Origin of the sequence: Nostoc sp. JL23 (assembly GCF_017115065.1) — a bacterium.
GTDB lineage: Bacteria > Cyanobacteriota > Cyanobacteriia > Cyanobacteriales > Nostocaceae > Nostoc > Nostoc punctiforme_A.
In genome coordinates, this window is sequence record NZ_JABXKN010000068.1 from 1 (window position 1) to 57,671 (window position 57,671).

At 43.4% G+C, this 57,671-nt stretch carries 53 protein-coding genes and 6 pseudogenes (1 of these 59 running past the window's edge); 41 read left to right on the forward strand and 18 right to left on the reverse strand.

Going from position 1 to position 57,671, the window contains the following annotated elements; translation table 11 throughout:
• The first annotated feature begins 332 nt into the window (after positions 1 to 332).
• The 21 genes and pseudogenes from HWQ42_RS14290 to HWQ42_RS14385 all read left to right on the forward strand — a co-directional run bounded on the left by HWQ42_RS14290 (position 333) and on the right by HWQ42_RS14385 (position 16,972).
• Positions 333 to 689: a hypothetical protein gene (locus HWQ42_RS14290; protein WP_292813045.1), complete on the forward strand. Its 357-nt coding sequence runs from the start codon at positions 333 to 335 to the stop codon at positions 687 to 689.
• Positions 689 to 1,165 (forward strand): hypothetical protein, encoded by a 477-nt coding sequence (locus HWQ42_RS14295; RefSeq protein ID WP_292813047.1) that lies wholly within the window; start codon positions 689 to 691, stop codon positions 1,163 to 1,165. The genes HWQ42_RS14290 and HWQ42_RS14295 overlap by 1 nt, the downstream gene beginning before the upstream one ends.
• Before the next feature lie 4 nt (positions 1,166 to 1,169).
• The gene (locus HWQ42_RS14300) at positions 1,170 to 1,454 is read left to right on the forward strand and encodes a hypothetical protein (RefSeq protein WP_292813049.1); all 285 of its coding nucleotides are present in this window, start codon (positions 1,170 to 1,172) and stop codon (positions 1,452 to 1,454) included.
• 46 nt (positions 1,455 to 1,500) lie between these two features.
• Complete coding sequence (locus HWQ42_RS14305) at positions 1,501 to 1,974, forward strand: aquaporin (protein ID WP_292813051.1); 474 nt, start codon at positions 1,501 to 1,503, stop codon at positions 1,972 to 1,974.
• 22 nt (positions 1,975 to 1,996) lie between these two features.
• Entirely contained in the window at positions 1,997 to 2,431 is a 435-nt protein-coding gene (locus tag HWQ42_RS14310; RefSeq protein ID WP_292813053.1) for a DUF1622 domain-containing protein, read from the forward strand.
• Between the two features lie 49 nt (positions 2,432 to 2,480).
• Positions 2,481 to 2,624 (forward strand): hypothetical protein, encoded by a 144-nt coding sequence (locus tag HWQ42_RS14315; RefSeq protein WP_292813055.1) that lies wholly within the window; start codon positions 2,481 to 2,483, stop codon positions 2,622 to 2,624.
• 315 nt (positions 2,625 to 2,939) lie between these two features.
• Positions 2,940 to 7,449, forward strand: a pseudogene (locus HWQ42_RS14320) (AAA family ATPase).
• Positions 7,450 to 7,518: 69 nt separating this feature from the next.
• Positions 7,519 to 7,668, forward strand: a pseudogene (locus HWQ42_RS14325) (response regulator transcription factor); the annotation flags it as partial.
• Between the two features lie 279 nt (positions 7,669 to 7,947).
• Positions 7,948 to 8,526, forward strand: a complete 579-nt coding sequence (locus HWQ42_RS14330; RefSeq protein WP_292813059.1) for a DsbA family protein — start codon at positions 7,948 to 7,950, stop codon at positions 8,524 to 8,526.
• Between the two features lie 73 nt (positions 8,527 to 8,599).
• Positions 8,600 to 9,037 (forward strand): cupin domain-containing protein, encoded by a 438-nt coding sequence (locus HWQ42_RS14335; protein ID WP_292813062.1) that lies wholly within the window; start codon positions 8,600 to 8,602, stop codon positions 9,035 to 9,037.
• 104 nt (positions 9,038 to 9,141) lie between these two features.
• Positions 9,142 to 9,666 (forward strand): hypothetical protein, encoded by a 525-nt coding sequence (locus HWQ42_RS14340; RefSeq protein ID WP_292813064.1) that lies wholly within the window; start codon positions 9,142 to 9,144, stop codon positions 9,664 to 9,666.
• Positions 9,667 to 9,879: 213 nt separating this feature from the next.
• Entirely contained in the window at positions 9,880 to 10,632 is a 753-nt protein-coding gene (locus HWQ42_RS14345; protein ID WP_292813067.1) for an SDR family oxidoreductase, read from the forward strand.
• A gap of 74 nt (positions 10,633 to 10,706) precedes the next feature.
• Positions 10,707 to 11,594, forward strand: a complete 888-nt coding sequence (locus HWQ42_RS14350; RefSeq protein WP_292813071.1) for an alpha/beta hydrolase — start codon at positions 10,707 to 10,709, stop codon at positions 11,592 to 11,594.
• A gap of 33 nt (positions 11,595 to 11,627) precedes the next feature.
• On the forward strand, positions 11,628 to 12,149 hold the full coding sequence (locus HWQ42_RS14355; RefSeq protein ID WP_292813074.1) for a hypothetical protein: 522 nt from the start codon (positions 11,628 to 11,630) through the stop codon (positions 12,147 to 12,149).
• Positions 12,044 to 12,266 (forward strand): annotated as a pseudogene (locus tag HWQ42_RS35555) (DUF6130 family protein). The gene HWQ42_RS14355 and the pseudogene HWQ42_RS35555 overlap by 106 nt, the downstream one beginning before the upstream one ends.
• A gap of 399 nt (positions 12,267 to 12,665) precedes the next feature.
• A complete protein-coding gene (locus tag HWQ42_RS14360) occupies positions 12,666 to 13,415 on the forward strand; it encodes an SDR family oxidoreductase (RefSeq protein WP_292813076.1) in 750 nt (249 codons plus the stop codon).
• A gap of 59 nt (positions 13,416 to 13,474) precedes the next feature.
• Entirely contained in the window at positions 13,475 to 13,864 is a 390-nt protein-coding gene (locus tag HWQ42_RS14365; protein WP_292813079.1) for a DUF302 domain-containing protein, read from the forward strand.
• A gap of 33 nt (positions 13,865 to 13,897) precedes the next feature.
• Positions 13,898 to 14,548: an MOSC domain-containing protein gene (locus HWQ42_RS14370; RefSeq protein WP_292813082.1), complete on the forward strand. Its 651-nt coding sequence runs from the start codon at positions 13,898 to 13,900 to the stop codon at positions 14,546 to 14,548.
• A 414-nt stretch (positions 14,549 to 14,962) separates the two neighbouring features.
• Positions 14,963 to 15,121 (forward strand): annotated as a pseudogene (locus tag HWQ42_RS14375) (dienelactone hydrolase family protein); the annotation flags it as partial.
• Positions 15,122 to 15,508: 387 nt separating this feature from the next.
• Entirely contained in the window at positions 15,509 to 16,282 is a 774-nt protein-coding gene (gene rpaB / locus HWQ42_RS14380) for a response regulator transcription factor RpaB (protein WP_292813085.1), read from the forward strand.
• A gap of 9 nt (positions 16,283 to 16,291) precedes the next feature.
• Positions 16,292 to 16,972: an SDR family oxidoreductase gene (locus HWQ42_RS14385; RefSeq protein ID WP_292813087.1), complete on the forward strand. Its 681-nt coding sequence runs from the start codon at positions 16,292 to 16,294 to the stop codon at positions 16,970 to 16,972.
• A 10-nt stretch (positions 16,973 to 16,982) separates the two neighbouring features.
• Here the strand turns inward: HWQ42_RS14385 and HWQ42_RS14390 are convergent, their stop codons facing one another.
• Positions 16,983 to 17,192, reverse strand: a complete 210-nt coding sequence (locus tag HWQ42_RS14390) for a hypothetical protein (RefSeq protein ID WP_292813090.1) — start codon at positions 17,190 to 17,192, stop codon at positions 16,983 to 16,985.
• Positions 17,193 to 17,476: 284 nt separating this feature from the next.
• Between HWQ42_RS14390 and HWQ42_RS14395 the strand changes: the two are divergent.
• Positions 17,477 to 17,686, forward strand: a pseudogene (locus HWQ42_RS14395) (acyltransferase); the annotation flags it as partial.
• Between the two features lie 376 nt (positions 17,687 to 18,062).
• Entirely contained in the window at positions 18,063 to 20,654 is a 2,592-nt protein-coding gene (locus HWQ42_RS14400) for a chloride channel protein (protein WP_292813166.1), read from the forward strand.
• Positions 20,655 to 20,795: 141 nt separating this feature from the next.
• Here HWQ42_RS14400 and HWQ42_RS14405 read toward each other — a convergent pair whose 3' ends face one another.
• Both HWQ42_RS14405 and HWQ42_RS14410 read right to left on the reverse strand, forming a co-directional pair.
• Entirely contained in the window at positions 20,796 to 21,443 is a 648-nt protein-coding gene (locus HWQ42_RS14405) for a response regulator transcription factor (RefSeq protein WP_292813092.1), read from the reverse strand.
• 1 nt (position 21,444) lies between these two features.
• Positions 21,445 to 22,665 (reverse strand): sensor histidine kinase, encoded by a 1,221-nt coding sequence (locus HWQ42_RS14410; RefSeq protein ID WP_242060639.1) that lies wholly within the window; start codon positions 22,663 to 22,665, stop codon positions 21,445 to 21,447.
• A 199-nt stretch (positions 22,666 to 22,864) separates the two neighbouring features.
• On the opposite strand from HWQ42_RS14410, the gene HWQ42_RS14415 reads away from it, so the two are divergent.
• The 7 genes from HWQ42_RS14415 to HWQ42_RS14445 all read left to right on the forward strand — a co-directional run bounded on the left by HWQ42_RS14415 (position 22,865) and on the right by HWQ42_RS14445 (position 34,986).
• Positions 22,865 to 23,350: a hypothetical protein gene (locus HWQ42_RS14415; protein ID WP_292813099.1), complete on the forward strand. Its 486-nt coding sequence runs from the start codon at positions 22,865 to 22,867 to the stop codon at positions 23,348 to 23,350.
• A gap of 114 nt (positions 23,351 to 23,464) precedes the next feature.
• Positions 23,465 to 24,745 (forward strand): S41 family peptidase, encoded by a 1,281-nt coding sequence (locus HWQ42_RS14420; RefSeq protein WP_292813101.1) that lies wholly within the window; start codon positions 23,465 to 23,467, stop codon positions 24,743 to 24,745.
• A gap of 45 nt (positions 24,746 to 24,790) precedes the next feature.
• Positions 24,791 to 25,699, forward strand: coding sequence for a hypothetical protein (locus tag HWQ42_RS14425; protein ID WP_292733903.1), 909 nt, complete (start codon positions 24,791 to 24,793; stop codon positions 25,697 to 25,699).
• A gap of 20 nt (positions 25,700 to 25,719) precedes the next feature.
• A complete protein-coding gene (locus tag HWQ42_RS14430) occupies positions 25,720 to 26,691 on the forward strand; it encodes an RNA polymerase sigma factor, RpoD/SigA family (RefSeq protein WP_292813103.1) in 972 nt (323 codons plus the stop codon).
• Positions 26,692 to 26,973: 282 nt separating this feature from the next.
• Positions 26,974 to 28,509, forward strand: a complete 1,536-nt coding sequence (locus HWQ42_RS14435; protein WP_292813106.1) for an efflux RND transporter periplasmic adaptor subunit — start codon at positions 26,974 to 26,976, stop codon at positions 28,507 to 28,509.
• Complete coding sequence (locus HWQ42_RS14440) at positions 28,506 to 31,628, forward strand: efflux RND transporter permease subunit (protein WP_292813108.1); 3,123 nt, start codon at positions 28,506 to 28,508, stop codon at positions 31,626 to 31,628. The genes HWQ42_RS14435 and HWQ42_RS14440 overlap by 4 nt, the downstream gene beginning before the upstream one ends.
• 247 nt (positions 31,629 to 31,875) lie before the next feature.
• Positions 31,876 to 34,986, forward strand: coding sequence for an efflux RND transporter permease subunit (locus HWQ42_RS14445; RefSeq protein WP_292813111.1), 3,111 nt, complete (start codon positions 31,876 to 31,878; stop codon positions 34,984 to 34,986).
• Positions 34,987 to 35,112: 126 nt separating this feature from the next.
• Here HWQ42_RS14445 and HWQ42_RS14450 read toward each other — a convergent pair whose 3' ends face one another.
• Complete coding sequence (locus HWQ42_RS14450; protein WP_292813112.1) at positions 35,113 to 35,280, reverse strand: hypothetical protein; 168 nt, start codon at positions 35,278 to 35,280, stop codon at positions 35,113 to 35,115.
• 76 nt (positions 35,281 to 35,356) lie between these two features.
• The gene (locus HWQ42_RS14455) at positions 35,357 to 36,346 is read right to left on the reverse strand and encodes an adenosine kinase (RefSeq protein ID WP_292813115.1); all 990 of its coding nucleotides are present in this window, start codon (positions 36,344 to 36,346) and stop codon (positions 35,357 to 35,359) included.
• Between the two features lie 328 nt (positions 36,347 to 36,674).
• On the opposite strand from HWQ42_RS14455, the gene HWQ42_RS14460 reads away from it, so the two are divergent.
• Entirely contained in the window at positions 36,675 to 36,965 is a 291-nt protein-coding gene (locus HWQ42_RS14460; protein ID WP_292813117.1) for a hypothetical protein, read from the forward strand.
• Here the strand turns inward: HWQ42_RS14460 and HWQ42_RS14465 are convergent.
• The 3 genes from HWQ42_RS14465 to HWQ42_RS14475 form a co-directional block, all read right to left on the reverse strand.
• Positions 36,926 to 37,453 (reverse strand): transposase, encoded by a 528-nt coding sequence (locus HWQ42_RS14465; protein WP_292813120.1) that lies wholly within the window; start codon positions 37,451 to 37,453, stop codon positions 36,926 to 36,928. The genes HWQ42_RS14460 and HWQ42_RS14465 overlap by 40 nt on opposite strands.
• A complete protein-coding gene (locus HWQ42_RS14470; RefSeq protein ID WP_292813123.1) occupies positions 37,425 to 38,042 on the reverse strand; it encodes a transposase in 618 nt (205 codons plus the stop codon). Before HWQ42_RS14470 ends, HWQ42_RS14465 begins: the two co-directional genes overlap by 29 nt.
• A 544-nt stretch (positions 38,043 to 38,586) precedes the next feature.
• Positions 38,587 to 39,444 (reverse strand): nucleotidyltransferase domain-containing protein, encoded by an 858-nt coding sequence (locus HWQ42_RS14475; RefSeq protein WP_292813125.1) that lies wholly within the window; start codon positions 39,442 to 39,444, stop codon positions 38,587 to 38,589.
• A 192-nt stretch (positions 39,445 to 39,636) separates the two neighbouring features.
• Between HWQ42_RS14475 and HWQ42_RS14480 the strand changes: the two genes are divergently transcribed.
• On the forward strand, positions 39,637 to 39,810 hold the full coding sequence (locus tag HWQ42_RS14480; protein ID WP_292813128.1) for a hypothetical protein: 174 nt from the start codon (positions 39,637 to 39,639) through the stop codon (positions 39,808 to 39,810).
• 61 nt (positions 39,811 to 39,871) lie between these two features.
• On the opposite strand, the gene HWQ42_RS14485 is transcribed toward HWQ42_RS14480, so the two are convergent.
• Complete coding sequence (locus HWQ42_RS14485; protein WP_292813130.1) at positions 39,872 to 41,635, reverse strand: Rieske (2Fe-2S) protein; 1,764 nt, start codon at positions 41,633 to 41,635, stop codon at positions 39,872 to 39,874.
• A 259-nt stretch (positions 41,636 to 41,894) separates the two neighbouring features.
• Positions 41,895 to 42,437 (reverse strand): DUF1648 domain-containing protein, encoded by a 543-nt coding sequence (locus tag HWQ42_RS14490; RefSeq protein WP_292813132.1) that lies wholly within the window; start codon positions 42,435 to 42,437, stop codon positions 41,895 to 41,897.
• 911 nt (positions 42,438 to 43,348) lie between these two features.
• Here HWQ42_RS14490 and HWQ42_RS14495 point away from each other — a divergent pair.
• Positions 43,349 to 45,886 carry a calcium-binding protein gene (locus HWQ42_RS14495; RefSeq protein ID WP_292813134.1) on the forward strand — a complete coding sequence of 846 codons (2,538 nt, stop codon included), beginning with the start codon at positions 43,349 to 43,351 and terminating at the stop codon, positions 45,884 to 45,886.
• Positions 45,887 to 46,276: 390 nt separating this feature from the next.
• Here HWQ42_RS14495 and HWQ42_RS14500 read toward each other — a convergent pair whose 3' ends face one another.
• The 6 genes from HWQ42_RS14500 to HWQ42_RS14525 form a co-directional block, all read right to left on the reverse strand.
• Positions 46,277 to 47,713: a tetratricopeptide repeat protein gene (locus HWQ42_RS14500; RefSeq protein WP_292813137.1), complete on the reverse strand. Its 1,437-nt coding sequence runs from the start codon at positions 47,711 to 47,713 to the stop codon at positions 46,277 to 46,279.
• Positions 47,707 to 48,744, reverse strand: coding sequence for a hypothetical protein (locus HWQ42_RS14505; RefSeq protein ID WP_292813139.1), 1,038 nt, complete (start codon positions 48,742 to 48,744; stop codon positions 47,707 to 47,709). The genes HWQ42_RS14500 and HWQ42_RS14505 overlap by 7 nt, the downstream gene beginning before the upstream one ends.
• Positions 48,745 to 49,019: 275 nt before the next feature.
• Positions 49,020 to 49,142, reverse strand: a complete 123-nt coding sequence (locus tag HWQ42_RS14510; RefSeq protein WP_292739340.1) for a hypothetical protein — start codon at positions 49,140 to 49,142, stop codon at positions 49,020 to 49,022.
• A 113-nt stretch (positions 49,143 to 49,255) separates the two neighbouring features.
• Entirely contained in the window at positions 49,256 to 49,378 is a 123-nt protein-coding gene (locus HWQ42_RS14515) for a hypothetical protein (RefSeq protein WP_292739340.1), read from the reverse strand.
• A gap of 113 nt (positions 49,379 to 49,491) precedes the next feature.
• Positions 49,492 to 49,614, reverse strand: coding sequence for a hypothetical protein (locus HWQ42_RS14520; protein ID WP_292739340.1), 123 nt, complete (start codon positions 49,612 to 49,614; stop codon positions 49,492 to 49,494).
• A 113-nt stretch (positions 49,615 to 49,727) separates the two neighbouring features.
• Positions 49,728 to 49,850 (reverse strand): hypothetical protein, encoded by a 123-nt coding sequence (locus tag HWQ42_RS14525; RefSeq protein ID WP_292739340.1) that lies wholly within the window; start codon positions 49,848 to 49,850, stop codon positions 49,728 to 49,730.
• Between the two features lie 264 nt (positions 49,851 to 50,114).
• Here HWQ42_RS14525 and HWQ42_RS14530 point away from each other — a divergent pair.
• Positions 50,115 to 50,516 (forward strand): annotated as a pseudogene (locus tag HWQ42_RS14530) (IS4 family transposase); the annotation flags it as partial.
• A 35-nt stretch (positions 50,517 to 50,551) separates the two neighbouring features.
• Here the strand turns inward: HWQ42_RS14530 and HWQ42_RS14535 are convergent.
• Both HWQ42_RS14535 and HWQ42_RS14540 read right to left on the reverse strand, forming a co-directional pair.
• The gene (locus HWQ42_RS14535; RefSeq protein WP_292813142.1) at positions 50,552 to 51,286 is read right to left on the reverse strand and encodes an anti-sigma factor; all 735 of its coding nucleotides are present in this window, start codon (positions 51,284 to 51,286) and stop codon (positions 50,552 to 50,554) included.
• A 4-nt stretch (positions 51,287 to 51,290) separates the two neighbouring features.
• Complete coding sequence (locus tag HWQ42_RS14540; protein WP_292813145.1) at positions 51,291 to 51,965, reverse strand: sigma-70 family RNA polymerase sigma factor; 675 nt, start codon at positions 51,963 to 51,965, stop codon at positions 51,291 to 51,293.
• Positions 51,966 to 52,477: 512 nt separating this feature from the next.
• On the opposite strand from HWQ42_RS14540, the gene HWQ42_RS14545 reads away from it, so the two are divergent.
• The 7 genes from HWQ42_RS14545 to HWQ42_RS14575 form a co-directional block, all read left to right on the forward strand.
• Positions 52,478 to 52,834, forward strand: coding sequence for a hypothetical protein (locus tag HWQ42_RS14545; protein WP_292813147.1), 357 nt, complete (start codon positions 52,478 to 52,480; stop codon positions 52,832 to 52,834).
• An 8-nt stretch (positions 52,835 to 52,842) separates the two neighbouring features.
• A complete protein-coding gene (locus HWQ42_RS14550; RefSeq protein WP_334812277.1) occupies positions 52,843 to 53,127 on the forward strand; it encodes a peptidase in 285 nt (94 codons plus the stop codon).
• Positions 53,127 to 53,546, forward strand: coding sequence for a cupredoxin family copper-binding protein (locus tag HWQ42_RS14555; RefSeq protein WP_292813149.1), 420 nt, complete (start codon positions 53,127 to 53,129; stop codon positions 53,544 to 53,546). The genes HWQ42_RS14550 and HWQ42_RS14555 overlap by 1 nt, the downstream gene beginning before the upstream one ends.
• A gap of 14 nt (positions 53,547 to 53,560) precedes the next feature.
• Positions 53,561 to 54,472 (forward strand): metallophosphoesterase, encoded by a 912-nt coding sequence (locus HWQ42_RS14560; RefSeq protein WP_292813151.1) that lies wholly within the window; start codon positions 53,561 to 53,563, stop codon positions 54,470 to 54,472.
• Between the two features lie 278 nt (positions 54,473 to 54,750).
• Positions 54,751 to 55,533, forward strand: coding sequence for a glucose 1-dehydrogenase (locus tag HWQ42_RS14565; RefSeq protein ID WP_292813154.1), 783 nt, complete (start codon positions 54,751 to 54,753; stop codon positions 55,531 to 55,533).
• A gap of 8 nt (positions 55,534 to 55,541) precedes the next feature.
• A complete protein-coding gene (locus tag HWQ42_RS14570; protein ID WP_292813156.1) occupies positions 55,542 to 55,928 on the forward strand; it encodes a hypothetical protein in 387 nt (128 codons plus the stop codon).
• Positions 55,929 to 55,945: 17 nt separating this feature from the next.
• A protein-coding gene (locus HWQ42_RS14575; protein ID WP_292813159.1) for a glucosidase crosses the window boundary here: on the forward strand, positions 55,946 to 57,671 show its 5' portion. Its footprint extends 947 nt past the window's final position; the window shows 1,726 of its 2,673 coding nt (coding positions 1-1,726); its start codon is at positions 55,946 to 55,948; its stop codon lies off the right edge, out of view.

Here is a 57,671-nt window from a genome sequence, read left to right on the forward strand (position 1 = left end):
GTTAGAGGATGTAGAAACCTCTAACTCAGGCGAAGCCAGTTAGAGGTAGTTCATTATTCACCATCTGTTAATACGGCAGCTTTTCCCTTTCTGTTATTCTTTGTCATAGATATAAAAAAATAAACTTCTCGTATTCCGCTTTTACCTAGTTCAGAGGTGAAAGTGGAATTACCTAAATATTCACTATCAGCAAATATTGGCTCAATCCTAATGCTGGCAAAGGATACACGGCATCCGTAAATGTTCCACTTCTACATAAAAGTGGAACATTTACATAAATTTCAATCAGCCATACAACGGATTTATCACTTCATCAAATCAGATTTATTTGTATGGCAGAACCTACAATTGTTCAAATTTTTGGAACCGGAGCAACACGGCTGTCCAGTGGAGCGACAACATCAAGCGCGGGACTATTTATTCCTGACTCAGCTTTGACAGCAGCAGGATTGGCAACTCCAACTACTGCGACAGCAGAAGGTCATTTGGTTGCGATCGCAATCCAAGCCAAAAGTTATCTTACTCAAGCTAATTTCGATGCAAATATTGACCAGTCTTTAATCGTTGCGGACGGCTTTTCGAGTTTCACCACAAGAGGAACTGACAACACTGCATACAGGCAAGACCAGCTAACTTTTAGCCTTGCAAAAATTGATACGGCTGCAACAATTGATCCGGACAATTACTAATGCCAAACGCAACAGACCCTAGAGGTTGTCCGGGCATTTGGCAACTTTACGATAATTGGTCAGGACACCCAACATTTTCGGGGCTTGATACATACACCGGGTACGAGCTTGATAATCCTACCTGGACTCTGAACTCAGGCTCGACTACTGTGTGGAGTTTGCTTTGTGTCGGCACAGATAACAGGTCGCTTGCATCTGCAAGCATTAACGATCCAAGTAGCACCCTTTATTCCAGTAGTAAAACCTTTGTTAAGGACGATCCAAGTTGTACGACGGTAGCGCCAAGCGTGGCGCATGACTGCATCAATGGGGCTTGTACGCCAAAAACAACTTACGGAACACCAGGTTTGTACCCTTCATTGAGTGAATGTGAAGTCGCCTGTGGGACTGGATGCAGTGGCAAGTGTATTAGCAACAGTGAGTGGGCCCAAGTTGAAGGACTTGCTAATCAATTAAAAAATCGGAATTGCGGCTAAATATATGAGTACTGAGAGCGTGATTGGGAGTATGCAATCAGCGCTAAATTGTGCTGGTAAATGCGATTGCTGTGATAAATTGCAATCGCAAATTAACGCTATCAACGTGAAAATTGCAAACTTAAAAAACCTTGATGAGAATTCGCTAAAGACATCCATCAAAGCTTCGTTAATGCCAGACATAAATACTGCTGTGGCAGGTGGTGTTGCTCTTTTAGGTAACAGACTGCAACCACAAATTAACAATGCAGTAGAGTCAACCCGGCAATCACTAGAGAGACTTTTCTAGCTAATTGCTTGGCGTTAACGCAAGCCCCTTGACAAAAATCATAACTATGAATTCTAGTATTCCGAATCAGTGGCATTGGCGCGAATACTTTGCAGAATTCCTGGGAGCCGCTTTCAATATTTTCATCGGCTTGAGTGCAATCGTCTTTAACTTTGGGTACGGTTTGCCAATAGAACAGCTTGTGCCTGATTCAAGCATTCGGCGACTGATTACGGGACTAATTTTTGCTGGCAGTGGAGCGATTGTAGCCGTTTCTCCAATCGGGAAACTGAGTGGCTCTCACATCAATCCTTCTGTCTCACTCGCATTTTGGATACACGGCAAAATGCACCTCCGAGATTTTGTTGGCTTTGTGATTGGACAGTTTATTGGAGCGATCGCTGTGGGGGCGTTTCGGCTGTTCACGTTAGGCGAACGGGATGTTCTGACTGGAAAACTCTATCACGCTTTTAATTACCCCAGTATTTTCAAAAATGTCAAACTGCCTCATTTCCAGCATCACCCTCACTCGAACAGATAAGCCTAGATAGGTACGTCAGTTTATGCTTTGGATAGCCATTGTCTTAGACTCTGCCTCTGGTGTAGAACACACCTCTAAGTTCACACTTTTGGCGGAAGGACTATTGCAAGAATTCGCGATGTTTTTGAAAGTTTTTCTGGAAGGCATTGCAGTTTTAACAGTTGCAATGGCACTCATTCTCACACTCCGAAAAATCTTTCATCTCTGGAGACGCGATCGGGTTGTCCAAGAAACGATCCGTTTAGAACTAGGTGTGGTGTTAGCCTTAGCACTGGAATTTCTATTAGCTGCCGATATCGTTGGCACAGCTATTTCCCCCTCATGGGATGCAGTGGCAAAACTTGCAGCGATTACTGGTATCCGTACCTTTCTCAACTTCTTTTTACAACGAGAAGTACGAGAATTACGAGAAACAGCCCACTCTCTTGACGGCAAAGTCAGTAAAGAACTGAAATGAATTAGCGGTCTAAGTAAGTCAGCCAGATATCGGAATTTGTAAATCAGTAATGTGTTCTGATTTTGGAGGAATGCACCATGAAAGTTTTGATTTGATTGATTGTCGTTTTTTTGTATTCATTGTTGATGTCGTGTACGGAAATCATTCCTACGCTCGGTTTTATATGTTGGAAACGATCGCTCGCGTTCCTTAGATGAAAGATGTCGATAGCTGGCATTTCTCTAGGAGTGATTGCTCGCCTACGATCACATCAGTTGAGTATATTCGGGCACACTAGAGGAATCAATGCAGAACTTTTTAGAGCCGATGGGTAAGCTAAATCGACCTTATTTAAACGCTTTGGGAGAAAAAGTGTTGAATGTTTTGAAGTCGGAAATTAAAGTTTAGTTATCAATCTCTTATTTCACCAAACTTATTCTTGATGGGAGCAAACAGCAAGTAATTATTCTCAGAATAAGAATTGCTGTATAGTTTGAGTTATGCCAGATCATACCTCAAGAGTTGCTCTATGATTGCTCTACCTGGTATTGCCATTCAAAACAAGATATATGAAAGTTCTAACTCTCTAGTTTATCGGGGCATCAGAGACGATGGAGTAGGGATCGTCGTAAAAATGCTAAAGCTTGATTATCCCTCTCCCCAAGAACTAACCCGCTACAGACAGGAATATAAAATTACCCGTTCCCTCAACTTGGAGGGAGTGGTGAAGGCATACAGCCAGCATGACTATCAACGCACTCTGGTGATTCTCTTAGAAGATTTTGGGGGAGAGTCCCTAGAGAAATGGATGCACAAGCGCCCAGATATCTTCTGCCCCATGCCTTTATCCACTTTTCTATGTGTTGCGATCGCTATAAGCGATATTCTAGGCAGAATCCATGCAGCCAATATCATTCATAAAGATATCAACCCTGGAAACATAGTCCTGAATCTGGATACTGGCGTTGTCAAAATTATTGACTTTGGAATTGCCACCCAATTTAACCACACAAATCCGACTTTCAAGAATCCTCATGTTTTAGAAGGGACACTCGCATACCTATCTCCAGAGCAAACCGGGCGGATGAACCGTTTACTCGATTACCGCAGCGATTTTTACTCCCTTGGTGTGACATTCTACGAACTGCTCACTGGACAACTACCATTTCCCACCACAGACGTGCTGGAGCTAGTCCATTGTCATATTGCCAAACATCCTATTCCGCCTAATGAAATAAATACAACGATTCCCAAGCCAGTTTCAGATATCATTCTCAAACTGATGGCGAAAAATGCTGAAAATCGCTATCAGAGTGCTTGGGGAATCAAAGCGGATTTAGAAATCTGTGCTGACCAATTAAAAGAAATCGGTCAAATCTCTAGCATTCAACTTGGGCTTCAAGACGTTTGCGATCGGTTTCAAATTCCCCAAAAACTTTATGGGCGGGACAAGGAAGTTGCAATGTTACTGGCGGCGTTTGTTCGCGTAGCGTGTCCGGAGGACAATCGCATAGCGTGTCTGTTGGCGCAGCCTCCCGCAGGGAAGGACAATCGCGTAGCGTGTTCAGAGTCAAATCGCATCGCTGCTTTATCAAACAATTCGGAAACTACTTCACACAAGAAACAAGGGGGCAATCCAAAATTCCAAGTCGAAATGATGTTAGTATCTGGCTATGCTGGCATTGGAAAATCTGCGTTAGTTCAGGAAATCTATAAACCAATTACCCAAAAGCGCGGCTATTTTATCTCTGGGAAATTTGATCAATTTCAGCGCAATATTCCCTACATTGCGATCGCAGATGCTCTGCAAAAATTGGTGCAGCAATTGCTCGTTGAAGCAGACGAACAAGTACAACAGTGGCGATCGCGTCTGCTTGCAGCTTTAGGAACCAACGGACAAATCATTATTGATGTCATCCCAGAAGTTGAGTTAATTATTGGCAAGCAGCCACCTGCGCCGGAAGTTGGCGCAACTGAAGCTCAAAATCGCTTCAATCGGATCTTTCAATCGTTTGTACGGGTGTTTTGTGACAAGTCACATCCCCTAGTTATTTTTCTAGATGATTTGCAGTGGATAGACTCAGCAACGCTGAAGTTAATCGAGTTGATGCTGCTAGATGAGCAAATCCAATCCCTATTTTTAATTGGAGCATATCGAGATAATGAGGTAAATTCAACGCATCCACTGGCGTTAATGCTAGAAAGACTGCGAAAACAAGAAGTAGTTTTTCAAGAAATTATCCTGACACCCTTAACGCTGGAACCGTTGAATCAGTTGATTGCCGAGACACTACATCACAATAATGACACCATTCGTTCCTTAGCTCAGTTGGTGTTGCGTAAAACCGAGGGTAATCCTTTCTTTGTCAATGAATTTTTGAGGACGCTGTATAGCGAAAATCTGTTGACCTTTGACCCCCTTACTAAAGGAGGTCAGAGAGGAGGCTGGCAGTGGAACATTGCTCAGATTCAAGCCCGAAATATTACTGATAATGTTGTGGAGTTGATGCTTCACAAGTTGAAAAAACTGCCAGATAATACACAGAAAATCCTTCGGTTAGCTGCTTGCATTGGTGCTGAATTTAATTTAGATACGTTGTCGATTGTTTGTGATCAACCACCTGAAACGGTTTTCCAAGATTTACAAGCAGTAATGCAAGTTGGATTAATTCAACCGCTATCTGAATTAGATGAAAACTTGTTAATTCAAGAGTATAAGTTCTTGCATGATCGCGTGCAGCAAGCAGCATATATCTTAATAGATGAGTCGCAAAAACAAGTTGTTCATTTACAAATTGGTCACAATCTACTATGCAAAACTTCACCGGAGTGCCTATCAGATAGGTTATTTGAAATCGTTGATCATTTGAATCATGGGATTGAGCTTGTCAGTCAGCAACCAGAACGCAATGAAATTGCTAGATTAAATTTAATCACAGGACAGAAAGCAAAGGCAGCGATTGCCTATAGTAGAGCATATTAGAGAAACATCGAAACCATTTCTGGAAGCTTATCAAAGTGGTCTGGAAACTGGAGATTTAGAGTTTGCTGCCTATTGCGCTTTCACTTACTGCCTCCAACTCTTTATCGTTGGAAAAGAACTTGTAGAGGTTGAACACGAGATGGCAACATACTGTGAAGCAATCTATCAAATTAAACAGACAACATCACTCACTTGGACTCAAATATTTCAGCAGTCTGTTTTAAATTTGATGGGATGCTCGGTCAATCCATCCCGTCTCGTTGGCGAATCCTACAACGAGGAAAATAGACTGCCACATCATGAAATACAAGATGCAGTTATACTCTTTTTGGTACATCTCAACAAACTTATTCTATGTTATCTATTTTCTGAGTATGTTCAGGCGTCTGAGAACGCAGCCATAGCGGAAAGTCATGTAATCCGCGTCAGTGCAACACCCCTCGTTCCTTTACACTACTTCTATAGCTCTCTAGCAAGACTCGCAATATTTCCTGGAAGCAGCGCTCAAGCGCAAGAGGAAATTCTCAAAAACGTTGCTGTTATCCAGGAGCAAATGAAGCAATGGGCAGTTTATGCGCCAATGAATTATTTGCATAAATATTATTTAGTGGAAGCAGAGATTGCACGAGTTTTGGGTCAGTTACTTGAGGCAGAAGAGTTCTACGAACAAGCAATTCAAGGAGCTAGAGACAATGAGTATTTGCAAGAAGAAGCATTAGCCTATGAATTAGCTGCCAAATTTTACCTATCTCGTGGCAGGAAAAAGATTGCTCAAACTTATATGAAAGAAGCGCACTACTGCTACGCTCGCTGGGGAGCAGTGGCGAAAGTCAAAGATTTAGAAATTCGCCAAAATAACACCACCATTCCCATTGAAGTGTGGGGAACTCCAGTTTTTGACGAACAGGGCAATGTGGCTTATGCGATCGTAGCCTTTGAAGATATTACGGAACGTAAAAAAGCAGAAAATCTTTTAGCGAATTACAACCGCACCTTAGAACAACAGGTAGCCCAACGAACAGCGGCGTTACAGCAAAGCGAAGCAGAACTGCGCAGTCGAGAACAAGAATTACGGCTGATCACCGACGCTCTACCGGCTCTGATCAGCTATGTGGATGCCAATCGATGCTATCAATTTATCAACCGTACCCATGAGGTTTGGTTTAGCCGTAACCGTGATGAGATTCTGGGCAAATCTGTTCATGAACTTTTAGGTGAGACGGTTTATCAACGGGTTGAGCCGTCTATTAATCAAGTGTTTGAAGGGCAAACTGTAACCCTGGAAGCAGAAATCCCTTCTTCGCTTGGTAGACACTGCATCAGTGCGACCTTGATCCCCGATTTTGATCGCAATGCTCAAGTGAGAGGCTTCTACAGTCTCATCACGGATATTAGCGAACAGCGAAACGCTGCACTGCGTGAACGCAAAAGAGCCGAACACGCCTCAATTCTGGAAGAACGCAACCGGATGGCGCGAGAAATTCACGATACCCTGGCACAGTCCTTCACAGGCATTCTGCTCCAAGTCGGAGCGGCAATGCAAGTGCTGGCGGATGATCGAGAAGCAACTCAGGAACATCTGGAAATGATTGATGAACTGGCACGCATTGGGCTTTCTGAGGCGCGGCGATCGGTGGCAGCGCTCCGCCCTCAGATGTTGTCAGAAGGCAATTTGCAGAGTGCCCTGCACCGCCTCGTGACTCAAATGAGAGCTTCTACCGATACCATTGTGATCTGCGAAATCAAAGGCACAGCCTATTCTTTGCCAACCGAGGTTGAAAATCATTTATTACGGATTGGGCAGGAAGCATTAACCAATGCCATAAAATACGCTGATGCTGCCGAAATTCGTATTGAGTTGGTATATGACAATGCCCAATGTATTCTGCGCGTTAAAGACAATGGACGGGGTTTTGGGGTTGCTACGATCCCATCTGTTGGCGGATTTGGATTACTGGGAATGAGCGAGCGAGCAGAACATCTTGGAGCGCAACTGAGTATTCAGAGCCAACCTGGGCAAGGAACAGAAATTGTTGTCATTGTAAATCGAGAGTGAGAATATTATTAAAAATGCACTGGTTACAAACGCAACCTGTAGTAGCTCAATTTCTAATTCTTAATAATTATGAGCCAATCAACGAATATTCGGGTTCTGATTGTTGACGATCATTCCATTGTTAGGCAAGGATTGACAACCATTATTAACCGTGACCCAGAGATGACGGTGATTGCTCAAGCAGAAGATGGACAACAGGCCATCGCTCTCTTTTGTGAATTCAATTTGTAAGAAAGTTGTACTAAAGTTCAAATTTAGATTCCAACTTTAGTTGGAGCCAACCTTAGATTTTGAGATGGACTGATTTATCAATCACTCTATTGAGCAAAAGTTTCAACTTCTAGGGGACGACATGTTAGAGTTAATTGCATATATTTAATTCAGTCAAACATTGATAGCAATTTAGTTGCAAGATATAAGTTTACTTTACACAAAGAAAGTAGAAAGAGGGTTGTATGTTCAGCGCTGGCGACGAGCATACAACCGCCGGAGGTATCAGTGAGTTTTGACCGTGACCGCAGTTTGTTATTCGTCCCACCTTCAACACAAGATCATATAAAAGGGGTGCTGAATGCGACCGCAGTGCTGGTGATGTATGGGGACTATCAATGTCAAGAGAGTGCAGACGCTTACAGGCTGATTAAAGTCATTGGGCAACAGCTTAGTGTTTCTTTGGGGGAGAATTATTTGTGTTTCATCTTCCGTCATTTTCCACAGATAGAGATTCATTCTCATGCTCAACGTGCGGCTGAAGCTGCTGAAGCTGCTGCTGTCCAAGGTCAATTTTGGCCAATGCATGAAATGCTGTTCAGCCATCAACAAGAGTTGGGAAATGGCTATCTGGTGGAGTATGCCAATAATCTCGGACTTAATATTTCCCAATTTCTACAAGATATATCTAAAAAAATGTACATTGATCGCATCAATGAAGATATTCAAAGTGGATTATACAGTGGAGTAATGGCTACCCCAGCACTGTTTATTAATGGAATTCGGTATAGCGTAGGCGTAGCCCGCCGCAGGCATCGCTGGAAAATTGAGCAGTTGATGGCAGCTATTATCACTGCAAGTCATTAAGTTTTCTGGTTCTTAACCACACAACCAAAATTACTGCTTATTACACAAGCAATTAATCAACAGGAGAAATCTGATGGCACAATCTCTCTGGCTTTTTGGCACTCGCCTCAACATCGTTGCCGATCACACCACTACCGGAGGTCAGTACGATCTGATCGAAGGCTACTTCCCTCCCGGCACACAAACACCCCCCCATCGCCACACGCGCTATTCCGAACAACTCTACGTCCTAGAAGGGGAGTTCACGGTCTGGGCGGGTGAAAACAAGGTTGTGTTGAATGGTGGTGAAAGCTTCCTGATTCCTGCTGGCACGCCCCACGTAGTCGCTGCACTCAGCGATCAGCCAGCTCGCGGGTTGGTCGTTGCTGCGCCGAGTAGCTTTGCTCGGCTAATCGCAGCAGTTGGTACAGAGGATGAGACGGAAGCACCGGACATGGCGCTGTTTGATCGCATTTCCACCGAGATCGGCGACGAAATTCTGGGACCGCCCGGAACCTTACCCTCGGCATGAGGTGATGTTGGCTCGCACTCTGATAAGTACTCACTTTGGGGACGAATCGTAGAGTTGCATATTTGATCGCTTGCATCTCTTTATTGCTGCCAGGAAGCTAGACCATGAGAAAATCACGTCTAAAGCCTACTGTATTGAAAGACTATCGCATCACAATTCCTGCTTCCTTTTTCAGCATGATTCTGGGTTTAGTGGGATTGGGTAGTTGTTGGCGAGTAGCTGCTAAACTCTGGCACCTCCCCGCCTGGATTGGCGAAGCAATTATGCTGCTTACAGTTGTAATCTGGCTCGTGTTATTGCTGCTCTATGTCAGCAAATGGCTGTGGGCGAGAGCAGATGCCCTAACTGAGTTTGAGCATCCTGTTTTGTGTTGCTTTATCGGGTTGGTGCCTGTGTCTAGGGTGATTGTAGGGCTAGCGATCGCGCCCTACTCCCGTGCGATCGCCGTTGCATTATTTGTTGTGGGTGCAATTGGTCAGTTGAGCTTTGGCATATATCGTTCCGGTCGGCTATGGATGGGAGGACGTAAGCCAGAAACGATCACACCCATTCTTTACCTGCCTACAGTCGCGGGTGGTTTTGTCAGTGCAATCGTTGCCAGTGCCCCTGGCAGTGCTGCTATTCATTAGCGTAAATATCGTGATTGGCAGTATTGCTCTGGGAACAGTACGGCTGTTGCTGCGAGGGAAACTACTACCATTGCCTGCGACAGGCGATCGCAGTAAATAAGCGGTATCGTTCAGCGACTTTTATAGTTTCTCCTAGAACAAGACAGATTGCGTAATTGTCTGGTGCATTGAAGGCAAACATCAATACAAAATTCACACAAACGGAGAAATTTTATGGCGGGTAAACTTACAGGTAAGATCGCACTGGTGACAGGTGGTAACAGTGGAATCGGACTCGCTACAGCCCAACGTTTTGTACAAGAGGGCGCTTACGTCTTTATCACTGGTCGTCGTCAAAACGAACTTGATGCTGCAGTGAAAAAAATTGGAGAAAATGTCACTGCTGTTGGGAGTGATGTGTCCAATCTCGCAGATATCGATCGCCTTTACACTACGATTAAGCAGGAGAAAGGACACCTCGATATCCTCTTCGCTAACGCTGGAGGCGGCGAACTTGCTCCACTTGGCTCGATTACTGAGGAGCATTTCGATAAGACTTTTAATACCAATGTCAAGGGTTTACTCTTCACCGTACAGAAAGCACTGCCGTTGATGCCAGAGGGTTCATCGATCATCCTCAATGCTTCGATCACTTCGATTAAGGGTACTCCAGCCTTCAGTGTTTACAGCGCGACCAAAGCCGCTGTGCGCTCGTTTGCCCGTAACTGGATACTTGACCTCAAAGAGCGCAAGATTCGCGTCAATGCCATCAGCCCCGGTGTGGTTCCTACTCCTGGCTACAATCTCATGGGATTGAGTGATGAACAGGTACAGGGATTTGTGGCCAGCCAGGTTGACACTATCCCCCTGGGGCGGGTAGGCACACCGGACGAAATTGCTAAGGCAGTTGTTTTCCTTGCCTCGGATGACAGCAGCTTTGTGAACGGCATCGAACTGTTTGTCGATGGTGGTATGGCACAAGTTTGAATGTCAACGAGATGCGCGACGTGAAAGTTTTGCGTAGAAGCAGTAGTCTATATAACCTTACAAGGAGTAAAATCATGACCACATATCGTACAGTTTCGATCGATGGTTTGGATATCTTTTATCGAGAAGCTGGTTCCCGCAGTAATCCAACAATTCTACTGTTGCACGGCTTCCCGACCTCATCTCACATGTTCCGCAATCTGATATCTGCGCTTGGCGATCGCTTCCATCTGGTTGCACCCGATTATCCAGGTTACGGCAACAGTTCAATGCCAACCGTAAATGAGTTTGACTACACGTTTGATAATTTGGCTGAGATTGTGGAAAAATTTATTGCTGCGATCGATCTCAAGAAATATAGCCTTTACGTAATGGATTATGGCGCTCCCATTGGCTATCGAATTGCAGCTAAATATCCAGAGCGAGTAGAAGCGCTGATTGTCCAAAACGGGAATGCTTACGAAGAAGGTCTGCGTGAATTTTGGAACCCAATTAAGGCTTACTGGCAAGAGCGATCGCCTGAGAATGCTGACAAGCTTAAACACCTTGTCAATTTGGAAACCACGAAATGGCAATATACCAACGGCGTTCGCAATTTAGAAGCAATTAGCCCTGATACCTGGAATATGGATCAATTGTTCCTCGATCGCCCAGGAAACGATGAGATTCAGCTGGCGCTGCTGTATAGCTATGGCACTAATCCACCATTATATCCGCAATGGCAGGAGTATTTTCGCAAATATCAGCCACCAACCCTGATTGTTTGGGGTAAGAATGACTACATCTTCCCCCCAGAAGGCGCTCATCCCTACAAGCGCGACCTAAAAGACGTGGAGTTGCATTTACTTGATACCGGACATTTTGCCTTAGAAGAAGAAGGTGATGCGATCGCAGACCATATCCGTCGCTTTCTGACCACTCACGTTGTAGAGAACACTAAGCTAACCACCAGTAACAAATAGTTTTGGCTCTTAAACAATGTCGGTAAAAAGTAATTGTCATTCTACAATTACTGCTTATCAAGCAGTACTGTTAAATCAATTAATTTAACAGTGCCATCTCAACAGATTGTTTACAATTTCTTAAAGGAGAATGTCATGGTTGCTCAAGCAAACTCCCAAGCAGTAAAAATTTTGGAAGTTGCGGATGATCCACGTCTTTCCAAAGGAGTAAAGGAATTTTTGAAAGTGCTGAATTCAGGGGCTGTGGCGCTGGAGAAACTCACAGCGCTCGTTGCACGTCAAGTCCTTGTAGATGCACAGGCTTCTGTATCAGTAGACCTTTCAGGCATTGAAGAATCCCAAAAGACGATTACTGCTGATGGTTATTCAATTACCCTTAATATTGTACGACCTGAAGGGATCAAAGCGTCTTTATCCAGTATCGAACGGAGAACCTGCGCGTGTTGCCGGTGTTCGGCAAGGGTGCCCTCGAAGTATCGCCGCGCATCGGTCATATCCACATCACCGTTGACGACGCGCCGTGGCACTTTGTCGATGCCAGTGGGGAAACGGTGATCCTGGTCGGACTGGAACCTGGCCAAGGTACTAATCAAACTAGCTGACCCCACGCACAAAGTAATCACTAGCGAAACTGTCGAGTTCACGCTGCCCGATCCGAAGAAATCATCATGAAAAAACTAGAGGGAAAAATTGCCGTTGTGACGGGGGCATCTAAAGGAATTGGTGCTTCAATTGCCAAACATCTGGCAACCGAAGTGCAGCCGTAGTTGTCAATTACGCCTCTAGTAAACAAGCATCTGATCGCGTGGTTAATGAAATTACCAGCGCAGGTGGAAAGGCGATCGCAGTACAGGCAAATGTTACCAAAAAAGCAGAGGTCGAACGTCTTTCTGTCAAGACGGAGATGTGTAGCGACAACTTGTAAAATTGGTATTATCAATTTTTAGCGATCACACTTTGCAGACCATGCTTGGCGATCGCTGACTTTATCCAATTTTTGTCGGAGTGGTCGATTCGTTCCACTCTAGAAAAGGCAAATTAATTGTTCTCTAGCTTATAAGAGATTTTGTCATGAAAATTGTTGTAATTGGTGGTAATGGACTGATTGGCAAGAAACTCGTAAACAATCTGCGTGAGCGCGGTCACGAGGCGGTGGCAGCATCTCCTTCATCTGGTGTCAATGCTGTCACAGGTGAGGGATTAGCTGAGGTGCTAGTGGGTGCCAAGGTTGTCGTTGATGTGACGAACTCACCGTCCTTCGAGGACGCGGCGGTGTTGGAGTTCTTCGAGAAGTCATCCCGGAACCTGCTTGCAGCAGAGGCGATCGCTGGTGTAGGTCATCACGTTGCGCTGTCAGTTGTCGGTGCCGATCGCATCCCCGACAGCGGTTATATGCGTGCGAAAGCTGCTCAAGAGAACCTGATCAAGTCTGGAGGAGTACCTTATACAATCCTTCGTGCCACGCAGTTCTTCGAGTTCATGGGTGCGATCGCCCTATCTGCCACCGATGAGCAAACGGTTCGCTTGCCGTCTGCCTTTATACAGCCCGTCATGTCAGATGACGTAGCTGCCGCGCTAGTCGATATCACCCTGGGAGAACCCGTGAACGGCATCATTGAGCTAGCAGGTCCAGACCGACTCCATTTTGACGAACTCATCCGCCGATTCCTGAGCGCAAACCACGATCCCCGTCAGGTCGTCACAGACACCCAAGCCCGCTACTTCGGCACAGAACTGGACGATCGCACTCTCATTCCAGGAGACAAATCGCTTATCGGTTCGACCCGTTTCGAGGACTGGCTTAACCGCTCTATCGCTTAAGCCGCTGTGATAAGTGCAACAATATTACTCAGTTTTTATCCTGCAAGGAATCCACTGCTATGAATGCAAACAACGGCATCGTCAACCAGATTAGCCCGTATGCAGTGACTGAAACTATTGATCGCTTTGCAGCCATCCTTCAAGCAAAAGACATCACCGTTTTTGCCCGCATCGATCAACAGGCTGAAGCCGAAAAAGTCGGACTAAGCCTACCTCCGACGCAATTGTTGCTGTTTGGCAACCCGAAAGCCGGAACTCCCCTCATGGTTGCAGAACCAACGATCGCCCTGGATTTACCCCTGAAAGTACTGGCATGGGAAGCGACTGACGGCAAAGTGTGGGTGAGTTACAACGATCCCAATTACTTAAAACAGCGATTTTCTCTCTCCGATGAGTTGGTGAAGAACATCGCTATCATTACACCTTTAATCCATCAAGCACTCCTTTAATTAACTTATTTGTTGATTCAATTTAAAATTCTCATGAAACTCATCTCTGTAAACGTCGGGCTGCCGCGTGAAGTAACCTGGAAAGGGAAAACAGTTAGCACTGGAATTTTTAAAGAACCAGTCAGCGAACGAGTGATGCTGCGATCGCTCAATTTAGACGGTGATGGGCAAGCCGATCTAACTGTTCATGGAGGAGCAGACAAAGCAGTTTATGTCTATCCGTTCGAGCATTACGATTACTGGCGAGGCGAATTGCCTGATATAGAACTGCCATTAGGCATCTTTGGTGAAAATTTCACGACCACTGGACTGAGAGAAGAGGAAGTGAATATTGGCGATCGCTTTCATATCGGCACTGTAAAACTGATGGTTACACAACCTCGCCTACCCTGTTACAAACTTGGGATTCGGTTTGGACGACCTGATATGGTTAAACGATTTCTTGCAAGTCGTCGAACCGGATTTTACTTTCGTGTTTTGCAAGAGGGCGAAGTCGGAGCCGGAGACACTTTAGAGTTGGTGAGTCGGGATGACAACAATATTACTGTTGCTAATATCACTCAGCTTTATACTCGTGAGCAGAACAATCCAGAGTTACTTCACCAAGCTGCTCACCTTGAAGCCTTACCCGAAAGCTGGCGCGACTACTTCCAGGAACAAATTCGTCGTCAGGATATGAAATAGATGCTGTTGTTTTATGAAGGCGAAATTGGTGCAGAAAGCAATGCGACAAGCATCTTCGTTGCAGTTTTTGTCTAAGTACAGCTTTGCATAAGTTCGTAACTTTTTTAAACGCAGAGTCACATAGAGGTAAAGGCATAGGCGCAATTCTTGGAGACGCTACGCGAACGCCTTCCCGCAGGGTAGGTACACAGAATTCTGCCAAAGTTAATTCGCTATGAATTAATGAAATGTTGTACTAAGGAGAGCAAAATCATGCCGTACTTGCTTTATCTTCCTGGTGTCTATTTCAAACAGGCTGATGGCGCTAGCGATCTGTTCATACTTGCATTCAGCAACGCTGTTTAATTTGGTCAAAGTCTAAATAGCAACTAGACCTAAAGGCAAGTCTGTCTTTTCTGCGGCAGTAATCCCAGCAGCACAGGCAAGGTCGGCAGTGTGGGCTTTTGTTTGGGCGGCAAACTGGCATATTTCATGGCAACACGTACAGATGCGGATGCCAACGTTAGTTACTACGGTGTTGACATTGAAAAGAATTTAGCAGAGGCGACAAAAATTCAGAAACCGCTGAGATAAACTCACGATAAGTAGATAAACAAAATTAATTACACAATATGTTCGTGAAATGTTAAAAATGCTTCCTGAAATGCCTGAGTCTATTTTATTAACCCAGATTTTTGCCAAGCTTACTTCTCTAGGACGTATTCATACGGTTTCTACAGGCGTTGAACCCTCGTAAATTGGCAGAGGTATTGAATTTATAGTTATAGTTAGCCGTAACTTATAAGATTGAAAATACGAGTCCCTAATTGTAAGAATTTATCAATTGAGTACAAATTTCTTTTTCGTGCAGATGTCCTAGCACAATAGGAGGACAGATGCAAGTATTAAGCGATCGCTTCTTGATCATAACTGTAAGTCAATACTGTTTTGTGATTTTGACTCCTAATGAGCAGATAATAGATGGTTGAGAGTTCTCGCTGTGGAGGAACAGCGTTGAGAAACTTATCAGGTGATAAAGGCACAATCTTAGTAGTAGATGACGAAGCCAGCATCCGCCGAATTTTACAGACGCGGCTAGAAATGATTGGCTACAGCGTAGTTACAGCTAGTGATGGTGAAGAAGCTTTGTCAGCTTTTCGCCTGTTGACCCCTGATTTGATAGTTCTGGATGTGATGATGCCAAAACTAGATGGCTACGGTGTGTGTCAAGAATTACGGAAAGAGTCAGACGTGCCAATCATCATGCTAACAGCCTTGGCAGATGTCGCAGACCGAATAACTGGGCTAGAACTTGGTGCTGATGACTACATGACGAAACCTTTCTCACCCAAAGAACTGGAAGCTCGAATTGCCTGCGTACTAAAGCGGCGCTCCTACAAAAACAGTGTAAACATTATTCCTAACTCTGGGATAATCCATGTGGGCAATCTCAAAATCGATATCAATAAACGGCAAGTCTACAAAAATGAGCAACGCATTCGGTTGACAGGTGTGGAGTTTAGCTTATTAGAGTTGTTAGTGAATCATTCAGGAAAGATTTTTTCGCGATTAGAAATATTACAACAATTGTGGGGCTTTATACCAGAGATGAATACAGATACCCGTGTAGTAGATGTGCATATCTCACGATTGCGGACAAAGGTAGAATCCGACCCCAACGACCCAGAATTCATTATCACAGCAAGAGGTAATGGTTATTTTTTCCCACGAATTATTGATTCAGAACAGGAATAACAGAAAAATATGAGTAAGCTCATCTTAATTACAGGCATAAGTAAAGGTCTAGGTTATGCGATGACCGAGGGTTTTATTCAACAGGGACATACTGTTATTGGTTGTGCCCGTTCATCAGATGCGCTCGAGAAAATATGCCATAAATTTAGTGCGCCCAACGATTTCACATCTGTAGACGTGGCAAATGAACAGCTTGTAAAAAAATGGGCCCAAGACGTACTTCAAAAATATGAACCGCCAGATATAGTGATTAATAATGCGGCAATTACTAATTACCCAGCGCCTTTGTGGGAAATACCATCTGAAGAATTTTCTGAGCTGATAGATATCAATATCAAAGGAGTAGCGAATATAATTCGCCATTTCGTACCAGCAATGGTGAAAAACAAACGGGGTATTATTGTTAACTTTAGTTCTGGCTGGGGACGTTCGACTTCAGCCCAAGTTGCACCATATTGTGCTTCCAAGTGGGCAATAGAAGGATTAACTCGTTCTTTGGCACAAGAATTGCCGAATGGTATGGCAGCTATACCCCTCAATCCAGGTATTATTCATACAGATATGCTTTCTATTAGCTTTGGAGAAGAAGCTGCTAATTATACACCCGTATCCGATTGGGTATTGAAAGCTGTGCCATTTATTCTCAATTTAAAACCCAAAGATAACGGGATTCCCTTGACTATACATTAAAGAGTGAATCTCAACTGCGTAGGCGTAGCCCGTCGTAGACATCGTTGCGATTAGGAGCCGACAGTTGAATTATCTCAGAAAAACGTGAATACTTAACCGCATCGGTAGGGGGATAATCCGCCGATACTGCAATTAACCCAATTTTTATATCCTCGAAATAAATCACACCCCCAATACGTCCTTCAAGAAAGGAAAACTCCATGAAATAAATCAATCTCATTAACTTATGCTTCTTGCTAAAACTTTAGGCGATCGCTTTGAGTTCTGCAAACTAGACCAAGCGATAAATACTGATTATGAGCGTTGATTCTGAATCTTGGTCGTGGTCAAGAGTAATTTATAGCGGTTCTCACGTGGATGCAATACACTCTGACCTCTCTCCAAACCTCTCTCCTAAAAGGAGAGAGGCTTTGAATCTTGCTCCCCTTCCCTCGTAGGGAAGGGGCTGGGGGTTAGGTCTGTATTGGACTCAACCGAGAAGCGCTATAGATGCGTTTGCCATGCAGCCTATATCTGATGTATGGGCTAGTTTTAGTCTTCGTGCGTTACTTTCTGTTTTATCTACCCATCTCACCAGATATGTTTGCAGCCGCATCCTATTTACTAGGCACGGCAATGTCATTAATCATTGCTTACTGTTTTTACTTATTCTTTGAGCGGCCATTTATGTCTGGTTTCTTAAAAAAGCGAAAAGTAAAAAATGCTGTGATTTGACATAATTCTTAGATTAGATATGTTAACCGCACACAGATATTCATTTTGCTGTATATAAAGGTAGATAGAATACTTACAAATCTTCAGAGGATTGACAGCAAATTAGCAAATTCTACACAACACCAAACTTTATTTGGTTTGGCTTTATGAAGATATGAAAGAAACAAACGCAAATGACTATAGTTGGCTGTATTAAAGCTGTATTTTTAAATACAATTTATTATATGCACTGTACTAGTACTGCATATATCTATCTTTAGGCATAGAAAAATTTCATTCTGATTTCATTTTTTTACGAAAAGCTATGAATAGGGTGAACGGTAAGACATTTCAGACATTTATATACCTTCATTAATGACAAGTGATTGCTAAAAATATGTTAGCCAGGGGTAAAATTCTCTGGTTGAGGCTTTCTCGTCAGTTGGTTCAACCCAGGCGCTTGGCTTTCGTGGAAGCTTGCCTGATTGGTCTAGTTTCTGGGTTAGCGGCAGTTCTGTTAGGACAGGCAGTTGATTGGGCAGGCGCATTGCGAGTGCGTGTTTCTTACCTTTTACCTGCCTACTTAGTGCTACCGGGTATTGGATTAGTAGGGGGAATTTTAGCTGGTTGGCTAGTAGAGCGTTTTGCACCGGAAGCATCAGGTAGTGGGATGTCTGAAGTCAAAGCCGTATTGGCTCGCGTACCAATGCCGTTAAATCTGCGGATTGCTTTGGTAAAGTTGATCAGCGCGACATTAGTGTTGGGTTCGGGAATGCCTTTGGGACGGGAAGGACCAACTGTCCAAATTGGGGCAGCGTTGGCAAATCAACTGAGTAACTGGGTACCAACTTCACCAGAGCATCGTCGTCAACTGATCGCCGCTGGAGCCGGGGCTGGATTAGCTGCGGCTTTTAATGCACCGATCGCAGGTGTGCTTTTTGTAGTGGAAGAATTACTCCAAGATGTATCAGGTATCACTCTTGGTACTGCGATTTTGGCTTCTTTCATCGCTTCAGTCATTTCCCGGCTCTATGGTAGTCACAGCTTGGATCTGAATCATTTAAATTTAGGTCTTCCCGATACAACTTTCTTCGCTCAGGAAATCCCTTTCTACTTGATTTTGGGAGTGCTGGCGGGACTTCTAGGCATTCTGTTTAATAAAGGTATTCTTGAGAGTCTAGCAATTAACCGCCGCCTGGTAAGGTTGAGTTTACCCTGGCGAATTGGAATCGCTGGGTTAGTCAGTGGTGTGGCGATCGCCTTTTTACCTGCTGCTTTTCGCGATCATGCTGGCTTAAGAGAAATTTTGCTTGCGGGTAATACTAACTGGTCATTTGCAGCGATCGCTCTTTTAGTTCAGTTTACCCTAATTATTTTTACCTACGGCTCTGGAGCGCCAGGGGGTTTACTAGTTCCCACCTTAGCCTTGGGTGCTGCCCTTGGTTACTTAGTGGGTGCTGTCGAACACAGTTTACTGGGAATGAGTGCTGCAACAGTCTATGCTCATGTGGGTATGGCTGCCTTTTTTAGCGCCGTCTCTAAGGTGCCAATTACAGCAGTTGTCATTGTGTTTGAGATGACAACAGATTTCAATCTGGTGCTACCGCTAATGATTGCGTCTGTGGTTGCCTATTTAGTAGCAGAAAAAATTGACCATCGATCGCTCTACGACCTTTTACTAGAGTGGAAAGGAATTCACATCACCAAGGAGCCAAGCACAGAGGGGCTTTTAGCACAACTGAGTGCTGTAGATGTGATGCAACGGCGTGTGGAAACTCTCTCTAGCCAAATGAGTACCGATGAAGCAGTACAGGCATTTTCTCACTCTCACCATCGCAACTTCCCAGTTTTAGAGAATGGTAAAGTTGTTGGCATTCTCACTCAAAAAGATTTAGTTAATATTGCTTCGCAACAGTTAGGCAAAGATACAACTATTAGCGAGATTATGACACCAGAGCCAGTGACAGTAACTCCCACAGCGACACTGGCTCATGTACTGCATATACTCAATCGTTATCACCTCAGCTGCTTGCCTGTTACAGAAGGTCGTAAGCTCATAGGAATTATTACTCGTAGTGATATTATCCGTGTAGAAGCAGAGCAACTCAGTGGTAATAGCGAACAAATAGAACGTAAATCAGCACCTTCTTATGTGGTTTACCAAACTCGCGCTCCGGCTACAGGCAAAGGAAGGTTGTTAGTACCACTTTCACATCCTCAGACAGCCGAGACTTTACTAGAGATGGCAGTTGCGATCGCCAAAGATCACAATTACGAAATAGAATGCCTACAAGTTATTCTCGTTTCGTCTAGCCGCATCCCATCGGAAACACCAGTACAAATCAGCAAAAGTCTTCAACTTTTGCAACGGGCAATACTTTTAGGAGAGAATTCGCGGATTCCCGTTCACACTCAGATCCGAGTTGCCCATAATGTTGCTGGAGCAATTTTAGAGACTGTCAAAGAACGACACATTGACTTGGTGCTGATGGGATGGAAAGGCAGTACATCAACTCCTGGTAGAGTTTTTAGCCGAGTCGTGGATACCATAATTCGACAGGCAGGTTGTGATGTTATCTTGGCTAAATTGGATGATAAAAGATCCTTTGACCGTTGGTTGTTGCCAATGGCAGGCGGCCCTAACTCCAGCCAAGCAATTAAGTTATTACCTGCTCTGGCTTCTTTAAGTACATCACCACAAATCAAGCTATGTCAGGTTTTCCAGCCGACTAACTCCATTCCTGACACAACATTATTAGATAAATCTGTTCACTTTCTCCAACGCCGAGTTAGTGGTAAAGTGGTGGCTACTCCAGTTCGTGCCAATTCTGTTTCTGATGCTGTCCTGAAGTGCGCAGAACTTGATAACAGTGATGTGATTGTTCTGGGAGCTAGCCGTGAAAGTTTACTACAACAAGCAATTCAAGGAAATATTGCCGAGAATATTTCTCGCAAGAGTAATTGTACGGTTATCATGGTCAAAACTTAATTACATAGGCGCAACCCTACCCGTAGAGTATTACGAATGACGAATGACAAATGACAAATGACAAAGGTTCTGCTGCCTTCTAGTAGTAGGGCGTGTTTTCAATATATTAAATTACCGAGAAATTGAGAGTTAAAAATCTCTTTATTTAAGTCCACTAAACAACGAATGGGCAAACAAAGCGGCTTGAGTGCGATCGCGCAAACTTAACCGACTCAGAATATTGGTAACATAATTTTTAACAGTGTTTTCTGAAAGAAACAGGGATTCAGCAATTTCACGGTTATTAGCTCCAGAAGCAATTAGCCGCAACACATCTAATTCTCTAGGTGTCAGTTGCGCCAATTCTGGAGGGGGTTCCACGGATGGCATAGGTACGGCAATCGGCATGAGTGCTTTCTCAAACAATCCTGGACCTAGCAGAGTTTGTCCCTTATAGACGGCTCGAATTGCCAACATTAGTTCATCAGGTTCGGTATCCTTGAGCAAATAGCCCTTTGCACCCACCTGCATCGCCTGGAAAACATACTCGTCATCATCAAAGGTGGTGAGGACGAGAACCTTAATGTCAGGATATTGTTGAGCGATCGCCTTTGTTGTGGCAACTCCATCCATTACAGGCATCCGAACATCCATTAGCACGATATCAGGTTGTAGTGCGGGAATTTGTTCGAGTGCCCGTTGCCCATTCTCCGCCTCACCAATTACCTGAATCTCTGCATTCGACTCAAGCATACTCTTAAGTCCCTGACGAATAAGATGCTGATCGTCAACTAATAAAATCTGAATCATACTAAAACACCAACAGCTTTGATAGTGGCAAACAAACAGAAATACAGCAACCTGTTCCTAGTTGACTCTGGAGATTCAACTGAGCGCCCAGTGCAACCGCCCGTTCTCGCATCCCTTGTAGCCCAAATCCGGTTGTATTTTGAGTGGGGTTAAATCCTTTTCCATTATCTTCGATTGACAGATGAATCATCCCAGCGTGAGCTAGTAGTCCAACGGTGACACTTGTCGCCTGAGCGTGTTTGCAAATATTTGTCAGCGATTCTTGCACAATACGGTATAGTGCAGTGTTTACTTCTGTTGGTAAAGTGTGCGGCACGTTAATTTTACAGGATGGTTCAATACCTGTGGTTTGGTGAAAATCTGTCAGCAGCTTTTCAATAGCTGATTTGAGAGATTGCCCTTGCAAAGGATTTGAACGTAAAAGAGAAAGCGATCGCCGAATTTCTAGCAGCGCCTCAGCCCCCAATTCCTTTGCCTGTTTGAGAAATGTTAATGCTTTGTCATTATTTGATTCCCAGAATAACAGGGTGTTGTTAATCTGAATAGTTTGGGCAACTAGAGTGTGTCCTAACCCATCATGAATTTCGCGGGCAATTCGATTGCGTTCCTGCAAGGTTGCCTGATCTTCAATCCGTAGCGCATACTGACACAGTTGTTGATTGGTGATCTCTAATTGTAGATGGGCAATTTCTAACTGCTCTCGACTTTGGCGCTCTGCAAGCAGAGCATTGATTAACAATAAAGCGAATACTAACGTTAAGCTAAACAATAATATATTACTTAATCGCCAATCCAAAGACATGGCGATCAGCTTTTCTCTCATAAACTTATCAGGTACAATCGGTCTTGATAAAACCAGTGTTCCATAAGTAAGCAGAGATAAACCTAAGACAAGCAACTGTCCCGATCGCTTGAATATTAGACAACTCCGCATCACCAGTACTAGACACAGCAGGAAAACGGAGCGACTAGATAAGCTATGTTGAGTTGTTGGTAGCAAAATTAAACCGAATTCGAGGGCTGTATAAAATAATTTTGTTTCCAGCTTCACCATCGGTAGTCTCAAACCCATCAAGCTGAAAGTTGCGATCGCAACAACTCGTAACAGCAACGACCAGGACAACTCAAACGGCAGCACAACTTCCATGAACACTGCCGTGGCTAACAACAGCCACTCTAGGTAAAGCAACAGACGAAACGATGGGTAGGTCAAGAGAACCATAGAACTGTTCCAACTCAATGGCCTTTTTAACAAAACCATAGGTATTTTCACAATTTTAGAATGAAACTCTTCTTCCTATATAACGAATCTCTGTCTAGTATGAATAGAGCCGTTCCGACTGATTAAGCATTCCTAAATTAGGAAAAAAGTCACAATAACTTGAGTACTTTTTTACTGGTCAGGTTAGGAATTCTAGCTCATGCACAAATCTATCCCAACTTTTAAGATTAGCTGGTGTAAGCCAAATAGCGACTTTTTAAACATTCTCTCAGATAAGCACCCGTATTACACACAACAAAAACCAGAGAAGTCAATGATTAAAAAACAGATAATTTTACCAACTCTTTTATTTGCAACTATCCTCATTGGAGGAATCACAGGTTGCACCAGTTCTAAGTCTCCCGATGTGTCTCAAGGTGACAACTCTGGGACAAAGGTGTCTGATACCAACACTTCTGCATCAAGCTCTCCTAGAGCGAATACGCCGGAACGCGCCCAGAAGCGCGAAGCAATTCGCCAGCAAGTTGAGGCAGTTCTAACTCCAGATCAAGTGAAGGAATTGTCAGCGAAATTGCAACAAGGTGAAAAAATGCGGAAAGCAGTGTTTAGTCTGAATCTCACGGCTGAACAAAAGACTAAAATTCAGGATATTTTTAAGACTGCCTATCCCCGCCGTAAAGGGTAATCTCAAGATAATTCCTAGTAGTTTTATCAAACAGAATTCGGGAGTCAGAATACCCTTTCCGAAAAACAAGCTACAGAATGAATTCTATCTGTATTATTCTTTAATAGTTAAAGTATGTTCAAGCAAAAATTGATCGTCAGGATAGAACTCGCCGTTATTGCCACAATCCTGACAGGAACTAGTCTCTACACTTCTAAAGTTTTAGGTAAAACTCAAGCTACCCCTCAAAAGCTAGTAGATGAGGTGTGGCAAATCCTAGATAAAAATTATGTTGATGCCAACTTTAACCATCAAGATTGGAAAGCAATTCGACAGCAGTATCTTAGCCGCTCCTATAGTACTAAGAAAGAGGCTTATGGTGCAATTCAAGAAATGGTGGCTAAATTAGGCGATCGCTACACAGAATTTTACGACCCCCAGGAATTTAAAGCCCTAAATAGCGATATTTCTGGCAACCTCAGTGGTGTAGGGCTGGAACTGGCAGAGAATGAAAAGACTAAAGCTTTAACTGTTGTTGCCCCAATTGAAGGAACGCCTGCTTTTAAAGCGGGTATTTTGCCGGGTGATTTAATTGTCCAAATTAACGGTCAAATAACTCAGGGAATGAAAATAGAGGATGCCGTTAAGCGGATTGTGGGCCCGGTGGGAACCAAAGTAGTACTCACGATTAAACGGGGTAGCCAATCCCAAGCTTTCCAACTTACCCGTGCCAATATTGCCATCCACCCTGTAACTTACAACACCCAAACAACGGCAGTGGGTAAGATTGGTTACATTCGTTTACCAGAGTTTACGCAAACTGCACCCGCCCAGATGCATCGGGCAATTGAAGCACTAGAAAAACAACAGGTGCAGGGCTACGTTTTGGATCTGCGTTCCGATCCAGGTGGACTGCTGGATGCGAGTTTGCAAATTGCCAGTATGTGGTTAAAGCAAGGAGCGATCGTGTCTTTGGTAAATCGAGATCAAGTTAAAGATAGCTATAATGCGTCGGGACATCCTCTCACCAACAAACCCTTAGTGATACTAGTCGATAAGGGATCTGCCAGCGCCAGCGAGATTCTGTCAGGAGCGCTGCAAGATGATAATCGCGCCACGTTAGTCGGGACTCGCACCTTCGGGAAAGGTTTAGTTCAAGCCGTAGAGCCACTGGATGATGGTTCGGGGCTGAAACTAACGATCGCCAAATACTACACACCGAAAGGTCGAGATATCAATCATGTCGGCATTGCACCAGATATTAACGTGGAGTTAAGCGAGGCACAACAGAAAGCATTAGTAGAAAACCAAACCTTGGGGACATTAGCCGATCCTCAGTATGCTAAGGCCGTTGCCGACTTGAGCAAATTGATTCAGTCCGGGGCCAATAGTGTGAGTTTGCAGGGTGAGAAATAAGTATACGGATACTTTTGACAATATCTACCATCGTCACTTTCAATCATGTCAACCCGCAAACCCCAACGACTTCAAATGTGTGAACCAGTTCCAGGTTTGCAAACCTTGGTTAAACTGAGTAATACTGCTTTAGTGCGGACAGTAATAACTACTGTTACCCACCATCAGCTAGCGATCGTCGGAGTTGTATTTGTTGCTACCCTGCTTTTTGCGATGCGGGAAAACGCCCCTTGGTTGACAGTGCCTAAACAGGTGGCAATTGAATTCTTTTCTGCTGTATCCCAATCGTTAGCTGCTTTATTGGGGGTATTAATTGTTTTCCTCACCTTTACTAGTCAGTTAATCGCTCAAAGACGGCATGAAGATTACTATACACTTCAGATCCAGATTGACCAACTCATTCGTCTAACTCAGTCTCTTCCCACCGAACTCAGTAATTTGGATCAAACTCTAATAGCACTGATTAACTATTTAGTTCCCTTGCATTTAAAGGATTTTCCAATCTGGGCAAATAGTCCCCAGATGCTACCTGTAGAAAAGCTTTTAGATAATTTCAAGAATGAAGATGAATGGGCGCAAGTGCAGCCAGAATGCTCATTAGCTACCCATTTACACCGACAACAAATTTTACTTGTCATCAATAATATGGAAGAAATATTGGAGGGATTTTCCAGACTTTACAATCGCATCCTGGAGATCAGCCGTTTTATTCTCGCGATCGTTAAGTTGTCATTTCTTCTAGGAGTCTCTCTCCTGTTTTTGCTGTTATTTGGCATTATCGATTTGCAAAGGAAGTTTCCGGATCTCAGTTTACCTGTAATTGTTTCTCTAGCAATTTGGGTGTTGATTGCTCTTTTAGAGCTAGTGCTTGATACCTGGTTTTTTTATAAAAATCTTTATGGTTCTTCGAGTCACTATCTGCGATTTTTTCCTAATCCAAAAGACCCTAATTAATAGGCAGAGACTAACTCACTATGAGTAACTTAACATTCTCAGATACTAAAGCTAGTAACACAAACAAAGCTACAACTGATACAATCCGTGCTTATCTGAAAGAAATTGGCAGGATACCTCTGTTAACCCAGGAGCAAGAAATTATTTTTGCCCAAGAAATTCAGCAGATGATGATAATACTTGCTGAATCAGAAAAACTGGCTGTTGAATTAAAGCGTACACCCACGCTGTCAGAATGGGCTAACCAGATGCAGTTAAACGAACAGGAACTACTTCAGCAGCTAAATCAAGGGAAAAAAGCCAAGCAGAAAATGATGACGGCTAATCTGCGGCTGGTGGTATCAATTGCCAAGCAATATCAGAGACGTAACTTAGAACTGATGGACTTAATTCAAGAAGGTACATTAGGTTTGGAAAGAGGGGTTGAGAAATTCAATCCGGCTTTAGGATACAGGTTTTCAACCTACGTTTACTGGTGGATTCGTCAAGGAATTACCAGAGCGATCGCCCAGCAAGGACGCGCGATTCGATTACCCATTCACATCAATGAAAAATTAAACAAAATTAAGCGTGTTCAGCGAGAGCTATCTCAAACACTAGGTCGTATTCCCACCAGTACAGAAATTGCTAATGCACTTTCTTTAAAACCTAGTCAGATTCGAGAATTTCTGCTTTTGGCTCGTCAAACGATCTCTCTCGATATTCGAGTTAGCTCAGAAAAAGATTTAAGATTACAAGACTTAATAGAAGATTATAGGTATTCTTCTAATAGCTATGCCACAGAGGAATCTCTCAATCAGGAGGTTGAAAGTTTATTATCAAATTTGTCTCGCCAACAACAAGAAATATTAATTTTGCACTTTGGGTTGACAGACGGAGAAGAACTTTCTCTAGAACAGATTGGTCAACGTCTGGGTATTAGTCGAGAACGAGTCCGGCAGATAGAAAAACAAGCTCTCAAACTTTTACAGCAGCAGTTAAGTAATTATTGAAAATGAATTCAGAAGGCAGAATCAATTAGTACGGAATAACGTAGACGTTTCTCTACGAGACGCTACGCGTAGCTTGCTTCCCGTTCGCAAAGCGTCCCGTAGGGAAGGGTACGGCTTGCCGCAGGCTACCGCAGAGGCGCAAAGGACACAGAGAAATGAGAGTTTGGTAGATATTTTACGTAAGTCTGATCATACTGAATTTTGACTTCTGTTAGCAGTAGCTGGACATTTAGCCCGTCCTGAATTCTGTTTTTAATCAACTAAAATCCAGTGGAGGTTCTGATGAACCATGAAATTACTAGTGAGAGTTTGACTGAAAACGAGAACAGTATAGAGCCGAAGTTACCGCGATCGCCAAAAAAGAAAAAGATTCGTTTGGTCATTTTGGGCGTGCTGTTGCTGGCTGGGCTGGGTATTTTTGGTATCCATGCAGGTGCAGCCAAGTCAGACAAAACTGAAAAATCTGGGCGTAATAAGCAGCAAGTCACACCTGTAACCGTGGCAATGGTGACACAAAAAACGGTTCCGGTGCAATTGCAGGCGATCGGGAATGTGCAATCGGGTTCTACGGTATCGATTACGCCCGAAGCTAGCGGACGGATTATTGGGGTTTATTTTAAGAAAGGTCAAGATGTGAAAAAGGGACAACTTTTGTTTACCCTGGATGACCGATCGCAAACTGCTGCAATCCAGCAAGCTCAAGGAACTGTTGCCAAAGACCAAGCTTCGGTACAGCAAGCCAGAGATGCATTAGCCAGAGACTTGGGTCAGGTAGACCAAGCGAGAGCCACTTTAATTAAAGACCAAGCCTTGGTGCGACAAGCCCAAGCTAATTTGGCTAAGGATCAAGCCCAAGCAGAATTTGCTCAGGGACAGAGCGATCGCTATAGTGCATTGTACAAAAAGGGCGCGATTAGTTTAGATCAAGCACAGCAATACGTTTCTAACAGCAAATCGGCTACAGCAACTCTGCAAGCAGATCGAGAAGCGATCGCTAATGCTGAGGCAGTTTTGAAAAGCGATCGCGTGGCGCTGACTAATGCTGGCGCAGTTGTTAAGGGGGATCAAGCTGCGATCGCTAATGCTCAAGCCGTTGTCCGTTCTGACCAGGGAGCATTAGACAATACCAAAGTGCAATTATCTTACGCCAAAATTTATGCACCGATTGATGGCCGCGCTGGCAATATTCTGGTGACTTTGGGCAACGTGGTACAAGCTAACAGCACGACTCCACTTGTTACCTTGACCCAAATTCGCCCGATTCAAGTTGCTTTTTCCATTCCCGAAACAAATCTGCCCCAGGTACAAAAGTATATACAGAATGGCAAGCTGAAGGTAGATGTGACGTTCCCCAACGATCAAGCTCATCCCGCACCAGGTGTTTTGACTTTTGTCAATAATACGGTCGATAACACCACAGGGACAATTCAACTGATTGGCGACTTTGATAACACTCAGGGACACTTGTTTCCCGGTCAATTTGTGAACACAACGCTAACCCTGACCGAACAACCCAATGCAACAGTTGTACCTTCTCAAGCCGTGCAGAATGGCCCCGATGGCCAGTTTGTCTTTGTAGTTAAGCCAGACAATACAGTGGAAAATGTTCCAGTTACAGTTAGCAGCACCATTGAGGGGCTAGATGTGGTTGAGAAAGGGCCGCAACCGGGCGATAAAATTGTCACCGATGGTCAAGCGAATCTTGTTTCGGGTAGCAAAATCCGCATTAAAACAGGCGGCAATGACTCAAATGGAAATTCCTCGAAGTCTAGAAGAGGAAGTGGGGCAGGGGGCAGAGGGCAGGGGGGAGAATCATGAACCTTTCAGAACCATTTATCCGCCGCCCGATCATGACGACTCTGGTGATGACGGCGATTTTGATTTTCGGTTTCATGAGTTATCGCTTGCTGCCAATCAGCGATTTACCCAGTGTGGATTATCCCACAATTCAGGTAAGCGCCTCCCGACCGGGAGCTAGCCCTGAAACGATGGCAGCATCAGTTGCTCGTCCTTTAGAGAAGCAATTTTCCAGCATTGCTGGACTAGATTCGCTCAATTCAACTAGCACTCTCGGACAGACTCAAATTACACTGCAATTCAACTTGAGTCGCAACATTGATGATGCAGCGCAGGATGTAGAAGCAGCGATATCAGGAGCCTCGGGGCAAATTGCGACGGATTTACCCAATCCTCCCACTTACAGCAAAGTTAACCCCGCAGATCAACCAATTCTTTACCTTTATTTAGACTCTCCCACTCTGCCCCTTTCCCAGGTAGACAATTATGCCGAGACTTATTTGGCGCAAAAGCTATCTACCATCAATGGAGTAGCACAGGTAGCTGTCTATGGTTCCCAAAAGTATGCGGCTCGAATTCAACTCGATCCTCAGCAATTGGCAGCGCGGCAAATTGGGTTAGATCAGGTGGCGACGGCGATTCAACAGGGTAACGTCAATTTACCTACTGGCAGTCTTTCGGGAAATCATAAGAATTTTACAGTCCAGACTAACGGGCAACTTGAGGATGCAGCTGCTTATCGCCAACTGATTGTGTCTTATAAAGATGGAACGCCCATCTATCTAAATCAACTGGGTAGGATTATTGACAGTGTAGAAAATGACAAAGTAGCAAGCTGGTACAACAATACCCGCGCCATTATTCTCACCATTCAAAGACAGCCCGGAACCAATACGGTACAAGTCGTAGACACGATTAAGAATTTGCTGCCAAAGTTACGAGAGCAAATTCCGGCATCCGTGGAAATTGGGGTTCTCTACGATGCATCTCAGTCCATTAGAGATTCAGTAGATGATGTCAGATTTACGTTGATTTTGACGATCGCTCTAGTTATCTTAGTAATTTTCATTTTTTTGCGGAACCTCTCGGCGACGGTGATTCCCAGTTTGGCGTTACCCGTTTCGCTAATTGGTACTTTTGCAGTGATGTATTTGCTGCACTACTCACTAGATAACTTGTCGCTGATGGCGTTGACCCTTTCAGTGGGTTTCGTAGTGGATGATGCGATCGTCATGCTAGAAAATATCGTCCGTCACATGGAAATGGGGGAGCGTCCGTTAGAAGCGGCGTTGAATGGGTCGAGAGAAATTGGTTTTACAATTCTGTCGATGACCCTTTCTTTGGTTGCAGTCTTCATCCCCATGTTGTTCATGAGTGAAGTACTGGGACGATTATTTCATGAATTTGCTGTGACGATCGCAGTTGCAATTCTGGTATCTGGTTTTGTGTCTTTGACTCTGACTCCGATGTTGTGCAGTCGTTTTCTGCGTCCTGTAGATCATGCTAATCAAAGTCGCTTATATCAAGCTTCCGAATATGTATTTGATCGCTTCCTGGGTCTGTACGATTGGAGTCTGAAAAAAGTTTTAAAATATCATCGCACCACGATGATTTTATCTGTCTTTCTATTGGCGGTGACAGTTGGGTTGTTGGTGATAGTTCCCAAAGGCTTTATTCCTAGCGAAGATACCGGACAAATTACAGGCATTACCCAAGCAGCCGAAGATGCGTCCTTCGATAATCTTGTTCAGCATCAGCAAACAGTTGCTAACCTGATCCGCCAAGATCCAAATGTAGATGCAGTCAACTCCAATATTGGCGCAGGAGCCAGTGCTAGTGGCGGTGGGGCAGCAGTTGCAGCTAATTCTGGTAGTTTGTTTATTCGGTTAAAACCGCGATCGCAGCGCCAACTTAGTGCTGACGAAATCGTGCAAAATTTGCGAACCAAACTCGCCACTGTTCCAGGCATCCAAGTATTCTTACAAAATCCGCCAGCGATACCCATTGGCGCTCAACAAAGCACAGGACTTTATCAAGTTGCGCTCCAAAGTTCTGATGTCAAACCCTTGCAGGAATATGTTCCTCAACTTGTTGTCAAGATGAAGGAGATGACAGAACTCCAGGATGTCAACAGCGATTTACAATTTGCTTCTAAGATTCAAATTGATATTGACCGCGATAAAGCCTCAACTTATGGGATTACCGCCGAGCAAATCGAAAATACCCTCAGAAGTGCCTATGGTTCTTACCAAGTATCAACCATCTATGCAGCGACCAATGAATATCAGGTAATTTTGGAATTAGCACCGCAGTATCAGGAGGATATCAACGCACTTTTGACATTGTATGTTAACTCCAGCACTGGAGTGGCAGTTCCTCTGAAGACATTCGCCAAACTATCTCAGGGAGTCGGCCCGTTAATGGTCAATCATAACGGTCGGATGAACGCCGCCACCATTTCCTTTAACCTCGCTCCCGGTGTGTCCTTGGGAAATGCCAACGAAGAGATTCAAAAACTGATCGATCGGGTAATTCCTGCCAGCATTAGTACCAGCTTTCAGGGCGCTAGCCAGGTATTTCAAAGTTCACTGCCGAGTTTGGGTTTACTGTTAGCGATCGCCATCCTCGTAATTTATCTGATTCTGGGTATTCTCTACGAAGATTTCATTCACCCAATTACGATTCTTTCCGGTTTGCCGTCAGCAGGTTTTGGGGCATTGCTAACGCTGATAATATTCCATGTCGAACTCAATGTTTATTCCTTCATCGGCATAATTCTCTTAGTGGGCATCGTTAAGAAAAACGGGATCATGATGGTGGACTTTGCAATTGTTGCCCAGCGAGAAGAATTGAAAAAACCGTCTGAGGCAATTTATCAAGCCTGTTTGGTGCGCTTCCGTCCAATTATGATGACGACGATGGCAGCATTAATGGGAACCTTACCCATAGCGATCGGATTTGGGGCTGGTTCGGAATCCCGCCGTCCTTTGGGGATTGCAGTTGTGGGCGGACTGGTGTTTTCTCAGATATTGACGCTGTATTTAACACCTGTGTTTTATATCTATATGGAATCGTGGCGGAAAAAGCTTAATCAAGTTAAGTTCCGGCGGGTGTTCTCATTTACAGGGGGGCGATCGTGATATTTAAACGAACCGCAGAGACGCAGAGGACACAGAGAGGAGAATCAAGAGAGTTTTATGTGTTGAAACCAGATATTAGAGCCGTTTTTTCCTGTTTCCTGTGTTAAAACCCAACATTCAGTTAAGCATTTCTTTCTTCTCTCAGTGTCCTCTGCGCCTCTGCGGTTCGTAAAGAGTTAAGCCTTAATCCAAACCTATTGCTATTTAGCGATCGCATCCTCACCACATTTCTGGGATAACAAAACCCATGAACCTTTCAGAACCCTTCATCCGTCGTCCAGTCATGACCACCTTGGTGATGATCGGTATTCTCATCTTCGGTCTGATGAGTTATTTATTATTACCCATAAGTGCCTTACCCAACGTTGAATATCCTTTTATATCTGTCTCTGCTAGTCTCCCAGGTGCCACCCCGGAAACAATGGCATCTTCGGTCGCCGCACCCCTAGAAAGACAGTTTACCGAAATTGCCGGACTCAATTCATTCAATTCCACCAGTTCAACTGGTAGCACTAACATCTCTCTACAATTTGACTTTAGCCGCAGAGTTGAAGATGCCGCCAAAGATGTGCAGGCAGCCATCTCCGCCGCCGCCGGACAACTACCAGCCGGAATGCCTCACCCGCCCACTTACCGCAAAGTCAACCCCTCTGTTTCACCAGTTCTCTTCCTCTATATGTATTCTGAGACACAGCCAATCTCGACAGTAGATGAATACGCGGAGGTAACAGTTGGTCAGCCAATCTCGATGATTGATGGTGTTGCTCAGGTACAGGTTTTTGGTCAACAGCAATATGCAGTCCGCGTTCAGGTTGACCCGCGAGAGTTAGCATCAAGGGGAATTGGTCTAAATCAGGTAAAAACTGCCATTCAACAAGGAAATGTCAATTTACCAACAGGTAGTCTGTCTGGCACTTATAAAAGTTATACAATTCAGGCAAATGGTCAACTCACCGACGCTGCCAGCTATCGCCAGTTGATTGTAACCTACAAAAATGGTGCGCCTGTGCGACTTCAGGATTTGGGGCAGGTGATTGATAGCGAACAAAACGTCAAAGTCTCAAATTTGTATAGCGATCAGAAGGTGACAAACCGCCATTCGGTTGTTCTTGCTGTACAGCCACAGCCTGGTGCTAATACTGTAAATATTGTTGATGCCATCCAGAAACTTTTACCTACACTCCGCGAACAAGTTCCCAAATCCATTGAGATGGGAATTATGTACGATCGCTCCCAAACAATTCGAGCCTCTGTCAGTGATGTAAAATTTACCTTGGTTCTCTCGGTTTGTCTAGTTGTCTTAGTAATTTTCTTATTCTTACGTGATACAACTGCGACGCTGATACCCAGTTTAGCCTTACCTATAGCAATCATTGGCACTTTTGCGGCGATGTATCTGTCGGGCTTCTCCCTAGACAATCTCTCCCTCATGGCATTGACCCTTTCTGTGGGCTTTGTGGTGGATGATGCGATCGTGGTGTTGGAAAATATCGTCCGTTATCGGGAAATGGGCGAATCTCCCCTAGACGCGGCATTGAAGGGATCGAGGGAAATCAGCTTCACCATTTTGTCCATGACTCTCTCCCTGGTGGCGGTGTTCATCCCCATCATGTTTATGAGTGGAATAATCGGTAAATTATTTCATGAATTTGCCGTGACGATCGCTGTGGCAATTTTGGTTTCGGGTTTTGTTTCCCTCAGTCTCACCCCAATGTTATGCAGTCGTTTCTTAAGTTCATCTCATCAGCAAAGACCAAATTTGGTGTATCGCGTCTCAGAAAGAGCATTTGATTTACTACTGCAAGGATATGATTGGACACTCAAGCCGATCTTAAAATACCGCCTGATGACACTCATCGGTTCTGGCATTTTGCTGGTAATGACTGTCTATTTGTTCGTCATCGTTCCCAAAGGCTTTATTCCCACCGAAGACACCGGACAACTTATGGGGAATACGAAAGCAGCACAAGATATTTCTTTTGATGATATGCGTCGTCACCAGCAAAAGGTTGTTGACATTATTCGTCAAGATCCCAATATTGAAGCGGTTGATTCAATTGTGGGTGCAAGCGGCCCTAATGCCTCCGTCAACTCTGGGCGAATTACAATTCGGCTCAAGCCACGTTCTCAACGTCAACTGAGCGCCGACGAAATTATTCAAGAGCTAACCCCCAAGTTAAGGCGGACAACTGGGATTAAGACATTCCTCCGCTCTCCACCAGCTATTCCCATCGGTGGACAACAAACCAATTCTACTTATCAGTTCACATTGCAGAGTTTAAATCTGCAAGACTTGCGCCAATACGTTCCTAAACTTGTAGATAAAGTCAAAACCCTACCAGGACTCCAGAACGTTGACACCGATTTACAACTCAGCACTCCCCAAATCCAAGTCAAATTTGACCATAACAAAGCTGCAACCCTTGGCATTAGCGCCCAACAAGTTGAACAAACTCTCAGTGCTGCTTATGGTTCAAGCCAGGTTTCAACTATTTATACTCCAAATGACCAATTTTATGTAATCTTAGAAGTAAAACCGGAGTTTCAAAGAGATCCCACTGCCCTATCGATGCTCTATGTGCAATCGAGTACTGGGAAACTTGTTCCTCTGAGTGCGATCGCTAATATCACCCAGGGTGTCGGTCCCCTGACTGTCACTCACGTTGCTCAACTCCCCTCTTCAACAATCTCTTTTGACACGCTTCCAGGAACGTCTCTAAGTCAGGCTACAGAAGCCATTAAGCAAGCAGCCAGTGAGGTGCTACCCTCAACAATTACCACCAGCTTTCAGGGTTCAGCCCAAACCTTTCAACAGTCTTTCAATGATTTAGGTGTGCTGTTGTTGGTGTCTATTTTAGTAATCTATCTAATTCTCGGTATCCTCTATGAGGATTTCATTCACCCGATTACTATTCTTTCCGGTTTGCCTTCGGCGGGTTTTGGCGCATTACTGACGCTGCTAATTTTCCAGGTTGATTTAAACCTTTACTCTTTCATCGGCATTATCCTGCTAGTAGGCATCGTCAAGAAAAACGGGATTATGCTGGTGGATTTTGCAATTGTTGCCCAACGAAAGGAAGGTAAAAATCCCTTTGATGCCATTTATGCCGCTTGCTTGATTCGCTTCCGCCCGATTATGATGACGACGATGGCAGCTTTAATTGGGACACTCCCTATTGCTCTGGGAACGGGAGTCGGTTCAGAAGCGCGTCGTCCTTTGGGGATTGCGATCGTTGGTGGATTACTGTTTTCTCAGATATTGACTCTCTATCTAACTCCAGTGTTTTACATTTACATGGAAACATTGCGTAAAAAGCTTAGTATACAAACCTCAAATAGTCCAATTGAAGTCAAATGAAGACTTGACGAAGGAGCAGATCCTCAAAAACAGAAAGCTATAGAAACTTTGCTACAGGCACTGTAGTTATTGGCGGGAGCTAGCTTGTGTTGATTTTTTCGCCAACAAAAGCTTTCAAAAAATAGGTTACTTGTGTTGACATTTTAACTTCCAAGCAGCATAAAAAGCAGCGCTCATAAATACACTGAATGTTAGCTCGACTTTATCCATTTTTTTCACAACGCGATCGCTTAAGCTGAAACCTTTGTAGAGCAGTAGTTTTAGTTTTTTAACTTCATCGATAATCTGTGACATGGAAAAAGTATTTGCCAAAAAGCTAGGGTTTTTGCCGGATAAAGAAAGCGAGTTCTTAATTTTGGATAAAGTCGAGCTAAACAGTAACTAATGCCTTTAATTCCTCAGTTTTTAATCTTGGCCCATAGGATGTAACAATCTTAGAAGCTGCGGTCGATGCCAATTTTCCGGCTTCTTCATAGCTCATACCTTGGGTAATTCCATAGAGGAAAGCTCCTGCATACATATCTCCTGCTCCTACTGTATCTACAGCTTTTACTTGAGGTGCAGTGATTTCGATTAATTTCTGACCATCAAATACAACTGAACCCTTGGCACCGCGAGTAATGGCAAATTTCTTACTCAGGGTTTTTAGTTTGTCTACAGCTACTTGAAAATCTTGTGTGTCTGCTAGTTCTAATGCTTCACTTTCATTAGCAAAAATCAAGTCTAAACCAGGACCAATGATGTCTAATAAACCATCTTTAAAAAATTTTACCATGTTGTAATCAGATAGGGACATGGTAGTTTTTACTCCCGCTTTTTCAGCTATTTCTCTAGCCTTTATAGCTGCTTCTTTTGCTGTGGGAGAAGTCACTAAATATCCTTCGATATATATATATTCTGAATCAACGATTGCTGATGATACTAATTCTTGTGTAGAAAACTTTTCAGTAATTCCCAAAAATGTATTCATGGTGCGATCTGCATCGGGAGTTACTAACACTAAACATTTACCTGTAATTCCTGATTGGCGGCCGCTATTTTTTAAGTTGGTATCTACCTGAGAGTTGAGTAAATCTTCGATGTAAAAGTCTCCAAATTCATCATTAGCCACTTTGCAGGAATAAAAAGCTTTTCCTCCTAGTTGACTAATCGCCACTATTGTGTTCGCTGCTGAACCTCCACAACTCTTATGGCAATGAAGATTTTTAAGATTTTCCAAAATATGATTTTGACTGTCTTCATCTAGGAGTGTCATTACACCTTTATCAATCTTTAGCTCTTGTAGTAACTCTGGAGATACTTCGTATTCTATATCTACTAAGGCATTACCTACACCATAAACATCATATTTCTTGCCCATTGTTTATCTCCGAGAATAATTTCTGTCTGACTTGAACAGAACTGATAATAACAGATAGGCAACAGATAAGAGTTACTTGGTCATAATTTCGTGGACTCGCATCTTTTTAAGGTCTTTTGCCAAATTTCTTACAAAGAAATCAAAAAAAAGGGATCAGAAAATGCGAAAATCTATATTTAGAAAGCATTTCAACAGTTATAAAGCATCAACTACGAGACGCGCAATCGCCCTGTACCATGTCCTTTGCGCGTCTCGAAGAGAAGGCACTTTTTCCGCCGCGTCCCTTGCACAAAATGAATTATCTTCAACTTCAGCGATGTCTAGCAAGATGTCTTACCCACTTGTTCCACATCGACCCTATCCTCACTGGGCCGATGCTTATCAGATCAATTTGGGCGATCGATTTGATTTTTGGCTTCAACCAGGGCAACCTGTTAAGTATGAAATTCGCATTGAACAAACTACCCGTTCCGGAGTCACCTATACATCTGGAATGAAAATTGGTTTCGTTGTAGATAAAGTTACTCACTCTCCTGATATTCTATACTACTCAGGAACGACACTAACAAATCTCTTAACTCATATCTTGCACCTGGAAATAGTAATGTCAATTCCATGACTAAGTGCTAAGGGTCGAAGTCGTTCAATATTTAGTAGCAATAAAGACAAGACTAAATCAGGTAAAAAAGTAGATAGTGCAAGAAAAGCAGCTTGACCCCAGTCCAAAGAATCAGGTAAACAGGATGAAAGATACGTCCAATATGCTAATAAATAGGCAGTAATGGACAAGACTAACCAACGATAAATTCCTAAAAGAGTACCTTGTCCAAATCTATCTAAACCAAAGCGATATTTAGCAGTTTTGAACCAACCTTCAATTTTCCAACGACGTTTACCCCACCAGGAAATAGTACTAGCTTTAAGAGGTTGTGTAGAAATAACATATCTTTTAACAAACTTACCATTATCGCGTTTGAAGTAATACCAAGAAAGAGTGACAGGAAAATCTAATCCAACAAGTCTAACCTGTTGCCCTCGACGATGTAGAAGTTTAACTGGATAACCATTAACCAACTTGCTATTTACTTCCAATACCAATAACAGCATGATATTTTAGTTTCCGAATGTTGTTAATAAAATCTTTAGTCCCAAAAGCAGTATCAGCGAGAATTTTCACCCGAAATCTTTTGGTTAAATCTTTGGGTAAATGACGTACCATTCGCAATGCTATTTGAGACGGGCTAGCTGTCCCTTTACCTCTCCAGACACGGAAATTCCAAGGGATACGCCATTGTCCAACTACCAAATATAAGACTACTATATGCAAGCCTCGTTTGCCGTTGTAAACGGTTATTAGATTTTTAAATGCTTTAAACTGACCACATTTCTCTAAAGTTGTCAGGTCAACTATTACTTGTAGAAACGCTTTTCTTCCCAATGGACAATGACTGTTAACTTGCTCAATCGCCTGTTGGCGAACATGACGAATTAACTTGCGAGTCGGCCATTTATAAGTATTTAAAAATCGACTGAGAGCGCTTTCAGATTTGGATTTGCTATAGTGTGGCAAAGGTTTTCCATCTGCTGCCAGAAATAGCCCTAGCATCGCTTCCAAGTTGTCTCGTTGATAACGACTAGGCATCAATGCCAGAATCGTATACATTAGGGTATGGGCGTGGGCAAGAATGGTTTCCATCTTTCTTGCTGTTATATTATGTTATCTACGCCCTTTTCTCTCATTTTTTACGAACATATAAAAATATCTTTATGCAGATGACATTATTCCCATCTTTGTATATGTCATTTGTATATATCCTGATACTAAGTGTAGTTTATCATATCAGTATATAAAGTAGAAGCTCCATTTTTAGATGTTACTTTTATTTTTTTGTTCTTGGTTAATACTGATTGTTTTTATCAGGTGCAAGATATGAGTTAAGGCTTATAAAATCGCTTATCTCAAAGAGGCAATCCGAACGTGGATTGGGGTGGGGTTAAGTCACCGGAAGCTATATTTGTGGCTGCTTGTAAGGAGAAAAGAAAGCCGGAGGCAGCACAGGTCAAGTCCAAATCGGATGCGAAAGCTTTGTTTAAATAGGCAAGGCAACAGAGGATTGCAATTGCAATGTTGGGGGAATATGTGTATATGCGCCTTGGGTGAGGTTGTGGCGTTGCAGGAGATGATGTGGCGGTTTCCTTTGAATAGTAGTAAGGTTACTAAAGTCAAATGACAAGAAAAATTACATCGCTAATCGCCGATTCCCATACCAGTGGCTCAAATCATCCTCAATCGCTTCAAGAATCGCAATCGCCTCAGTTATCGATTTTGAAGAAGCAGCTAAAAGTGCAAACGCTTGCTCAACCCTTTGCTGATAGTCGATAGGGCAAATAGCAAACGTACTTGCGATTGCCACCGCACCTTTTTCATTCAACAGATAATCTTCATTGAGGGCGAATAAAACCTGATTCATACACGCCACACTGCGGAAACAACAACCTGCTGCGTAAACAACATCATCGCGTGCAATCGCCTTAGAAGCAACCACCAGCGAGAAACTGATCTCCCAGGCGAAAGTATCAATAATTGCCTGTTTCAGCCCAACTGGATAAGGCTTTGTTTTGAGCTTCAAAGCTTCTAAAGCACCATCCGGGTCGTGAAGTACCTGACAAATAGCAATTTCGCCCATATAAATCGAGGATACAAAACCATGAGGATGTCCTGGTTGATAATCAATAGTAATTTGTCCAGCATGGCAATCATCAATCACACGATTGACCTTCGCCAAATCGCGATAGAGAAAATCTACACCTACACCTTGAACTTGTAGCCAACCGCCGCCGTTAATCCATTTTCCCCATTCACCAATCGCAGTAATCAAATTTACCCGATGGTTATCATCAAGCTCACAGGCGAGGCGATTTAGAGCAATTAAATCGGGCGGGTTTTCTGAATTATAATAAATTCCCAAATCCACATCTGACTTATTGGTGTGGTTGCCCCGTGCCCGTGAACCGCCCAATGAGATGGCTGTAATTCCCTCAATTGACCGCAAACTTGAAACAATATGGTTGATGAATTGAGGCGATTCCTGATTCATAGAGCGATTGTTACATTCCTATCGCTGTCATTTTATATTTTAAAGGCATCGCTACTTAAATCGATAATGCGATTAATTCGTTTGGACTCACTGTCATTATGAAACTATAATTTCTGAGCCGCGCCTGTCCCCAGGACTGAAAAATGGTCACATGAGGCGATTGTAGCGAGGTCAAATGCGCGACCAGAGCGTATGCAGAAACTGAAAGTTGCGGCGAATTCGGGGCAGAATCCGGCTTTTGACTTCTTGCTCTCGTGCTGGAATGACGATCCGATGCTGGTGATCGCAATCAAGAAACTGCTGGCAAAGTTTCCGCAGTGGGGGGTTGTGATTGTGAATGAGGTGCTGGTTGATTGGAATGAATAGCGCGGTTGCCCTTCATAGCAACCACTCACCCCACATCCGGGAGCTTTGAGACGAAAGCTTGTCAAGATTCCTCGAATAGGCGATCGCCTTTATGTAACCGATAAGCGATTTGATAGGTTTGTCCAAGAGATCGCATAGTGGGAGAATGGGCTGCTAAATACCGAGCAGCAGCAACTAATACATGAATCTTAGCAGGAGTGTCACCTAATAGAGAATACTGACGAAAAGCGGCTTCTATTTCTTGAATTACATGAAAATCACGGTTTTCTCTAAGCATCATTTTCCCCAGCATCGCCATGAGTCTTTCAGGATTACCACCTTGATATAAATAATTTGCTACTAATTGCCCTGTCTGGTTTACTTGCTGATGACGGTTTAATAAATCTGGTAGCTGTTGGAGTAATTGTTCGGGATTTTGCACGATGTTTTGAGGTGCTGGCAGATGTGCTGCTGGGACATTCAAAAAACGATTTAAATACACACTCATCGCTGCATCAAACACACCTCTTAGTAATTCGACTGTTGGTACTCTTCGTAAAGCTTGATGTACGGCATTCGCAAACGTAAATGGATGGTGGGCTGAATTCCAATCTCCAAAGTCATTATTAGTGTGGAAACGAGCTACTCGTAATGCTGCTGTATAAGTAACTACACCAGCTAATTGTTCTTCAGTACAACCTGCTGATAGTGCATTCAACAGCGAGTCTGCGATCGCTTGTGGGTCTTCACCTAATAAAATTGGTACTAGTCCATCTACTTCTGACCAACTTCCTTGTCGAGATTTTCCCACACTTAATACAGTCGGTAATTGCTCAAAAGCCGACTCTAATATTGCCACCAAATCTACAGGGTAGCGCCAGGAATTGGATTCTTCCATCCGGGAAGCATTGACTAAACCTGAAACTAGACTAGGCAGAATTGATTCTGCTGCTTGCCAAGCTATAGCATCAAGTGCTTCTAATGCTTTATTGATAAAATCAAGCGTATGCCCAATATCAAGATAACGACGATCCGTAGCAGCACAGAACAGCATATCTGCTATTTGCTTTGAATTAGCTCCTGAACGAATCGCAGATACTAAACATCTTTGTGCTGCTTCAGCATCCCGTACCTGAATAAATTGGCGAAACCAGTTTTTGAGAGTTGCAAAATCTACTTTAGAGTTGGGTAATGGCTGAACGACAAACTCTGGTGGGGCACCTGCACTATCATTAGCTACTGCCGATAGTCCGTAGAATAAAGCACGGGGTTTGTCTTCTACATCTAGATAAGGTAGTAGATTCATCATGCAGGTATGGATAGTTAAACCCGTACTCCAACCTGCTTTGTTATAACGAGTACCAAATTCTAGCCCCATAAGAAATGGTTCTACCGGATTCACCGCTATATCTAACAGTGCGAGTATTGATTTGGCAATCACTAAAGAAATATTCTGCTCTAAACCGTCTTGCAGACGTTGGCGGTAGTGAGCATGAGGGTTAACTAGTGGTGCTAAATTTACCCAGACTTCACCATCACGGATTTCTACCGCGAAACAAGGAACATCATCTGCCCACGAGTCAAACGTTCCACCACTCTTGAGATCAAACCGGGCATAATGCCAAGGACAGGTAACAATACCATCTTTGCAAGTGCTTCCTTGTAAGGGAAAGCCCATGTGAGGACAACGGTTATCAATTGCGTAAACTGTATGGTTTGAGTAAAATAAAGCAATGGTATGCTTTTCTTTGTAGACTAACAAACTGCCTTGTGCCTGAACTTCTGCAAGTTGAGCAACACGGATATAATCGTCTGGTTTCGTTGCACCTTCAAATATTTGAGTCATTTAATTGCACATAGGTAAATGTCAAAACCCTTATTTCTACTCTGGCAAAGTTTTTCAGCTTTGAGCATTTCTGCATTCTAATTTTTGTTAACTTTAAAATTGGTAACGATGTCTGCCGCAACTCCTTCGCGTAAAGCACTTCAACTGCTGGCATATTCAAGCACTCGTTCCCACTCCCAACGCTACAAGGCTGCTTTTTCTTCTATCTCAGTTATGTGTTTTTTGAAGTTGTTAAGAAAAATTGCTATTTTGTATGGCGTTAACGTGCCAGAAAAGATTGACTCAACCAATATCCAATTGTCCCAAATATAATTATTGATGTTACAGGCATAAACCATACCCCTAAATTGGGATTTTCTGTAGTCGCTAGATGGAATATTTGCCATTCAATGTAAACAAATATCCAAACCATCTCACTTTTTAACCAATCCAACATTGAACAAGCAATTTGATACTGCTGCAAAGCATTTTGTTCAGTAATTACAACTAGATAATTAAATGTATTAGGATAACGACTAATAAATGTTAAAAGTCCATAAATTGCTAAACCAACAATTGGTAACAACCACAGAACTTTTTTGCTCCCCCAACCATTGGCTTGTCCATCAAATCCAAAGTGGACAGGTATAGTATCCGGTAATGTTGACCAAGCGTGAATAGCGATGCCGAATAATCCCACAAGTCCTACCAGTGCGCTCAAGTTTAGCATCTGTGCCGAATCGAATCCAGGAATTACAATATCAGGCCTAGCATAAATAATGCCAAATAACTTTGGCTCATTCGCTATATATGGTAAACTCAACGGGGTTGGTGACAACCCCGTTGAGTTTACTTTTTACGCTCAAAGTTGCGGCGAATTCGGGGCAGAATCCGGGTTTTGACTTCTTGCAAGAGTGCTGGAATGACGATCCGGCACTTGTGATAGTGATCAAAAAGTTGCTGGCGAAGGGGAGCAACGCGAAAAAGTAAGATCCTCGTGAAATAGGCAGGGGGAGTAAAGAGACATATTTAGTAATTTTTACGAGCGTTACGGATTGCTTATACAACCGATTGACGTTGATGCAATACCTCAAACCATTGCCTCAATTTAGGATACTCTTGCTACCAATTATGGCCAAATCTGAGGCTGTAGTAACCCAACCCTGATATAGCTTCTACGTAATCCAACTTCAAATCAATAGAACTCTTACATCTGCTCATCAGGCTCCACAACTGAACCACAGGCGTAAGAAACTGCAAAAGTCTTTTATGTTCCTCACAAGTTCCTCAAATTATTTCTTTATATTTAAACTGTATGTAAGATGAGGAGCTTTTAAAAAACTCAACAAGCCTAAGTATTAGAGGTTTATATGTTAAAAAAAATTCTGATTGCATTGGATTGCTCTAAGATGGGCAAATATGTTTTTGAACAAGGCTTTGGTTTGCTAAGATGACTGGAGCTAGTTTATTGTGTCTAGACTAAGAAAGCAGGTATCCGCTCAATAAATCGGGGCGAACTACCAGTTCAGGAACGAGTTTACGCCATTTGAGCCTTGTCACTGAGCGATTTACCCCGGATTATTGAGCGGTTACGAAAGCAGAAACCAGTCTAAGTAGATACTGCATTTATTTGAACTACCTATCTAGGGTTTCTCCCCGCTGGCAGGGCTACTCATAGATGACACCTCTGCCAGCGAATATCTCTGAATCAAACTTATAACCGAGGCGATTGATATGGCAGACATTATTGGAGACAACCAGAATAACACTCTGATTGGCACGTTTGAGAATGACGCTATCCTTGGTCAGGGCGGTGATGATAACCTCTTTGGTCGGGGCGGCAATGATGACCTCTTGGGTGGGGCTGGCAATGACTCGCTTAATGGCGAGGACGGCAATGACCTTCTCAATGGTGAGGACGGCGAGAACACCCTGCTTGGTGGGTTGGGCGATGATGTCCTCCTTGGTGGATCTGGCAATGACCTGCTTGATGGCGAGGAGGATGACGATCAACTCCTTGGCAAAGGCGGTGACGACACCCTGCTTGGTGGGTTCGGTAATGATGCTTTCCTTGGTGGATCTGGCAATGACCTTCTCGAAGGCGGGGACGGAAATGACCGACTCGCTGGAGAAGACGGTAAAGACCAACTCTTTGGCGGGGAAGGGGTTGACACGCTCAATGGCGGGGCTGGCGATGACCAGATTGATGGCGAGGATGGCAATGACAACTTGATTGGTCAGGCTGGCGATGACACCCTCCTTGGCGGGGCTGGCAATGACCGACTCGAAGCAGGGGACGGGGATGACAAAATCTTTGGTGGGACTGGCAATGATACTGCTGACTATTCAAATACCACTGCTGGTGTCACCGTTAACCTAGCGACTGGAACTGCCAGTGGAGGGGCTGGGAATGATGTCCTATTTAATATCGAAGAAGTCTTTGGTTCTGGTTTCAGCGACATTCTAACTGGCGGGCGCGGTAATGACACCCTCTTTGGTAGAGGTGGCAATGACCTGCTTGATGGTGGAGTTGGCAATGACCTGCTTGATGGCGAGGAAGGCAACGATATTGTCCGTGGTGGGGCTGGCGATGACACCTTGCGTGGTGGGACTGGCAATAACCAACTCTTGGGTGGAGCTGGTGTTGATACTGCTGATTATTTCAGTGCCACTGCCGGAGTCACGATCAACCTTGCCACTGGAACCGCTACAGGGCAGGGCAGGAATGATGTCCTGTTGGAGATTGAAAGAATCGTTGGTTCTAGGTTCAATGACACCATCCTTGGCGGAGCTGGCAATGACTTCTTCCTCAGTGGTGGGGACGGGAATGACTTTGTCAATGGAGAGGCTGGTAATGACCGCCTCTTTGGCGATAACGGCAATGACACCCTCCTTGGCGGGGCTAACGACGACTTTATCAATGGCGGGTACGGCAATGACTCCCTGCTTGGCGGTAGCGGCATTGACATCCTGCTTGGTGGGGCTGGCAATGACCAACTCTTTGGTGAGGACGGGAGTGACACTCTCATTAGTAGAGAAGGCAATGATACCCTGCTAGGCGGCAGCGGCAATGACATTCTGCTTGGTGGGGACGGCGACGACCAACTCCAAGGTGGAGGCGGGGATGACCAACTCTTTGGTGGGACTGGCATTAATACTGCTGATTATTTAAATGCCACTGCCGGAGTCACCGTTGACCTTAGCACTGGAACTGCCAGTGGGGGAGATGGGAGTGATGTCCTGTTCAATATCGAGCAAGTCTTTGGTTCTAGTTTTAGCGACTCCCTGATTGGAGGAAGCAGCAGTGATACCCTCTTTGGCAGAGGCGGCAATGACACCTTGCTTGGTGGAGATGGCGATGACTTTCTTGATGGTCAGGAAGGTAATGACCTCGTTTTGGGCGAGGATGGGAATGACAGCCTGTTTGGCGGGGCTGGTAATGACCAAATCGAAGGAGGAGAAGGCGATGACACCCTCCGTGGCGGGGTCGGCAATGACACTCTCCTTGGAGGGCCTGGAAATGATGTCCTCATAGGCGTTGATACTAACGGTTCTGATTCTCCTGGATTAGGGGAGGTTGATACCCTAACTGGAGGACCTGGGGAAGATCAGTTCTTACTTGGAGATGCTACTAATGTCTTCTATGACGATAACAACAATGGAAGTAGTGGTTTGGCAGACTACGCTACCATCACTGGCTTCAACTCCAACGAAGATACAATCCAGCTCAAAGGAACACTGGCAGACTATCGCTTGCAGACTGTGGGAGCGGATACAAGGGTATTTCTGGACAACTCAGGAGAGCTAGATGAACTCATTGGTGTTGTGCAAGCATCGCCTCTGAAGCTTGATAGTGACGACTTCCTGTTCTACGAGAAAGAAGATGCTGGACAAGGGACAAACAACACACTAGCCACTGCTGAGAAGCTAGGTACTTTAACATCAGGTTCAGAAGTTAATACCTCTGCTCAACTGGCAAGACTTCCAGGGAACAATCCTGATTTCGACTTTTTCACATTTTCTTTAGCCAACCCAGGAACTGTGACTATTAGCACGCCGAATTACAGTGGTAACTTTCCAGTTCTCGGCCTATTTAATAGTGCTGGGAACTTACAGAGTTCCAGTACTTCTCAATCAATCACCGCTTCACTAGGGGCAGGTACTTACTCCATTTCAGTAAGTGATTATGATTACTTCCCGCAAAATGGCGGAACTTTCAGTTCTGGCTTTTTTGACCCTGGTTCTTATACGCTAGGAGTCACTGTAGCCTAAAGACAAATGGTACTAAGAAAAGCGGAAACAGTTGCCAATTAAGAAGTTTGCAGTTGTTTACGTAATTCTTATCGAGGTTTTGTCCTTACGGGGGGACAAAAAGGGCTAGGATGCAGATAAAATAAGCATCATAGCCCTTTGTCCTTGAAACTGAACTAGCTGGAGTAGCAGCGTTTGTTAGAGCTATTACAAGAGGTGGTTCGGAAAAATCATCCAGTTGCACGTGTATTTTTACGTGCTTCTGAACCAGGCAAAGTGATGAAGATTTTAAGTTGCAGCATTCCCATAGACTGACAATTGTATTTATAATATTATGGAGCGATATCGTAGACATCGCTCCATCAATTCAGAGCAAATAATATTCTGAATCTCATCAGAAGAATTTGATAGTTATCCCTTGCTCAGACTAGATAAACTTTCTTCTACTTCAGCACGATCTGTTGCGTTGGGATTCAGCCGAAGATAAGTCTGGAGATCGGCAGATGCAGCATCAGACTGACCTAAACTAATTAATACGATCGCCCGATTTTGATATAAGTCTGGATTGTCTGGTGATAAGGCGATCGCAGCTGATAAATCACTCAAAGCTTCTGATAGTTGTCCGAGTTCGTAGTGAAGTGTAGCCCAATTTGCTAATAAGAAAGGTTGCTGTGAATTTAAATCAAGTGCTGCATTATAATCTAATAAGGCTTCTTCTAGATGTCCACATGCTTCAAATACTTGGGCGCGAGCAATTAATACTGGAGTCTGAGTAGGCTGTAAATCAAGAGCAACCGAATAAGCTTTGATAGCTTCCTCGATCAGACCTTTTAAGTAATAGCAATGTCCCATATTCATCCAGACTTCATAGTATGGCGGACTAAGTTCAATAGCCTGGTGATAATCGTCCAAAGCATTTTCTAAATGACCCATGCGTTGGTAAGCATTACCGCGATCGTTGTAGTACTCTGAGTAGTTTGGATCGGCAGCGATCGCAGCAGTAAAATAAATCACAGCTTCTTCTAATTCGCCCATTGCTGCATATACTTGAGCAATGTTATAGTCCAAAACTGAGCGATGCAATCGATGTTTACCTTCACTCAAATTATTTTTGAATTCTTCAATTGCCGACTTACAAAGTGCGATCGCTTCTTGAGGAACACCTTGACGGTGTTTAACAAGTGCTAAACCGTTCATATCGAAAGCTGCCATAAAATGTCTATCATCAGCTGGAATATCCGAAGTTGGGTCTGCTAAGATGCTCAGACTGCGATTGAGATAATCTTCAGCTAAAGCGTGGTCGTGTTCCGGCAGAAAGCGAGTATGGAACATTGCCATTATGTAATAAGCTCGAACTAACTGTGCTGGTGCATCAAGTTTGAGGAGAGCTTCTTCTTGAACTATTTGATATGCCTTGGCAATATTTTTTGTTGTTGCGTAGCAATTAAAAAGATTCCCAACCATATTCCATCGCATGTTATTGTCCGTTCCACAAAGATGGTCAAGTTGAGTAGCGACAGATTCACAGTAGACTAATGCATCTTCATAAAAACCTTGATGGTTATAAATTCCTAAAAGTCTTGCTTGCCAAATCAATGCTTTTTCAGGTTGGTCGCTTTTTAACCAATAGGAAACCAGCCGCGGCCCGTGAATTTCAAGTTCAATAGCATCTCTGGCAATTTGTTCTTCCAAGTTTTGTGCCAGTTGGGACATTTTCTCTTGAGAAATTACTACTTCTGGTTCTGCTGGTAATTGCAAGCTAATCTTTTGTGCCAAAAACTTCTGATTTAAGTGAGCGCTCGCAGTTTCACCAGTATTAGGAGCAGTAGCGAAGAGTAAACTTACCAAAATGCAGCTATGTGACCTAGAACGTAGATAAGAGCGTAACAGCGAATCACTCGCATTTCGCCTTTAGGAATAGATGATTGGTCAGTAGTATGAGAAAATCTGAATAATCGCAATATTTGGTTTTGTACGAAAAGCTTTGTATCCTTCATCAGACTTCTACATCTAAAAAAGTTTGCAATTACGTAATAAAAATCAGTCCGAACAAAGAAATAGCATTGCCAAAGTATAGCTAGGAGATAACTCAAAGCGATCGCTTGCATTAATTGCAAAACAATAGGAGCGATCGCTAGCCATTTTTGTTGTTCGGCAAACAAAACCAGTAGCAAGATAGAAGCTGATACAATATCTAGTAAAGGGCCTGCAATAAAAGGTAAATATCGCTGATTTCGAGGAACACCCCATATCCCCGTCATATCTGTTTCTGCTACGAGTATCCAAAGGCGATTGCTAAGTCTTAATTGACAAGAAACACCTACTGCTTTAGCAGCTAATAAGTGAGCCATCTCATGCATAAACACTGCAATAACATTAATTCCAGTTAAAACTAATGCCATCATTGTGACATTTTTGCTAAAGACCAAAGCTTGATAACTAGGCAAAATTATCGGCTTCAAGTAAACAGCAAATAAAGCCATAAATACGATTAATCCACAACCAATTAATACCTTATTGCTAAATAAATTTTTGGCAAAAGATTGAGAAATCCAAGTGAAGTGATTTATTTGCTTCGGTTGCTTAGTATGTGTTGTAAAAATTGTTTGTTTCGCACATAGAATATTAACAAAATCGTTTTCTTCTAAAACTTCTAGCAGACCTTCAATATCTGGTACTTCATTATACTTTTGCTCGTAAAGCCATTGTGCCTGTCCGATGGTTTTGCCAGCAGCCAAATAGTCTAGTAACTCTATTGCATCAGAAGGCAATGCTAGAAAAATATTAGTATCTACTCTACCAATAATGAATTCATCTCCTTCAGGTTGGCGAGTAAATGGATAAATAGAAACCAGAGCGTCGGTAGGATATCTGGTCACGTCAAGTTTCCTTCCTAATTTAATGTTGTAATAATTCTGAATTCCGGAGTCACAATCAATAGACTTGTTGTTACAAAACTCCTAATTTTCAACTCTTTATTTCTCTGCGCCTCTGCACATCCCCTTATGGAAACGCCTAAAGGAGAATGCATAAGATAAAAAATATTTATTAATTAGTGGGGGATTGCAATCCCCCACTAATTTCAGGTGTAACTAGCTCAATGAACTACTTACAATGTCAAGTTGAAATTCAATAGTTCATTGATTGTTTTAGCTTACCAACAACTACTGCATATCCAGCAGACATAAGCGGCAGCAGCAGTAGTTTTCAGAGTTTCAACTTCACGAATCACAAATTTCTTCAATGTTTTAGGTTGACTAGCTTCTACAGTTTTCATTATTTTTTCCAGAGTTTCATGTTTGTTTTGGACAATGTTATCTACCCTTATGTTGATGAATATAAATAACAATCGGGTAAAATTAGGGGAGATATTTGAATTAATTCTAGAAATTACCAACAACTACTGCATATCCAGCAGACATAAGCGGCAGCAGCGGTAGTTTTCAGAGTTTCAACTTCACGAATCACAAATTTCTTCAATGTTTTAGGTTGACTAGCTTCTACAGTTTTCATTATTTTTTCCAGAGTTTCATGTTTGTTTTGGACAATGTTATCTACCCTTATGTTGATGAATATAAATAACAATCGGGTAAAATTAGGGGAGATATTTGAATTAATTCTAGAAATTACCAACAACTACTGCATATCCAGCAGACATAAGCGGCAGCAGCGGTAGTTTTCAGAGTTTCAACTTCACGAATCACAAATTTCTTCAATGTTTTAGGTTGACTAGCTTCTACAGTTTTCATTATTTTTTCCAGAGTTTCATGTTTGTTTTGGACAATGTTATCTACCCTTATGTTGATGAATATAAATAACAATCGGGTAAAATTAGGGGAGATATTTGAATTAATTCTAGAAATTACCAACAACTACTGCATATCCAGCAGACATAAGCGGCAGCAGCGGTAGTTTTCAGAGTTTCAACTTCACGAATCACAAATTTCTTCAATGTTTTAGGTTGACTAGCTTCTACAGTTTTCATTGTTTTTTCCTGATTTTAATGTGTGTCTTGGGCAATGTTCTCTGCCCTTGTGTTTATGAATATAGAGAGCAATCGGGTAAAATTAGGGGAGAAAATTGAATTAATTTTAGAAATTTCCAGTAGTTTTTCAATGGATTTAAAAGCACTGTGTATTGGATCTTGCGGGGGGATAAAATGGTCTATAATGCTTATATTACAAAGAATGTAGCAATTTGTGGTAAAACAAAAAGAGCATTCATTCGCAACAAACTCTATTTAATGATAATATTGTCAGAATTCTACGAAACAAACCTCAAGCGAGAATTGGGACGTGCAGAATATTTATTACTAAAAATCCTGATAAATTTATTGCAATCTATTAAAACTGTTAGCATTGAAGCACTAGCTACTGCTTGACCTATCCCCATATTTTTTGAAAGTAGAATAAAAATAATTCAAATATTTTTATCTTTAAATTACATAAATATTGAAAAAATTTGGTTTCCAATTATTAAAAGCTGGTTAAAGATATATTTTCCCTGAAATGAAGTTATTTATGTAGTGATTGACCGGACTAATTGGGGGTGTATTAATCTGTTAATGATTAGCGTTGTTTGGGATAAAAGGTCTATTCCAATATACTTGGAGTTATTAAGTAAATTAGGCTCACGTTATCAAAAATTATCTGAATGTTTCCATTTCTGAAAAACACGTTGCTGAGGTTATATCTTGGTCGATGAGTTAGTCTGCATCACAATAGCTCCGGTTGGATAACGGCTAGTTTCAGACGATTCCAACGTCACGAATAACCCAGAGATACCTGTGTCATAAAAGTCGGCAGGCATCCAGAATTTATCTAACACCTTTCCCTGGGGATTAATTTTCACAGTGCCACAGGGAATTTTTTCGCCATCAGCGATCGCCCAAAGTCGATAGACCTTACCTGTGGGTGGAGCCACCAGATTTTGCACGACTAGAATTCCCTGCCGTTGTCCTAAATTCACAACAAAGCTACCCGCAGCAGTATTTGACGCATTCACAGCCTTGAGAGAGAAAAGTTGCGTCTGGGACTGTTGCAGTAAGGTATTAATGTTTTGAGCTATGCCCAAATCTTGTCGCAAGCGATAGTTATCTACTCCTAAACACAGAATCAGGAGTGCCACGACACTACCCATGACGGTATACCAAAAGAGCCGAGGCTGTTTGTGTCGGGAGGTCAGTTGAGTGGTAGTAGCCGTTGCCAGGATGACAGACCGGAGATGGGGAGGGGGTTCAACGCTGTTTAAGTCACGAGCCACCTGGTCTAAGACCTCTCGCAACTGATTCACTTGTGCCACCAATGCCGGATTTTCTATCAGCAGTTGCTCGAAAGCTGCGACTTCAGTGCGATCAAGGTCGCCCACTACATAGCCTGCTGCTAAGGTTTCGATTGCTTGAGGGGTGAGAGGTTCAGTCATAACCTTAGTCAATTGAGTCCCGTAAAAGTTGCTTCAGTTTCAGGAGTCCCTGGCGAGTCCAGCTTTTGACGCTTCCCAGGGGTTTATGCAGTTGTTGGGCAATTTCTGATTGGCTTAGTCCGGCATCATAGGCCAGTTCGATCACCTGCCGTTGCTGAACGGAAAGTTGAGCTAATGCCTGCCGCACTTGCTGCGATCGCTCATTGAAAACAGCCTGCTCAACCGGAGTATGGGCGGGGGGTGCAGCAGTGACGTTCTGCCCCCAACGTTGCACCAAATTAAGGGTGCGACTGTGCGATCGCAGTTTGTCAATCGCCCGCGATCGAGTCATGACAATCAGGTAGCGCATCAAATGACCGTGTTTAGCAGAGTCAACCGGGCGCTGCCATAGCGATAGAAAAATTTCCTGAGTCAGGTCTTCTGCTTCCGGCTGGCTTTGCAACACTTTCAGCGCCACTCCATACACCACGCTGCCATAGCGATCATAGAGACACCCTAAGGCCGCTGGAAGATGTGCCTTCAAGTCATCCAAGAGTGCGGCATCACTCTTGGATGACGTTTCTGATGAACGGCGATCAGGAGAACTTAGATCCATAGATTCAGGTGAATAGACCGAGGCTAATTTCTCTGCAAAAATGCCTAATGCATCTTGCAACGTGAGTGCCAATCCTGATTTCACAACTTCTTTTGAGTATAGAGCAAACTTACTTTCATCTTTAAAACGATTGGTGAAGCTAATTGGATGAACGTAGCCTCAAAATTTTCTAGAAGTGGGTTATTTTGTTTTGATTTCTTAAGATTAGCTCGCACCCCAAACCAAACGAACCGTGAACATCAGCCAGTCAGGGCATTTGAAGAATTTAAATCCAAAATTGATTCCCAATCGTCTTAAAGGTAGAGACAAGTAAGTAACCCAATTAGCATTCTTTTCAGGCATAAGTTGCAACTAAATTTCTGAAATCACGCTAATTGCTTACCTGCCCACTCCTACACCTTTTAAAACTGGGTATTGCACTGCAATGTCCCAACGAAATTTATATCGTCAACCCGCAAAGTTCTTCTTTAGCTTGTCATAATTTTGCACCTTTGGCAGTTTGGATTCAACCAATTTGCCTGAAAGTTTGTGCTGCATCCAAGCATTGAAGGTCAGTAAAACTGCTGTAGTCAAATAACCAATCCAGAGGTAATTCTATGCGACGCTCTATTTCTACGATGTTAACAACACTGTTTCTGTGCGCTGCCATTTTACCTGCTGCGGCGCAGTCCCAAACCGCACTAACCAGCCTCAATCCCTATGCAGCAAATCAACATAGGGCAAACCAGATCAGACCTTTTAATCTGGCTTATTTGGCCTATCAAGGCTACTTAAAAGACCAAGGCATTCCCAGCAATGGTGTCCTGATTGACGCGATCGCGTCTGGATCAATTACGGCTCAAGATATTATTCAAGCTGCTGTCAAAACGAATCGACTACCTGAGCAAATACTAAACGATCAAGGCTATCGCCATAACCTTGAAGATCAACTGCAAGGATTTACACAAGACTAAAAATTAAGATGATGAAAAACACACTTCGCAAGTACCATCGGCTAATTGCCACACTCTTTTGTTTGCCGTTACTTTTTACTGCTGTAACTGGCTGCTTCGTTGCTATCGCCGACAAATGGTTGCATCAAGAAGAGCTTGCTGCATTTTTAATCTCTGTTCACACCTTCCAAATCTTCAAACTCGATGCCATTGTGCCAGTTTTGAATGGGCTAGGTCTGATTGGCTTAGTGGCTACCGGACTCTCGCTGACAGGGCTGTTTCATCATCAACCAAAGCGAATGGGAGGACGCTGATGAAATACATTTCTTATTTTTTCATAGCGATCGCCAGTGCCTTCTTGGTCATCCTGTTGTCGTTGTCATCCTGTAGTCCGAACCATAAGGCAACGACTAGCCAACCAATGGTGATGAAAGATCAACCCAAGTCCCAACCCCAAACTAGCCAACAAACTGCCGATGCTACGGTCAAAATTCATAATTTCAAATTTGAGCCAGCAAATTTGGCGATCGCTGTTGGTAAAACTGTTCAATTTATCAATGTCGATGAAGAACCCCACACGGCTACGGCTACGGATGGTACTTTCAACTCTAAAGCACTAGATACCAATCAAACCTGGAACTACACCGCTACTAAACCCGGTATCTATCCCTATATTTGCTCAGTTCATCCCTTTATGAAAGGGACGTTGACGGTAACAAAAGAGAAAAATTAACCAGAGGAATACCAATGCAACGCAGAAAATTTATTGAACACGTAGGCTGGACAGGACTCGGCATTGTGTGGACTGTTGGCGGAAATGGCTTATTGACTGCCTGTCAGGTAGGAGAACCAAATGCTCAAAAATCATCCACGGCTTTACCGTTTTCCTTCGTTCAAATTAGCGATACGCACATCGGTTTCAAAAAACCTGCAAATGAACATGTAACCGATACGCTCCAGAAAACGATCAATGCAATCAATGCTTTACCCACTCCACCCGCCTTTGTCATTCACACCGGAGACATCTCCCATTTGTCTAAAGCAGAAGAATTTGATCAGGCCAAACAACTGCTTTCTCAATTGAAAGTTCCACTGTTTACCCTACCAGGGGAACACGATACAATTGGCGATCGCGGCAAAGCCTACGAAGAAGCCTTTAATCGAAAGGATGTTAAAGAAGGCTTACAGGTTTGGGATCAGGCGGGAATACACTTTGTCTCCTTAACTAATGTACTAGACTTTGGGGCAACCGGTACAGGTAAACTGGGTCAGGCGCAGTTGGACTACCTGGCAAAAGATTTAGCAGCGCAGAAACAGGATAAGCCTTTAGTTATTTTCAGCCATATTCCCCTGTATGACCTTTATCCCAAATGGGGATGGGCAACTGCCGATTCGGCAAAGTTGCTTTCACTGCTATCTCGTTTTGCATCGGTAACAGTGTTAACGGGACACATCCATCAAGTGATTGAGCATAGCGAAGGCAATATTCGCTTCCACACTGCTGCGGCGACTGCTTATCCCCTCCCCGCTCCAGGTCACGGCGATCAACCTGCTCCCGTCAAACTGCCCGAAAATAATCTCTTAGCGGTACTCGGATTCCGTACAGTTGAAATAATTTCCCTTAAAGATACTAGAGTTGACCAACATACTCTCTTGTAGAAATATAGTTTAACAACTATCTGGTGCGATACACCCTTAGCGAAATGGTTTTCGCCTAACTAGCTTGGTTCAAGGATGAAGGTGAGCATGGATACTGAGACAGATCGGATTCTATAGTGTTGTATCATATCCAGTGAAAGACTTATTCATACCACAGTGGGCACAGAGCCAGGGAGAAAATAGTTTTAGATTTTTGCACAGATATATCGAATAATCGTTAATCAACCGGACTTGATGTAACAGAGCGCTTTCAATACTAAAGTCATTGGAACAGGTATATGAAACTAAAAGATAAAATTGCACTGGTTACAGGGAGTAGTCAAGGGATAGGACAGGCGATCGCAATTCGTCTAGCACAGGAAGGAGCAAGTATTGTTATCAACTATCGCTCTCATCCTGAAGGGGCAGAAGAAACCTTATCGAAGGTAAAAGCGGCTGGTGGCCAGTGCCATATAGTAGATGGGTTTACAATTCAGGCAGATACAGGTACGGTTGCCGATGTGCAGCGCTTGATTGCAGACAGTATTTCCCACTTTGGCAAGTTAGATATCTTAGTTAACAATGCAGGCATTGAAAAAAACGCCAATTTTTGGGATGTGACTGAAGCCGATTACGATGCTGTCATGAATGTGAATCTCAAAGGAATATTCTTTGCCACACAAGCATTTGTGCAACACCTACTAGAAACAAAGCAACCTGGCAAGATTATTAATATTAGTTCCGTACACGAAGAATTACCCTTTCCGCACTTTGCTGCCTACTGTGCTAGCAAAGGTGGCTTGAAAATGCTCACCCGTAATTTGGCTGTGGAACTGGCTCCTCATGGCATTAATATTAATAATGTTGCGCCAGGGGCAATTGAAACTCCCATCAATACTAAACTTTTAAACGATCCACAGAAGTTAGGGGCACTCCTGAAAAACATTCCCTTGGGACGATTGGGACAACCAGGAGATGTTGCGTCTATAGTTGCATTTCTCGCATCTTCTGAGTCAGATTATGTCACAGGTACAACATTTTTTGTTGACGGTGGGTTGCTCTGGAATTATCAAGAGCAATAGAGAGGGGCATGGGGCATGGGGCATGGGGCATGGGGCATGGGGCAGAGGAGTGGAGTTCAGAAAGCTCATTAATGAAGTTCAAAGACTCATTAATGGAGTTCAAAGCCTCATTAACGGAGTTCAATGACTCATTAATGGAGTTCAATGACTCATTAATGGAGTTCAATGACTCATTAATGGAGTTCAAAGCCCCATTAATGGAGTTCAAAGCCTCATTAATGGAGTTCAAAGACTCATTAATGGAGTTCAAAGCCTCATTAATGGAGTTCAAAGCCTCATTAATGGAGTTCAATGACTTATTAATGGAGTTCAAAGCCTCATTAATGAAGTTCAAAGCCTCATTGCCAATGCCCAATGCCCCATGCCCAATGCCCATTTTGAATTTTAAATTTTGAATTCGGAGCAAAGCGACGTGACTCCAGAAGAAGTAAGATTGCAGCAGGATCAAGAACGTGTTGCCTACTGGAAACGCTGGGGGCCTTATCTCAGCGATCGCCAATGGGGAACGGTACGGGAGGATTACAGCCGCGACGGTTCTGCTTGGGATTATTTTCCTCACGATCATGCCCGATCGCGTGTTTACCGTTGGGGCGAAGATGGCATTGCTGGTATTTCCGATAGTCGGCAACGTTTGTGTTTTGCGATCGCCTTGTGGAATGGCAACGATCCCATTCTCAAAGAACGACTGTTTGGGCTAACGGGCACAGAAGGTAATCACGGTGAAGATGTTAAAGAGTATTACTTTTATCTTGACAATACGCCCACCCATTCCTACATGAAGTGCTTGTACAAGTATCCCCAACAAGCATTTCCTTACACGCAACTATTACAAGAAAATCAGCGCCGAAGTAAATTTGAGCCGGAGTTTGAGCTACTTGATACGGGGATCTTTGCCGAGAACCGTTATTTTGATGTTTTTATCGAGTATGCCAAAGCCGCACCGGAAGATATTTTAATTAAAATTGCGATCGCTAATCGCAGTTCAGAAGCCAGCACACTCCACCTACTGCCAACACTCTGGTTTCGGAATATCTGGGCTTGGAATCCCGAAATTGAGAAACCTTTTATGAAAGTGGTTAGCTCAGATTCCAACTTCAGTTTAATTGAAGCCGATAATTCTCACCTGGGAACTCGCTGGCTTTACTGCCAAGGAGATACAGAACTTCTGTTTACTGACAACGAAACCAATTACGAACGATTATTTGGTTCTACCAATAGCTCACCTTATGTCAAAGATGGCATTAATGAGTATGTGGTGAATGGGAAAACAGCCGCCGTCAATTCCAACTGTATAGGTACAAAGTTTGCCTCTCACTACAAATTAACCATCAATCCAGGTGAAACTAAAGTTTTGCGCTTGCGTTTGAGTGATGTGCAAACACTGACAGATCCTTTTGGCAAAGATTTTGACACAATTTTCCAGACACGCATTGCTGAAGCTGATGAATTTTATCAGGGCATTTCTCCCTTTCCCGTGTCAGAAGATCAGCGCAATATTCAACGTCAAGCCTTTGCCGGCTTGCTATGGAGCAAGCAGTATTATAACTATGTCGTCCATGACTGGCTCAAGGGCGATCCCCAACAACCGCCACCTCCACCAGAACGACAGACTGGACGCAACCATGAGTGGATTTCTCTATTTAGTGAAGATATCCTCTCGATGCCAGACAAGTGGGAATACCCTTGGTTTGCTGCTTGGGATTTAGCATTTCACTTGATTCCCTTAGCTGTCATCGATCCAAATTTCGCCAAGTTGCAGCTTGACCGCCTGACACGCGAATGGTATATGCAGCCCAATGGTCAATTACCTGCTTATGAATGGGCATTTGGTGATGTTAATCCCCCCGTGCAAGCGTGGGCAGCTTTGCGGGTTTATCAAATCGAGCAGAAGTCTTGCAAAAAAGCCGATCGCGCTTTTCTGGAAAAGGTATTTCACAAGCTGTTGCTGAATTTTACTTGGTGGGTAAATCGCAAAGATATAGAAGGTAAGAATGTATTTCAGGGTGGATTTTTGGGGCTGGACAACATAGGGGTATTTGACCGCAGCAATGAACTACCTACAGGCGGCCATCTCAATCAAGCAGATGGTACAAGCTGGATGGGAATGTACTGTTTAAATATGCTAGCGATCGCACTGG

Bases quoted from the DNA above. Each gene is read 5' to 3' on its own strand.
- HWQ42_RS14545 (WP_292813147.1), top strand. From the start codon at position 52,478: ATGCGACGCTCTATTTCTACGATGTTAACAACACTGTTTCTGTGCGCT.
- HWQ42_RS14415 (WP_292813099.1), top strand. From the start codon at position 22,865: ATGCACAAATCTATCCCAACTTTTAAGATTAGCTGGTGTAAGCCAAAT.
- HWQ42_RS14440 (WP_292813108.1), top strand. From the start codon at position 28,506: ATGAACCTTTCAGAACCATTTATCCGCCGCCCGATCATGACGACTCTG.
- HWQ42_RS14560 (WP_292813151.1), top strand. From the start codon at position 53,561: ATGCAACGCAGAAAATTTATTGAACACGTAGGCTGGACAGGACTCGGC.
- HWQ42_RS14525 (WP_292739340.1), bottom strand. From the start codon at position 49,850: ATGAAAACTGTAGAAGCTAGTCAACCTAAAACATTGAAGAAATTTGTG.
- HWQ42_RS14290 (WP_292813045.1), top strand. From the start codon at position 333: ATGGCAGAACCTACAATTGTTCAAATTTTTGGAACCGGAGCAACACGG.
- HWQ42_RS14310 (WP_292813053.1), top strand. From the start codon at position 1,997: ATGCTTTGGATAGCCATTGTCTTAGACTCTGCCTCTGGTGTAGAACAC.
- HWQ42_RS14385 (WP_292813087.1), top strand. From the start codon at position 16,292: ATGAGTAAGCTCATCTTAATTACAGGCATAAGTAAAGGTCTAGGTTAT.
- HWQ42_RS14460 (WP_292813117.1), top strand. From the start codon at position 36,675: ATGTCTTACCCACTTGTTCCACATCGACCCTATCCTCACTGGGCCGAT.
- HWQ42_RS14430 (WP_292813103.1), top strand. From the start codon at position 25,720: ATGAGTAACTTAACATTCTCAGATACTAAAGCTAGTAACACAAACAAA.
- HWQ42_RS14360 (WP_292813076.1), top strand. From the start codon at position 12,666: ATGAAAATTGTTGTAATTGGTGGTAATGGACTGATTGGCAAGAAACTC.
- HWQ42_RS14335 (WP_292813062.1), top strand. From the start codon at position 8,600: ATGGCACAATCTCTCTGGCTTTTTGGCACTCGCCTCAACATCGTTGCC.
- HWQ42_RS14435 (WP_292813106.1), top strand. From the start codon at position 26,974: ATGAACCATGAAATTACTAGTGAGAGTTTGACTGAAAACGAGAACAGT.
- HWQ42_RS14295 (WP_292813047.1), top strand. From the start codon at position 689: ATGCCAAACGCAACAGACCCTAGAGGTTGTCCGGGCATTTGGCAACTT.
- HWQ42_RS14365 (WP_292813079.1), top strand. From the start codon at position 13,475: ATGAATGCAAACAACGGCATCGTCAACCAGATTAGCCCGTATGCAGTG.
- HWQ42_RS14305 (WP_292813051.1), top strand. From the start codon at position 1,501: ATGAATTCTAGTATTCCGAATCAGTGGCATTGGCGCGAATACTTTGCA.
- HWQ42_RS14535 (WP_292813142.1), bottom strand. From the start codon at position 51,286: ATGACTGAACCTCTCACCCCTCAAGCAATCGAAACCTTAGCAGCAGGC.
- HWQ42_RS14480 (WP_292813128.1), top strand. From the start codon at position 39,637: ATGCAGAAACTGAAAGTTGCGGCGAATTCGGGGCAGAATCCGGCTTTT.
- HWQ42_RS14475 (WP_292813125.1), bottom strand. From the start codon at position 39,444: ATGAATCAGGAATCGCCTCAATTCATCAACCATATTGTTTCAAGTTTG.
- HWQ42_RS14520 (WP_292739340.1), bottom strand. From the start codon at position 49,614: ATGAAAACTGTAGAAGCTAGTCAACCTAAAACATTGAAGAAATTTGTG.
- HWQ42_RS14450 (WP_292813112.1), bottom strand. From the start codon at position 35,280: ATGTCACAGATTATCGATGAAGTTAAAAAACTAAAACTACTGCTCTAC.
- HWQ42_RS14550 (WP_334812277.1), top strand. From the start codon at position 52,843: ATGATGAAAAACACACTTCGCAAGTACCATCGGCTAATTGCCACACTC.
- HWQ42_RS14340 (WP_292813064.1), top strand. From the start codon at position 9,142: ATGAGAAAATCACGTCTAAAGCCTACTGTATTGAAAGACTATCGCATC.
- HWQ42_RS14485 (WP_292813130.1), bottom strand. From the start codon at position 41,635: ATGACTCAAATATTTGAAGGTGCAACGAAACCAGACGATTATATCCGT.
- HWQ42_RS14345 (WP_292813067.1), top strand. From the start codon at position 9,880: ATGGCGGGTAAACTTACAGGTAAGATCGCACTGGTGACAGGTGGTAAC.
- HWQ42_RS14420 (WP_292813101.1), top strand. From the start codon at position 23,465: ATGTTCAAGCAAAAATTGATCGTCAGGATAGAACTCGCCGTTATTGCC.
- HWQ42_RS14570 (WP_292813156.1), top strand. From the start codon at position 55,542: ATGGGGCATGGGGCATGGGGCATGGGGCATGGGGCAGAGGAGTGGAGT.
- HWQ42_RS14425 (WP_292733903.1), top strand. From the start codon at position 24,791: ATGTCAACCCGCAAACCCCAACGACTTCAAATGTGTGAACCAGTTCCA.
- HWQ42_RS14405 (WP_292813092.1), bottom strand. From the start codon at position 21,443: ATGATTCAGATTTTATTAGTTGACGATCAGCATCTTATTCGTCAGGGA.
- rpaB (WP_292813085.1), top strand. From the start codon at position 15,509: ATGGTTGAGAGTTCTCGCTGTGGAGGAACAGCGTTGAGAAACTTATCA.
- HWQ42_RS14565 (WP_292813154.1), top strand. From the start codon at position 54,751: ATGAAACTAAAAGATAAAATTGCACTGGTTACAGGGAGTAGTCAAGGG.
- HWQ42_RS14445 (WP_292813111.1), top strand. From the start codon at position 31,876: ATGAACCTTTCAGAACCCTTCATCCGTCGTCCAGTCATGACCACCTTG.
- HWQ42_RS14510 (WP_292739340.1), bottom strand. From the start codon at position 49,142: ATGAAAACTGTAGAAGCTAGTCAACCTAAAACATTGAAGAAATTTGTG.
- HWQ42_RS14390 (WP_292813090.1), bottom strand. From the start codon at position 17,192: ATGAGATTGATTTATTTCATGGAGTTTTCCTTTCTTGAAGGACGTATT.
- HWQ42_RS14300 (WP_292813049.1), top strand. From the start codon at position 1,170: ATGAGTACTGAGAGCGTGATTGGGAGTATGCAATCAGCGCTAAATTGT.
- HWQ42_RS14495 (WP_292813134.1), top strand. From the start codon at position 43,349: ATGGCAGACATTATTGGAGACAACCAGAATAACACTCTGATTGGCACG.
- HWQ42_RS14410 (WP_242060639.1), bottom strand. From the start codon at position 22,665: ATGGTTCTCTTGACCTACCCATCGTTTCGTCTGTTGCTTTACCTAGAG.
- HWQ42_RS14470 (WP_292813123.1), bottom strand. From the start codon at position 38,042: ATGGAAACCATTCTTGCCCACGCCCATACCCTAATGTATACGATTCTG.
- HWQ42_RS14555 (WP_292813149.1), top strand. From the start codon at position 53,127: ATGAAATACATTTCTTATTTTTTCATAGCGATCGCCAGTGCCTTCTTG.
- HWQ42_RS14455 (WP_292813115.1), bottom strand. From the start codon at position 36,346: ATGGGCAAGAAATATGATGTTTATGGTGTAGGTAATGCCTTAGTAGAT.
- HWQ42_RS14315 (WP_292813055.1), top strand. From the start codon at position 2,481: ATGTGTTCTGATTTTGGAGGAATGCACCATGAAAGTTTTGATTTGATT.
- HWQ42_RS14465 (WP_292813120.1), bottom strand. From the start codon at position 37,453: ATGCTGTTATTGGTATTGGAAGTAAATAGCAAGTTGGTTAATGGTTAT.
- HWQ42_RS14350 (WP_292813071.1), top strand. From the start codon at position 10,707: ATGACCACATATCGTACAGTTTCGATCGATGGTTTGGATATCTTTTAT.
- HWQ42_RS14400 (WP_292813166.1), top strand. From the start codon at position 18,063: ATGTTAGCCAGGGGTAAAATTCTCTGGTTGAGGCTTTCTCGTCAGTTG.
- HWQ42_RS14515 (WP_292739340.1), bottom strand. From the start codon at position 49,378: ATGAAAACTGTAGAAGCTAGTCAACCTAAAACATTGAAGAAATTTGTG.
- HWQ42_RS14370 (WP_292813082.1), top strand. From the start codon at position 13,898: ATGAAACTCATCTCTGTAAACGTCGGGCTGCCGCGTGAAGTAACCTGG.